Source organism: Ravibacter arvi (genome assembly GCF_039540405.1).
Taxonomy (GTDB): Bacteria; Bacteroidota; Bacteroidia; order Cytophagales; family Spirosomataceae; genus Ravibacter; species Ravibacter arvi.
On record NZ_BAABEY010000020.1, the window covers coordinates 115,343 to 173,013 of the forward strand.

General features: G+C 50.6%; 40 protein-coding genes and 2 tRNA genes (2 of these 42 running past the window's edge). 22 read left to right on the forward strand and 20 right to left on the reverse strand.

The genetic code is table 11. The annotated features are described in order from the left end of the window. Nucleotides 1-3,678: the 5' portion of a SusC/RagA family TonB-linked outer membrane protein gene (locus ABD852_RS10505; protein ID WP_345028477.1), read on the reverse strand. Its footprint begins 18 nt before the window's first position; the window shows 3,678 of its 3,696 coding nt (coding positions 1-3,678); it begins with the start codon at nt 3,676-3,678; its stop codon lies beyond the left edge, outside the window. A 38-nt stretch (nt 3,679-3,716) separates the two neighbouring features. Continuing rightward, nucleotides 3,717-4,700 (reverse strand): FecR family protein, encoded by a 984-nt coding sequence (locus ABD852_RS10510; protein ID WP_345028478.1) that lies wholly within the window; start codon nt 4,698-4,700, stop codon nt 3,717-3,719. Between the two features lie 155 nt (nt 4,701-4,855). On the opposite strand from ABD852_RS10510, the gene ABD852_RS10515 reads away from it, so the two are divergent. Continuing rightward, a complete protein-coding gene (locus ABD852_RS10515) occupies nt 4,856-5,434 on the forward strand; it encodes an RNA polymerase sigma factor (RefSeq protein WP_345028480.1) in 579 nt (192 codons plus the stop codon). 7 nt (nt 5,435-5,441) lie between these two features. Here ABD852_RS10515 and ABD852_RS10520 read toward each other — a convergent pair whose 3' ends face one another. Both ABD852_RS10520 and ABD852_RS10525 read right to left on the reverse strand, forming a co-directional pair. Next, nucleotides 5,442-6,632 (reverse strand): metallophosphoesterase, encoded by a 1,191-nt coding sequence (locus ABD852_RS10520; RefSeq protein ID WP_345028481.1) that lies wholly within the window; start codon nt 6,630-6,632, stop codon nt 5,442-5,444. 165 nt (nt 6,633-6,797) lie between these two features. Then, a complete protein-coding gene (locus ABD852_RS10525; RefSeq protein ID WP_345028482.1) occupies nt 6,798-8,423 on the reverse strand; it encodes a fucose isomerase in 1,626 nt (541 codons plus the stop codon). A gap of 295 nt (nt 8,424-8,718) precedes the next feature. Here ABD852_RS10525 and ABD852_RS10530 point away from each other — a divergent pair, with 295 nt between their 5' ends. After that, nucleotides 8,719-9,624 carry an AraC family transcriptional regulator gene (locus ABD852_RS10530; RefSeq protein WP_345028483.1) on the forward strand — a complete coding sequence of 302 codons (906 nt, stop codon included), beginning with the start codon at nt 8,719-8,721 and terminating at the stop codon, nt 9,622-9,624. A 23-nt stretch (nt 9,625-9,647) separates the two neighbouring features. Here the strand turns inward: ABD852_RS10530 and ABD852_RS10535 are convergent, their stop codons facing one another. The 3 genes from ABD852_RS10535 to ABD852_RS10545 form a co-directional block, all read right to left on the reverse strand. Then, entirely contained in the window at nt 9,648-12,239 is a 2,592-nt protein-coding gene (locus ABD852_RS10535; protein ID WP_345028484.1) for a phosphoenolpyruvate carboxylase, read from the reverse strand. A gap of 63 nt (nt 12,240-12,302) precedes the next feature. Next, the gene (locus ABD852_RS10540; RefSeq protein ID WP_345028485.1) at nt 12,303-13,178 is read right to left on the reverse strand and encodes a tyrosine-type recombinase/integrase; all 876 of its coding nucleotides are present in this window, start codon (nt 13,176-13,178) and stop codon (nt 12,303-12,305) included. An 844-nt stretch (nt 13,179-14,022) separates the two neighbouring features. Next, the gene (locus tag ABD852_RS10545) at nt 14,023-16,152 is read right to left on the reverse strand and encodes a bifunctional aldolase/short-chain dehydrogenase (protein ID WP_345028487.1); all 2,130 of its coding nucleotides are present in this window, start codon (nt 16,150-16,152) and stop codon (nt 14,023-14,025) included. Between the two features lie 379 nt (nt 16,153-16,531). Between ABD852_RS10545 and ABD852_RS10550 the strand changes: the two genes are divergently transcribed. After that, on the forward strand, nt 16,532-16,954 hold the full coding sequence (locus ABD852_RS10550) for a Fur family transcriptional regulator (RefSeq protein WP_345028489.1): 423 nt from the start codon (nt 16,532-16,534) through the stop codon (nt 16,952-16,954). 90 nt (nt 16,955-17,044) lie between these two features. Here the strand turns inward: ABD852_RS10550 and ABD852_RS10555 are convergent, their stop codons facing one another. The 4 genes from ABD852_RS10555 to lipB all read right to left on the reverse strand — a co-directional run bounded on the left by ABD852_RS10555 (nt 17,045) and on the right by lipB (nt 21,704). Further along, nucleotides 17,045-17,557, reverse strand: a complete 513-nt coding sequence (locus ABD852_RS10555; protein WP_345028490.1) for a DUF2911 domain-containing protein — start codon at nt 17,555-17,557, stop codon at nt 17,045-17,047. Between the two features lie 70 nt (nt 17,558-17,627). Continuing rightward, nucleotides 17,628-20,012, reverse strand: a complete 2,385-nt coding sequence (gene rnr, locus ABD852_RS10560) for a ribonuclease R (protein WP_345028491.1) — start codon at nt 20,010-20,012, stop codon at nt 17,628-17,630. Between the two features lie 30 nt (nt 20,013-20,042). Continuing rightward, nucleotides 20,043-20,786 (reverse strand): 3'-5' exonuclease, encoded by a 744-nt coding sequence (locus ABD852_RS10565; protein WP_345028492.1) that lies wholly within the window; start codon nt 20,784-20,786, stop codon nt 20,043-20,045. Between the two features lie 186 nt (nt 20,787-20,972). Beyond that, complete coding sequence (lipB, locus tag ABD852_RS10570; protein ID WP_345028493.1) at nt 20,973-21,704, reverse strand: lipoyl(octanoyl) transferase LipB; 732 nt, start codon at nt 21,702-21,704, stop codon at nt 20,973-20,975. A gap of 95 nt (nt 21,705-21,799) precedes the next feature. Here lipB and ABD852_RS10575 point away from each other — a divergent pair, with 95 nt between their 5' ends. Continuing rightward, a complete protein-coding gene (locus ABD852_RS10575) occupies nt 21,800-22,156 on the forward strand; it encodes a YraN family protein (protein ID WP_345028494.1) in 357 nt (118 codons plus the stop codon). 21 nt (nt 22,157-22,177) lie between these two features. On the opposite strand, the gene ABD852_RS10580 is transcribed toward ABD852_RS10575, so the two are convergent. Next, a complete protein-coding gene (locus tag ABD852_RS10580; protein ID WP_345028496.1) occupies nt 22,178-22,657 on the reverse strand; it encodes a GAF domain-containing protein in 480 nt (159 codons plus the stop codon). A 93-nt stretch (nt 22,658-22,750) separates the two neighbouring features. Here ABD852_RS10580 and purU point away from each other — a divergent pair, with 93 nt between their 5' ends. Together purU and ABD852_RS10590 are read left to right on the forward strand one after the other, a co-directional pair. Then, nucleotides 22,751-23,584, forward strand: coding sequence for a formyltetrahydrofolate deformylase (gene purU, locus ABD852_RS10585; RefSeq protein WP_345028497.1), 834 nt, complete (start codon nt 22,751-22,753; stop codon nt 23,582-23,584). A gap of 817 nt (nt 23,585-24,401) precedes the next feature. Further along, nucleotides 24,402-28,211 (forward strand): PVC-type heme-binding CxxCH protein, encoded by a 3,810-nt coding sequence (locus ABD852_RS10590; RefSeq protein ID WP_345028498.1) that lies wholly within the window; start codon nt 24,402-24,404, stop codon nt 28,209-28,211. 397 nt (nt 28,212-28,608) lie between these two features. Here ABD852_RS10590 and ABD852_RS10595 read toward each other — a convergent pair whose 3' ends face one another. Beyond that, entirely contained in the window at nt 28,609-28,824 is a 216-nt protein-coding gene (locus ABD852_RS10595) for a hypothetical protein (RefSeq protein ID WP_345028499.1), read from the reverse strand. Nucleotides 28,825-29,001: 177 nt separating this feature from the next. Next, complete coding sequence (locus ABD852_RS10600) at nt 29,002-31,221, reverse strand: NADP-dependent isocitrate dehydrogenase (RefSeq protein ID WP_345028500.1); 2,220 nt, start codon at nt 31,219-31,221, stop codon at nt 29,002-29,004. Nucleotides 31,222-31,629: 408 nt separating this feature from the next. On the opposite strand from ABD852_RS10600, the gene ABD852_RS10605 reads away from it, so the two are divergent. The 10 genes from ABD852_RS10605 to ABD852_RS10650 all read left to right on the forward strand — a co-directional run bounded on the left by ABD852_RS10605 (nt 31,630) and on the right by ABD852_RS10650 (nt 44,600). Then, nucleotides 31,630-31,833: a hypothetical protein gene (locus ABD852_RS10605; protein WP_345028502.1), complete on the forward strand. Its 204-nt coding sequence runs from the start codon at nt 31,630-31,632 to the stop codon at nt 31,831-31,833. Then, complete coding sequence (locus ABD852_RS10610; protein WP_345028503.1) at nt 31,830-32,762, forward strand: D-2-hydroxyacid dehydrogenase; 933 nt, start codon at nt 31,830-31,832, stop codon at nt 32,760-32,762. Before ABD852_RS10605 ends, ABD852_RS10610 begins: the two co-directional genes overlap by 4 nt. A 65-nt stretch (nt 32,763-32,827) precedes the next feature. Continuing rightward, nucleotides 32,828-33,982: a galactokinase gene (gene galK, locus ABD852_RS10615; RefSeq protein WP_345028504.1), complete on the forward strand. Its 1,155-nt coding sequence runs from the start codon at nt 32,828-32,830 to the stop codon at nt 33,980-33,982. A 72-nt stretch (nt 33,983-34,054) separates the two neighbouring features. Beyond that, the gene (locus tag ABD852_RS10620) at nt 34,055-35,200 is read left to right on the forward strand and encodes an aldose epimerase family protein (RefSeq protein WP_345028506.1); all 1,146 of its coding nucleotides are present in this window, start codon (nt 34,055-34,057) and stop codon (nt 35,198-35,200) included. Nucleotides 35,201-35,260: 60 nt separating this feature from the next. Next, a complete protein-coding gene (locus tag ABD852_RS10625) occupies nt 35,261-36,877 on the forward strand; it encodes a M28 family peptidase (protein WP_345028508.1) in 1,617 nt (538 codons plus the stop codon). Between the two features lie 7 nt (nt 36,878-36,884). Beyond that, nucleotides 36,885-38,264 carry a methyltransferase RsmF C-terminal domain-like protein gene (locus ABD852_RS10630; RefSeq protein WP_345028511.1) on the forward strand — a complete coding sequence of 460 codons (1,380 nt, stop codon included), beginning with the start codon at nt 36,885-36,887 and terminating at the stop codon, nt 38,262-38,264. A 243-nt stretch (nt 38,265-38,507) separates the two neighbouring features. Beyond that, nucleotides 38,508-41,669 (forward strand): SusC/RagA family TonB-linked outer membrane protein, encoded by a 3,162-nt coding sequence (locus ABD852_RS10635; RefSeq protein WP_345028512.1) that lies wholly within the window; start codon nt 38,508-38,510, stop codon nt 41,667-41,669. A 21-nt stretch (nt 41,670-41,690) separates the two neighbouring features. Further along, nucleotides 41,691-43,268, forward strand: a complete 1,578-nt coding sequence (locus ABD852_RS10640; RefSeq protein WP_345028513.1) for a SusD/RagB family nutrient-binding outer membrane lipoprotein — start codon at nt 41,691-41,693, stop codon at nt 43,266-43,268. A 122-nt stretch (nt 43,269-43,390) separates the two neighbouring features. Beyond that, complete coding sequence (locus tag ABD852_RS10645) at nt 43,391-44,464, forward strand: 2Fe-2S iron-sulfur cluster-binding protein (RefSeq protein WP_345028515.1); 1,074 nt, start codon at nt 43,391-43,393, stop codon at nt 44,462-44,464. Nucleotides 44,465-44,527: 63 nt separating this feature from the next. Beyond that, a tRNA-Gly gene (locus ABD852_RS10650) sits at nt 44,528-44,600 on the forward strand. 94 nt (nt 44,601-44,694) lie between these two features. Here the strand turns inward: ABD852_RS10650 and ABD852_RS10655 are convergent. After that, nucleotides 44,695-45,105, reverse strand: coding sequence for a TlpA disulfide reductase family protein (locus ABD852_RS10655; protein WP_345028517.1), 411 nt, complete (start codon nt 45,103-45,105; stop codon nt 44,695-44,697). Nucleotides 45,106-45,308: 203 nt separating this feature from the next. Between ABD852_RS10655 and ABD852_RS10660 the strand changes: the two genes are divergently transcribed. The 6 genes from ABD852_RS10660 (at nt 45,309) to ABD852_RS23070 (ending at nt 50,994) form a co-directional block, all read left to right on the forward strand. Beyond that, nucleotides 45,309-49,220 carry a T9SS type A sorting domain-containing protein gene (locus ABD852_RS10660; protein WP_345028518.1) on the forward strand — a complete coding sequence of 1,304 codons (3,912 nt, stop codon included), beginning with the start codon at nt 45,309-45,311 and terminating at the stop codon, nt 49,218-49,220. 14 nt (nt 49,221-49,234) lie between these two features. Continuing rightward, nucleotides 49,235-49,684, forward strand: a complete 450-nt coding sequence (locus ABD852_RS10665; RefSeq protein ID WP_345028519.1) for a nucleoside deaminase — start codon at nt 49,235-49,237, stop codon at nt 49,682-49,684. Between the two features lie 67 nt (nt 49,685-49,751). After that, nucleotides 49,752-50,354, forward strand: a complete 603-nt coding sequence (locus tag ABD852_RS10670; protein WP_345028520.1) for a superoxide dismutase — start codon at nt 49,752-49,754, stop codon at nt 50,352-50,354. A gap of 99 nt (nt 50,355-50,453) precedes the next feature. Continuing rightward, nucleotides 50,454-50,529: transfer RNA gene (locus tag ABD852_RS10675), tRNA-His, on the forward strand. A gap of 112 nt (nt 50,530-50,641) precedes the next feature. Further along, complete coding sequence (locus ABD852_RS10680) at nt 50,642-50,770, forward strand: hypothetical protein (RefSeq protein ID WP_345028521.1); 129 nt, start codon at nt 50,642-50,644, stop codon at nt 50,768-50,770. 2 nt (nt 50,771-50,772) lie between these two features. Further along, the gene (locus ABD852_RS23070; protein ID WP_425568802.1) at nt 50,773-50,994 is read left to right on the forward strand and encodes a phage integrase SAM-like domain-containing protein; all 222 of its coding nucleotides are present in this window, start codon (nt 50,773-50,775) and stop codon (nt 50,992-50,994) included. Nucleotides 50,995-51,073: 79 nt separating this feature from the next. Here ABD852_RS23070 and ABD852_RS10685 read toward each other — a convergent pair whose 3' ends face one another. The 5 genes from ABD852_RS10685 to ABD852_RS10705 all read right to left on the reverse strand — a co-directional run. After that, nucleotides 51,074-54,058: a TOTE conflict system archaeo-eukaryotic primase domain-containing protein gene (locus ABD852_RS10685; RefSeq protein ID WP_345028522.1), complete on the reverse strand. Its 2,985-nt coding sequence runs from the start codon at nt 54,056-54,058 to the stop codon at nt 51,074-51,076. A gap of 51 nt (nt 54,059-54,109) precedes the next feature. Next, entirely contained in the window at nt 54,110-54,403 is a 294-nt protein-coding gene (locus ABD852_RS10690) for a type II toxin-antitoxin system RelE/ParE family toxin (protein WP_345028523.1), read from the reverse strand. Further along, a complete protein-coding gene (locus ABD852_RS10695; RefSeq protein ID WP_345028524.1) occupies nt 54,390-54,647 on the reverse strand; it encodes a ribbon-helix-helix domain-containing protein in 258 nt (85 codons plus the stop codon). Before ABD852_RS10695 ends, ABD852_RS10690 begins: the two co-directional genes overlap by 14 nt. Nucleotides 54,648-55,859: 1,212 nt before the next feature. Next, entirely contained in the window at nt 55,860-57,413 is a 1,554-nt protein-coding gene (locus ABD852_RS10700) for a N,N-dimethylformamidase beta subunit family domain-containing protein (RefSeq protein WP_345028525.1), read from the reverse strand. A 136-nt stretch (nt 57,414-57,549) separates the two neighbouring features. Then, on the reverse strand, nt 57,550-57,671 hold the final stretch of the coding sequence (locus ABD852_RS10705) for a RagB/SusD family nutrient uptake outer membrane protein (protein WP_345028530.1). It continues 1,507 nt past the right edge of the window; 122 of the gene's 1,629 nt are visible here — the last part of the coding sequence; the start codon falls outside the window, past its right edge; it ends in the stop codon at nt 57,550-57,552.

A 57,671-nucleotide genomic window follows, 5' to 3' on the forward strand; every position in this document is an offset into this window, starting at 1 on the left:
CTTGAATCCGAATGAGCCTGTCCAGGGCATTACATTATAGTACTCGACCCCCTGGTTCCAGCCGCTGCCGGTTTGTCTGAAGGCGCGTTCCGGATCAAGCCCGGGAATGCCGGCTTTGGTCCACATATAAAGGTTGTTACCTACTACGGAAACAGAAGCATTCTGCAGTTTCATGCGGTTGACGAAGGTTTTCGGAAGGTGGTAGGTCACCGACACCTCGCGCAATTTCACATAAGTGGCGCTGTACGTATTGCGATCCGGGAAAGGCCTGTTGGCATAGCGGTAGGCGCTGAAAGGATCGAGCCATTTGCTGCCGGGTCCGCCCAGGTTTTCTACATATACGACATTGCCGTTTGCGTCCTTGGTTTCAATAACACCCGGGTTCAGGCTGGCATCCTGCAGCCTTCTGCTGGCTTCAGGGCTGCCCTCCGGCCACGGCAGGCCGCCGTAATGAGCATTCCGGCCTCCGATCCAGTTGCCAAGATATTTTTCAGGATTCTCCTTGATCTGCTCCGGTAACGGCCGGTTGCGGTCGTATTCAACTCCTGAAATGGTCTCCTCCAACTGGCCGTTGTTGCCAAGGAACATCATGGTATTCGAGAAAAACGATCCGCCCTGGCGCCAGTCTATGTTGGCAAAAAGTGTAAAGTTTTTATACGTAAGCGTAGGCTGGAAACCCATGAGAAAATCGTGGTTGAAATTGCCGATTTTAACCAGGTTTTTCAGGTCATTGTCCGTTTGGTACAAGCCGCCGTTGGTAACGATGGGGTAGCCGTAATAGGGCGACGCCTTGTCTTTCACCGACAGCACCGGCCTCATGAACATATCGCCGATCTGACCGCCTTCGTAGGTACGGATTTCAACCCCCGAATAGTTATTCACAAAATTGAAGAAAGTAATCCCGTCGGCCAGTTCTTTAATAGTGGTTCTGTTGCGGGTCAGCGTAAAGTTCATGTCCCACCGGAAATCTCCTTTATGAACCGGCGTGGCGTTGAGGCTCAGTTCAAAACCTTTGCTGCGTACAAGCCCGGCATTAATCTGTTTGCTGTTCGCTCCGGATTCGATGGGCGTGCTAATGGACAGCACCTGGTTTTTATTACCACGTTCGTAATAGGTTGCTTCGAAACCTATCCTGTTTTTGAGAAAGCGGAATTCTACACCGATTTCATGCGAGGTCGAAATCTCAGGCTTCAGATTTTCATTAAGAAGGGCGTCGCCCATAAACATCCGCTTTGCACTTCCCCATTCGAGTATATTGGAATAGGTCGGGAGCAGGCTGTAGGGGCCCACGTCATTTCCCACCTGGGCAAATCCGCCGCGAAGTTTGGCAAAGCTCACCCACGTAGGCAGATCCAGGAATTCCGAACCGATGATACTCAGTGATGCCGAGGGATAAAAATAAGAATTCTGTCCTTTTTTAAGCGTGCTGGTCCAGTCATTCCGCGCGGTCAGATCCAGGTAAGCCAGGTCTTTGTAGCCCAATGAGGCAGATCCGAACACGCCGTAGAGCAATTTCTCCGACAGGCTGCTTGACGGCAGAACTGTACCCGGCGCGCCGTTGCCGATGGCATACCAACCCGGCACGCCCAGCTCGGAAGTGCTGCTGGAAATAGCCCGGCTGTATTGGCTGAGCCTGTTGATACCGCCCATGGCATTCAGGCTCCAGGTTTCGCTGAAGCTTTTATTGAAAGTCAACATGAAATCCATGTTGGTTTCGTTCCGGTAGAAGTTTGAAATCGCGTAGCCGCCTTTCAGGGATTCGAAGTTGGAAAACGCCTTCTTTGCTTCCTGTATTTCCTCATAGCTGTCACGCGCATAACGCGCCGTTGCTGACCAGTTTTCGTTGATCGCATAGTCCAGCTGGATCTTCCCGACCGTCCGGTCTCTTTTAAAACCCGTGGTGTTCTCATGTACCAGGAAGAAAGGGTTGTTTTGCTTTTCCTTGTATTTCCGCTGGGCGATCCCTTCCTGGCCGGGTATCCAGTAGTTTCTCAATTCATTGATATCAACCTGCGCACCTGTCTCGTAGATACTTCTGACAGGATCATTCCGCGAAGCATCGATAATCGGCCGGTTATCAGACCCCGACTCGGTAACATTAAAGCTACCGGTGGCGGTCAGCTTGTCTGTCAGCTTGTAGCTCGCGTTCAGGGCCAGGGTAATTCTCGACAAATCCGTATTGGGGATAATGCCCCGGTTGAGCATGTTCCCGAACGACAGCCTGAAATTGCCTTTGTCGTAGTTACCGGCTATCGCCGCGTTATTGGTGTTGGTAACACCAGTCTGGAAAAAGTCCTTGAAACGGTTAGGATATGATACCAGCGGGACTTTCTGTCCGTTGCTGTTCCATTGCACCCACTCTTCGCCGGCGTCAAGCTCCGCACCCCAGCTCTCGTTCTCCTGCTCCTCCAGCACGTGAGCGCCGGTTTTACCCGAACCGAACTTGTTCTGTACCTGTACGTATTTGAGCGGAACGTCCAGCACCACAGAAGTATTGAGAGAAACCCCGATCCCTTTCTTTCCGCTGCTGCCTGATTTGGTTGTAATCAACACCACACCCTGACCGGCCCTGGACCCATAAAGTGCCGCAGCACTCGGCCCTTTCAGAATAGATACGTTGGCAATGTCATTCGGGTTAAGATCCGAGATCGGGTTGCCCATATCGGCACCGGCAAAACCGTTGGCCAATTTGTTGGCCACAGGTACACCGTCAATCACAAAAAGCGGCTGGTTGTCACTGTTGAGCGAATTTCCGCCGCGGATTACCATGCTCACTGACGAACCTACCCCGCCCCCCATCTGGGAAATCTGAACCCCGGCTACTTTTCCTGCAAGAGTATTCAACACGTTGTTCTGCGGCGTTTGGGTCAGGGCAGTTCCTTCCACGTTGCCCACTGAATAACCCAGCGAACGTTTTTCCCGTTTGATACCCAACGCAGTCACTACCGCTTCCTGCAGCAATTCTGCGCTTTCCTCCATCACAACATTGAAGCTGCGTTGGTTTCCGGCGGGAATTTCGACCGTTTTATAACCGATAAATGAAAAAACCAGCACGGGATTGCTCACCGTGATCTCCAGGCTGAACTTCCCGTTGATATCAGTAACTGTCCCCAATTGGGTCCCTTTCACCAGGATATTCACGCCGGGTAAAACCTGTCCGTCAGCTTTGGAGGTAACCGTACCCGACAACTGCTCCGCCGCCTCGGCTCTGACCATTAAAGCACCGGCAGACCTGATTGTTTCCAGGTTCCCGTCCAAACCGTGAAAGGCTGCTGCAGCCAGCATCGGCGCGGCCTGGTTTACAGCGCCTGGTGCCTGCGCATCCGCCTTCTCAGTCGAAACCAGAAGGTAAACCCGGTTGTGAAGTTTTTCATAACGGAAGTGAAGTATTCCCGACAGGTAGTCAAGTTCGCTTCTCAGGTTCTTGAATTTTCTGCCGGCATAGTCTACATATTTGTTTTCTACGGTCCGGCGGTCATAGGAAAAAGAGACCTGGTATCTTTCTTCGAGGTCTTTCAGGATATGGCTAAGTGTTTGCCCCTTTTTAGGAATTACTTCCACCTTCTGAGGCGTGGGCTTTTGCCGCGCGGATGCCACCAATTGTGCCCAGGATCCGGCCGCGGAAAGCACCAGGAAAAAGAGCACAAGAAATGATTTGGAATAGATATTCTTATTCATTATTGCGAAAAGGTTTATAAAACAAACTGGATTGGAGGTTACTTGATCTGAATGGAATTATCGTTACGGACAATCCGCCCGGGGTAGGTTTTCTGCAAAGCCGTAAGTACAATTTCTTTGTCATCTGCGGGAAAAAGCCCGTTGAACTCACCCAGAGCGCTTCCGTTCCTGACCTGCACCGTCAAACCGTACCGGTCTCTCAGTATTTCGGCAATTTCATTCACACCGGCATTTTCAAACAGCACTTTGCCCTCTCGCCAGGAGGTATATACGCGTGTATTTACTTCCTGCTTTGTCAGCTTTCCCGATTCTCTGGAGAATTCAGCCTTTTCACCGGGCTTCATCAGCATTTTATCGCCGTGCTGATCGCCGAGGCTTAATTGCACCTTACCCGATTCCAGCACCACAACCGTTTTCTCGGCCCTTCCTTTCACGTTAAATTCAGTCCCCAATACCTCCACGTTGAGGTCGTCGGTGTGGACGATAAATTTCCGCCCGTTTTCCATTTTACTGACCTGGAAGTAGGCTTCTCCTTTCAGCCAGACCTGGCGGTCCTTACCTTTGGCCAATTGCACCTCAAGTGAAGAGCCGCCGTTCAGATTGACGACCGACCCGTCAGACAGCTCTATTCTTCTGCTTTCGCCCGCAACGGTGGTATAACTGTCCGACTTCCCCGGATACAGCCAGTAGGCCACCATGACCAAAACAGCCACCGAAGCCGCTACACCCGACCATACCCGCAAGCGACGGCCCGATAGCTGCCGTGGAAATTGGCGGCGCTGCTCCCAGTCGTCGATCCGGGTCATCAACCGACTATGGGCTGCAGCCTGTTGTTCGGGTAATACCGGCATCTCGCCGGCCGTCATGATTTTTATCATCCGGACCGCCTCGTCCATCTGTCCCTTAGCCACCGGGTCGGTTTCCCGAACCGCCTCCCATTTCTTAAAGGCAGCTTCATCGGTCCGGAAATACCAGGCCAAAAAGGTGTCGTCCAATATTAAATCGTCCGGTTTCATTTTCATTATTTTACGATTTCACTTACCAGTGTCCAAAGGCAGATTTTTATCATCACATTTTTCGCTTTTTTTTCATCCTTAACTTTTTGTTAATTTTAAACCCCTGATCCGATGGCCTATTTTTGCTATCGGTACCGTATTAATGGTGTACACTTCCCGTCATGGATGAGCAGATTCTATGGAAAACTTTCTTGGAAGGGAACAGGTCGTCTTTTGAAGCCATCTTCAACAGATGCTATAAGGCATTGTTTCAATACGGCTATAAAATCACCCAGGAACAGGAGCTTGTAGACGATTGTATACAAGACCTTTTCTTTGAGCTCTGGGCAGGAAGAGATCGCCTGGGTGAGGTAGCCTCCGTCAGGGGATACCTGTTCCGGGCATTGCGCTACAAGCTTTTAAGGGCGACAAAAAAAGACACCCGGTTTTCTCACCTGGATGAAGATCATAGCGAACACTGGGAAGGCAGCCATGAGTCACAGCTTATTTTGGAGGAGCAGAACGATGCCATTCAGAAACGGCTCTCGCATTTTATGGAACAATTGAGCCCGCGACAACGGGAGGCCATCTCCCTTCGGTTCCACAACCAGATGGGTTACGAAGAAATCAGCGATGTAATGTCTATCTCCTACCCCGCCGCAGTTAACCTTATTTATAAATCGCTGAAGTACCTGCGCGAAAACATGATCAGCCTCCCGGGGCTTCTCCTGGCGTTTGCGTGGCTTCAGCTGCTGCGCTGACAGGCGATCAGACCGACGGCTGCGCGCGTTTCAGGGTAATTACGGCAACTTCGGGCCATATCCCTATTCTACCTTTCAGTCCCAGGAAACCAAAGCCACGGTTCACATACAAATATTTCCCGTCCCGGTTGTACAGGCCGGCCCACTGTTTGTACACATATTGGATAGGGCTCCATTTGAGACCGAACAGCTCAATCCCGAATTGCATACCGTGGGTATGCCCCGACAAGGTGAGGTGCACGTGCTGATGATGGTCCAGGACTACGCCTTCCCAATGCGAAGGATCATGTGACATCAGTATTTTAAAAGCCTGGTCAGGCACACCCGCCACTGCCCGCTTCAAATCACCATATTGATGAAACCCGCCCTTCCCCCAGTTCTCTACTCCCAGAAGGGTAATCTGCTGACCGTCTTTCTGAAGAGTGACCGCTTCGTTCAACATCAACCTGAATCCTATCTCCGCGTGAATCCGTTTCAGGCGCGCCAGGTTTTCCCGTTTTGCATCGGGATTCTCCCACTGGATATAATCGCCGTAGTCGTGGTTACCTAAAACAGAATATTTCCCCATCGGGGCTTTCAGCCCGGAAAAAGCCGGCACCCATTTTTCCATTTCCGATGCCTGGTTATTGACCAGGTCGCCGGTAAAGAAAATAACGTCGCTATTTTGGGCATTTACCAGGTCCAATCCTTTTTGTACGCCTTCGGGATCGGTGAAGCTGCCCGAATGCACGTCGGATATCTGGGTGATGGTAAAGCCGTCAAACGCTTCGGGTAAATCCGGGAAACTTATGGTTTCCTTTCTTACCTGGTAAAAATGCCGTCCGCGGGTGAGCCCGAACACGATAATCAGGAAAGCTAGTCCCGACAGCAGTAACGCGACTTCACTTATATAGATGTTCCTGGATGGAAAACCACGGAACAATCTGAACAAATCCTCCGCCAGTAAAACCGGAGCGGCAAGGAGCTTAGGAACGAAAGCGAGTAGCATCCCGCCCATCGTGATCGCCAGGAAACGCTGAGCCGACGCCGCGGTTCTCGCCATCAGTATGGAAAAAATAACCCCCAACAGCAATATCACGTCTACAGTCCAATAAGCCGCATGGATAAGCGGGTTACCTGTAACCGTGGAAACTGCCTGGAAGAAATAAATATCGCCTGCTATAAAAAGCAACAGCATGAAAAGGAATCGCAATGCCATATCTGAAAGAACGGTTTGAAAGGGTAGACGAATATCAAACGAAATAACTTTAACAGAACATTTATTATTTTGATTTTCCTTTAGCTTCCCCAAAAAAATCTGCCCCTGCACAAATTTCTCAATTCATGCAGGGGCAGATTTTCAATAACCCGGATTTTCCGGGACTTACGACACGGCCCCGGCCAGTTCCACGTCTCCGCAGAAATGCACCCTGATTCCCATTGCATCGAGCGCAGCCGCCTTGATACGGCAGGCCCTGTGTGCTGACGCCTCGTCGTTCGTATACACCACGTGAATGTGGTTGGCCTGGTGGCGCGCCATCATCTGATCGCGGGAAACTCCGTGGAGTACGCCGTGCATGATGGGCCATTCCGGCGTGGTGTTATTCCAGCGGCGATTCGTTTCTTCTTCCGGCAGGTCGGCGACGTGCCCCACACCCAAGTCGCAATGAAGCGCGTCTTCCTGGATATAAATCCGGCTCCAGACGATATTTCCGGGCTTGCTTACACCTTTCAGGCTTCCGCCGCCCATCCGGAAATATACGGCCGGTTGCCGGTCGCTGGCAGCCCCCTGATAGCCGCCGATAAAATGTTCGGGCGGAGCTGCGCCCGAGATCAGGAATACCCATACATACTCGTCGATACCATTTCCGGTATACTGGGCTCCCCAACGCAGGTCATGAAGCGTGTTCTCGGCGGGTTGCCCGAGCTGTCTCCAGAGGTGATAGGTAACCAGCGCATCGATGCCGGCACATTCGTCCACCTCGTTAAAATGCGGAAGAGCCGCACCGGCGTATAGTTCCCGGCCGTCTTCGGAAAATACCGGCGGACGATCCGTATTGTTAAGCAGCCCTTCTACCAGGTCGCTGGCTGGCGCCAGGTCTTTCAGGCCCTGCTGGTATTGTATACCGATGGTGTCGCAACCAAAGTCGTCGGCAATTCTCACCGCCGCAATGTACATTTTGCACTGGCCCAGCGTTTGTTCTCTTGTCAGTTGGGTGGCGCCGTCGGTTCCCCAATTAAAGGTCATTCCTTTGTCAAGCAGCCACTGGAGTACTTTTTCGGCTTCTTCATCGGAAACGGTCAGCATCCGCGCATAAAGCGCAGACTGGCTTAGTCTTTCTTTAAAAATACCGGTTTTATGCAACAGGTGATCGGGTACAATGGCATTGAACATACCCATGCAGCCTTCGTCGAACACCCCCATAATCGCCTTCCGGTTTTTAAGTGCCAACCCGAATTCATGGCCTGTCTTAACATCGTCCTGCGGCAATTGGGCAGCGTCATACGCGCGTACGTGACTCAGATCGTGGGTTACCTTACCGGTTTCGAACCATTCGCGCAGCCCGTTGGTAAAGAAATCGTCATCAAAATTTTCGCTCCACAATGAGCTATAGGCAACTTCGGCTTTGGTAAGCGAACCGTTGATATTCAGCATACCTACCAGGCCGGGCCATTGCCCGTCCCAGTTGGCAACGGTCAGTATAGGCCCCCGGTGGGTCGTGAGGCCTGCCAGAACATGATGCGTGTATTGCCATACGCTTTCGGCAACAATCAGGGGGGCGTCTGCCGGGATACCGCTGAATACCTCCATCCCATACTTTTGAGAATCGATGAAGCCGTGCTTCTTCGCGGCATTATAAGGGTGGGCGCGTTTCACAGACCAGCCCAGGGCGCTGATAGCCGCTCCCAGCCTGGTCTCCATTTCTAACTGCGCCGGCCAGCAGTCTTCATTTGCTTTAGGCCGCAAATCACCGCTTGCTACTAACCAAACCTCTTTTTGTGTACTCATGTTGCTAATATTGGAATTCTGTATAATACTACTTTCTTTTTAATACCGTTTGCCTGTCCCAAAAGGCCTGTGCAAATCATTTTTTGTCGCTAAAGGCTAACAAAAAAGATAAGATCAGGCAACTTTTTACTACCAACCGGCGCACACTTCACTCTAATTCCAAAATTCTATTAAAATACCATGAAACAGTTCCATTTATTTATCGAGTTAATGTATGATCTTAACATCAATATCTGAAAAACCCCCATTTGATGTTAATTTTCGGATCGAACTGAACCCTGTTTACTTTACTTTTATGAAGCCGCGTTTTCACAAAATCAACATTCCGCTGGAGAGCTCCTTCTCGCTAACGCACTCCATCGGGCCCAATTTTGGCAGGATATGGCATTTCCACCCGGAACTGGAGCTTCATTATACGGTAAAAGGCCAGGGAGTCCGGTTCATTGGCGACAACGTTGATAACTTTTCGGAAAACGAGCTCATTCTACTGGGCGAAAACCTGCCGCATACCTGGCGCTGCGACGAGCGATTTTATCAGAACGACCCGGCCGTCCATGTAGAGGCGCTCGTGCTGCAATTTTTACCTGAATGCCTGGGAAAGGGATTTTATGAACTTCCGGAAACTTACCTGGTAAGCAAATTATACGAAAAAGCACGACAGGGCTTGTATATACAGGGAGATACGAAGGCCGCAGTGATCAGCATGCTCTACCAGGCGCAGCAGGCCACAGGGATGGAACGACTGATTGTGTTCATCAAAATACTGCAGATACTGGCGGAGTCGAACGAATATACCACCATTGCCTCGGCCCATGCTTTTTACAAATCAAGCGAGAAGGAAAACATCAGGCTGAACAATGTATACAATTATACGCTGGCCAATTTCAGGCGTGAAATTTCACTGGCGGAGGTCGCCGCAATCGGAAACCTGAGCGTTACCTCCTTTTGCCGCTATTTCAAAATGATGACCAAAAAGCCTTACTACGACTTTTTAATTGAAATAAGGATCAGCCATGCCTGCCGCATGCTGATCGAGGACAAGTACCCTATCGAAATCATCTGCTTCCAATGCGGTTTCAATAATATTTCCAATTTTTATCGTCATTTCAGAAAAGTATCCGGCATGACACCGTTGGAATACAAAAAGAAATTCCTGGAGAAAGGAAGCGAAAAAAAATCGGTCGTCAGCTCCGGGAACTGACGACCGACCGTATCCGTTTACTGCTAGGCTGAGTTCCTGGCAGCGTTGATAATACCAAACATAGCCCTTATAATCAACTTATTATACAAATCTGTCTGAGCGGGCGTAAGCTCGGAACTCTCAGCCAGAATCTGGAGGGCATATTGCTGGATCGTGATCAGCGGCAATACAATCCGCTCCCTGATCTTGATGGATTCCTTGGTAACATGGTTGCTGTCCAATAGCTCTTTCTGCTCGGAAATCTCCATCAGTGCACCGGTAGTACGCTCGAATTCTTCATAGATCATATTCCAGAATTCAGCGTACTCAGGCTCTTTGGTCAGGTACTTGGTCACCGGGAAAAACGATTTCGACAAGGCCTGCATGGAATTCTCTATCAGCGTTCTGAAAAACAGGGATTTCCTGTAGAGTTTCTTCAGCGCGCCCATTTTGCCGGTTTCACGCATCGCGACAATCGCTTCGCCGAAACCGTAGAATCCGGGCACATTCTGCTTCATCTGCGCCCACGAGCCCACAAAAGGTATGGCACGTAAATCTTCAAACCGCAGCCCCTCTCCGTCCTTTTTACGTTTCGTCGGGCGGCTTCCTATGTTGGTCTGCCCGTAAAAACGAAGAGGGGTCCGGTTCTCAAGGAACGGCACGAAAGAGGGATGGTTTTTCAGCCTGAGGTACGATTCGTAAGAAGCTTCCGCCAGTTCTTCCAACAGCGCCTTGTCGGTATCGTTCAGTGACTCCGACTGCTCGTCCGCCGTACCCCTGAACAGGTGATTTTCGAACCCGGCGGTAAAAAGACGCTCCAGGTTGTACATGGCGGTCTGAACGGTCCCATAGTTAGAGCTGATCGTTTGCCCCTGGATGGTAAGCTGTATTTCCTTGTCTTCAATGTCCTTGCCGAGCGAGGCGTAGAAATCCTGGCTATTGCCGCCGCCTCTGCCGGGAGGGCCACCCCTGCCGTCAAAAAAGGTGACGTTCACCCCAAACTCCCGCGATACCCTGGTCAGCTCTTCCTTGGCCACATAGATGGACCAGTTGGCTCTGAGGTAGCCGCCGTCTTTGGTACCGTCCGAAAAACCGACCATGATGGTCTGCTTGTCGAACCGGCCGGCCAGGTGCGCCCGGTACTCCGGAATTTCGTACAAAGCCCGCATTACCTGCGGCGCGTTGGCCAAATCGTCGATAGTTTCAAACAACGGCACAATATCGAGCGGCACAGCGCCGTCGGGCTGCGCAATCAGGTTTTTGGCAAAAGCATACACCTGGATCACGTTCAGAGCAGAGCTGCAATTACTGATCACATAGCGGTGCGAGCCAAGCGGCCCGTTTCTTTTCTGAATCTTTTTGACAGCATGGATCGAGCCCAGGATGTCTTTCGTGATTGCATCCTCGTAGTCGTCTATCCGGAGCGGTATATTGAGCGACAGCAGGAGATTTATCTTTTTGGCATCGTCCCACTGCTCATATTCTTCATATTTGAGAAGCGGCACTTTGCTTTCCAGCCGACGAAGTATATCCTCCCAGGCCTTGTCGTGCTTGGTGCTTACCTGGCGGATATCAAGGCTGGCAAAGTGAAACCCGAATAACCTGATTTTCAGTATAAATTTGTCCAGGTACTCTACAAATAATCCCTCGTGTCTTTCCTGGAGCACTTTTCTGGCGGCCAGCAGCTCTACCAATACCTCGTCGGCGCTGGCGTATCCCTGGTCCTCCGGCCCGAAAATGGTGTTGTTCATTTTGCGCTCCAGTACCACGATATAATCTTCCACGCCTTTAAAGGTAAGCCGGCGCTTCAGCACACGGATGTCCCGGTAATAAGTACGCAGAAGGGTGGATTTCAGCCTGGCGGCAACGTCCAATGTGGCCTGCTTGTCTACAAACGGGTTCCCGTCACGGTCGCCTCCGGGCCAGAAGCCCAACTGGAGAATCTGCGGATACTTCCATTCGTGAGCGGGGATTTGCAGAGCGTTGGCGAGCTTCCATACGATTTCTGCAATTGCATCGTAATAAACCTTTTCCAAAAACCAGCACAGACTCACGGCTTCCTCGTAAGGGGTCGGCTTTTCTTTATTGATAAAACCGGTTTTCCCCAATTGAAGCAGCAGGCGGTTAATGGCAGCAAAATCACTCTCGCGGATTGCGCTTTCCAGGTCATTGATAATCCCCAATACCTTGCCCGGGTAAAACTGGGTGGGATGGGCCGTCAAAACAATCCGGACACTGAACTCTTCCAGCTTTTTAATCATCTTTTCCCGCTGAGTCTCCGAACCGATCCTGTTGATCAGGAAATTGACGGAGCCTTTCCCTTCCAGGTCATGCGTTTCCGAGAAGGCTGCATCTTCGACGGAATCAAACAGCACCACCTGCCTTTCGATGTACTTGATCATCGAAAAGAGGAGATCAATCCGCTCTTTTTCTCCTGCCGATTCCAGTATTTCTCCAAAAAAAGCTTCGATTATCTCAACCGGTGATTTTCCGTTGGCAAAACCCTCCTCGCACTTTTGGGTAATAAGAGGCAGGATAGACCCGGTCTGAAAGATTCCTTTATAGGGAAGACTCAGGAAAAGACTATTAAAAATATTGTACTTTGTTACTACGGTGTCCTGAAAAACGTCACTCATATGACAAAATGTAAAATAAACTTTTAACTTTTCCGCGTTCCGCAAATATAAACATAAAACCGTTCAGGCTTTCGGATGCGCCTGCAAAAAAGTCCGCTTAAGCTCCTCAATTGCATTGTGCGTATACACCTGTGTTGCGGCCAGGCCGGCGTGCCCCAGGAGCTCTTTTATGGCGTTTAAATCGGCGCCGCGGTTGAGTAAATGCGTCGCATAGGTATGTCGCAGCAGGTGGGGGCTTTTGTGCTCAATGGAAGTAACCGCCGACAAATACTTCTTCACCAGGCGCTGGACAAAAACTGGATAAAGCGGCTCGCCTTTGTCGGTCACGATCAACGGCGCGTCACTTTCTACCGGCTCCCGCTCGGTTATGCAGTTCCCGATTAATGTAATCAGGCTCCTGGTTACCGGAATGATCCGTTCTTTCGATCGTTTCCCGAAAACTTTGAGTGTTGCTGCGGGGATATTAACGTCTTCTATTTTCAGGCCGATCAGTTCCGACAAACGCATACCTGTTCCGTACAGGATCTCGATCACCAGCCGGTCTCGCCTGCCCGAAGCAGAATCTTCAAAATTAACCTCTTCGAAAAGCAGCTCCATCGCACTTTCCTCTACAAAACCCGGTGGTTTTTTCGGCTTTTTCAAACTGTTCAGAAAGCCCGCCGGATCATTTTCTATGAAGCCTTTCCGCTTGAGGAACTTGTAAAAAGCACGCATCGCCGCGATCTTGCGATTAATGGAAACCGGGCTGAGCTTTTGTCCGGCCAATAGCACTACCCAGCCCCTCAGGTCGTTTCGTTCGGCTTGCCCGGGGAGTTTCCCCTGTTCCAGAAGGTAAACGCCAAGCTGTTCAAGATCGCTTCGGTAAGCCGCGACCGTGTGACGGCTGGATCTTTTCTCATATTGGAGATGGTCCAGAAAAACTTTGAGTAGGTCCCGCATTTTGATGGAATTACCTGTTCGTAAATCTGAGGTAAAGCTACGACATTCCCCCGTCATTCCGTTGTCAATGGTAGTCAATGGTAGCCGGAGGCTACCACCCGGACGGTCATCCTGAGCAAAGCGCAGCGGAGTCGAAGGATCTCCTGTTGCTATAAAAAAGTCCTCTGAAAGGGATTGGGTACGGGGACCGGGAGATCCCTCCACTGCGGTCGGGATGACCCTCCGGGTGGTGCGGCTCCAAACCTGTTGTTGTCAATGGTAGCGCATCTGCCGGATGGTCATCCTGAAGCGGAACGCAGCGGAGCCGAAGGATCTCCTGTTGCTATAAAAAGTCCTCTGAAAGGGATTGGGTACGGGAAAAGGAGATCCCTCCACTGCGGTCGGGATGACCCTCCGGTTGGTGCGGCTCCAAACCTGTTGTTGTCAATGGTAGCGCATCTGCCGGACGGTCATCCTGAAGCGGAGCGCAGCGGAGCCGAAGGATCTCCTGTTGCTATAAAAAAGTCCTCTGAAAGGGATTGGGTACGGGGACCGGGAGATCCCTCCATTCCGCTGCGCTCCAGTCGGGATGACCCTCCGGTTGGAGCGGCGCCAAACCTGTTGTTGTCAATGGTAGCGCATCTGCCGGATGGTCATCCTGAAGCGGAGCGCAGCGGAGTCGAAGGATCTCCTGTTGCTATAAAAAAGCCCTCTGAAAGGGATTGGGTACTGGGAGCGGGAGATCCCTCCGTTGCGGTTGGGATGACAGGGCGGCAGAGACTCACTTTATCACATACTAAAGCCACGAATTCACGAATAAAGCGACCTATTCGTGAATTCGTGGCCACAACAAAGAACCCGCGTTCTATCTCAAAAAGCCCATCGCAACTCCTCCGTCCACGTTCAGAACGTTTCCGGTCGATTTATTCAGAAGCCCGCCGACAAATGCAAAACAGGCGTTTGCGATATCTTCAGGCAGAATGGCCTCGTTCAGCAGCGTCCGCTTGGCATAATAAGCCGGAAGTTCCTCAACGGTAATTCCGTAAGCTTTTGCGCGGCCTTCGGCCCAGCCGCCGGCCCAGATATTGGAATCGGCAATTACCGCGTCGGGGTTAACGGAATTTACCCGGATTTTATCCCCGCCCAGTTCTGCAGCCAATAGCCTCGACATATGCGCCTGGGCAGCCTTCGCCGACCCGTAGCCGGCATTATTCGGTCCGGACACCACCGAATTTTTGGACACAATATTCACAATATCCCCACCCAGGCCCTGCTTGCGGAGTATTTCAACACCTGCCTTGGAAACCATAAACTGGCCTTTCACCAGGATGTCATAAAGTTTGTCCCATTCCTCGATGGAGTGGTCTGTTATGGACTTCGAAATACTGATCCCGGCGTTGTTGACAATTATGTCGACCCCGCCAAACGCAAGGCACGAGGCCTTGAATGCGTTTTCAATGCTGGCCTCGTCGGTTACGTTCAAAACGGCTGTCGCTACCGCATCCCGGCCAAAAACCTTTTCAAACTCCGCCTCAGCACTTTTTAAACGGTCTTCATTGATATCATTCAGAACCACCACGGCACCTTCCTGCACGAATTTACGTGCAATTGCCTTGCCGATACCGCCCGCACTGCCCGTAACGAGGGCGATTTTACCCGATAGCGGCTTTGGTTTCGGCATGCGCTGCAATTTTGCCTCCTCCAACAACCAGTATTCGATATCAAAGGCTTCCTGGCGCGGAAGAGAAGTATATTCACTTACGGCTTCAGCGCCTTTCATCACGTTAATAGCGTTCGTATAAAACTCTGCCGCAACGCGGGACGTCTGCTTGTTTTTAGCAAATGTAAACATACCCACACCCGGATAAAGAATCACCACCGGGTTCGGGTCGCGCATCGCAGGACTATTCGCATGCTTACACGTTTCGTAGTATTCGGTATACATGGCGCGGTAAGCTTCTACCGCGGGCAGGATTTTCGCTTTCAGCGATTCCGTATCGGACAAATCCGCATCCGGCGCCAGGTCAAGCACCAACGGCGAAATTTTGGTCCGGAGGAAGTGGTCCGGGCAAGAGGTTCCCAACGGGGCCAGGCGCGCCAGGTCGTTGGAGTTAGCAAACTCAAGTACCCGTTCGTCGTCCGTAAAATGCCCCACCATCTGCACATAGCTCGAGCAGAAACCCCGTAGAACCGGAGCTAGCGCCGCCGCCTGTTCCTTTCTCGCAGCAGGCTCCAGGCTTGTGATTTTGGCGCCGCCGAAGACCGGCCGCTTTTTGCCATAATTGGCCTCCAGGTATTCTGCGCACTTCTCAATTACTTCCAGGGTATTGACATAGCTTTCATAAGCCGTATCTCCCCAGGTGAAAAGCCCGTGAGACCCGAGCATAATCCCACGCAGGGCAACACCCTTCTCAGCATTTTCCTGCAGACAGGCGCGGAGTTTCAGGCCCAGGTCAAACCCGGGGCGTTGCCACTCTACCCAGCCGATGGTGCCGCCGAAAAGCTCTTCTGTTATTTTCTTTCCATCCTTTGCGGCCGCTATTGCAATAGCGGCATCAGGATGGAGGTGATCAATATGTGCAAACGGAAGGAACCCGTGGAGCGGCGTATCAATGGAAGGCGCTTTCGAGTTCAGATCAAAAATGCTATGGTTAAACAATTCCACCATTTCATCTTCGAATTCAATGCCCCGGTAAACGTTCTCCAGGCTCCTCAAACGGTCGATGTACAAGGCGGCACAACCCGATTTTGTAAGCGTGCCTATGTCCCCGCCCGAACCTTTGATCCACATCACTTCGGTCGGTTGCCCGGTGAGCGGGTCCTTGTCGGTTATTTTCACAGAAGTATTTCCGCCGCCGTAGTTGGTCAGTCTGAGATCTGCCCCCAGCAGGTTGGAACGATAAATAAACAAAGCGACCTCGTCACCAGCAAGCTCGCTGGCCTTTGCTTCGTCCCACAAATAACTTACATGTTTGAAGGCGTTTTTGTCAGCCATTTTAGAATAATTGCGTTAGAATGGTTCTTTTGGCAGAACCGGCATCGTGGTTTAGGCGCCCAATACCTGCTCTCATAACAAACTTACAGGTAAATCCCCGCGGAACTTTCCTATACCTACCTGCTACCGGGCCAAAAAAGACTTCCGGGAAAATTTATCCGGGTAATTATTTGTAATAAGTCTAAATACATTATCTTTGCATAAAGAAACGATAGCCTGATATGAACAGAAGGGCCATCCTTTTTTGTTGCATGAACGAGGGGAAGGGAGAAGCAGAACTTATCCATTTACCGTCACTTTTAGTTTTCTGGTTCGGATGAATACGATAGGATTTGAGAAAGTCAGACAGATTTTAGAGAAAGAACTCGAAAATCGAAATTTGAGAAAAACAACAGAGCGGTTTACGATCCTGGAGGAGGTATACAGTCGCAATGACCATTTTGACGTGGAGGATCTCTATGATACGCTTTTAAGCAAGAATTTTCACGTAAGCCGGGCTACCGTCTACAATACGCTGGACATGCTGGTGGCCTGCGGCCTGGTAAAAAAACACCGCTTTAACGGCGATGGAGCAGTATTTGAAAAAGCGTTGGGATTCAGGCAGCACGGGCATCTCGTGTGCAATGAGTGCCACCACATCAAAGAATTCTGCGATCCCAGGCTTCAAGCCATCCAGGACAACGTGGGAGTCGCATTGGGTTTCAACATTACCGATCAGGCACTGGTGTTCTACGGCACGTGCAGCGAAGACAACTGTGAAAACAGAATCAGTGCGCCCCTTAAAAAAGAGGCGCACCAATAGCCTGGCAAAGAAGGATTATATTGGTTAACAATGAGTAGTGGCAAAGACCTCTTCCGATTTTCGGAGGAGGTTCTTTTTTTTAGCCCGCTATCAGAATTTGATCGGCACCGAAAACCCGGCATTGCCCCATTGAAAATCCAAAGATGAAGCTGCTACCCTGAAGGTCAGCTTTTCTTCCGAGTTGCTGAACGTCTTGGCAGGAACTTTAACCTGCAACACGTCTTTTCCTTTATGCTGCTCATACTTATACGCACCCCATTGGTCAAGCTGGCCATTCAATATAATCGTCCAATCTTTTTCTGACGGAGTTGCGAAAAGCGTATAAGTACCTGCTTTTACACTTTTCCCCCCAAAAGTACCGTCCTTTTTAAAGGTAATTTCAGTAGCCTTGTTTGCGCCGATCCTCCAGACTTTTCCATATTTCTCGAGGGCAGGACTGCCTTCGGGACCGAATAATTCCCTTCCCTTTCTGGATGGCTGTCCATATTCAATTTTAACATTTCCGCTTTCTGCGCTTACCCTCGGACTTTCCTCCTTCTTCTGTGCAATAACGAAAGCCAGGGTCGCGGCAAAAACAGCAAAAAATAAACCTACTCTTTTCATGTTTTTCTCGGTTTGATGGTTCGAATATCCCAATTAACGTTACAATTTGATTTTTGTTACACACGCCCTCTTACCGGCGCCGCCGCGCACTCCTCCCCTTGTCCCTTTTCGGCTTCGCAATCTTCCCTTTCCCGGTCTTTCCGGCCGTTGCCTTCCCGCGCCGTCGCGACACACTGAATGCGTCAACAAGCGTAAGGTCCATGCTTCTTCTCGACAGGTTGGTCTCTTTCACACGGACCTTTACCGGGTCGCCGAAAGTGAAGATCCTCCCGGACCGCTCTCCCACCAGCCGGTAATTTTCCTTGTCCACCTCATAATAGTCATCGTTCAGGTCATTCATTCGTACCAGCCCTTCCGACGCAGTTTCGCTGATTTCAACAAACATGCCAAACTCGGTCACACCGGAAATCACCCCCTCATAAACCTTGTCCTCTTCCTGCAGCGACATATATTCCACCTGCTTGTACTTAATGGATGCCCGCTCTGCATCAGTTGCGAGACGCTCCCGCTCAGAACAATGCATGCATTTTTTTTCCAGTTCCTCCGCATCTACCGAAGCGCCTTTGTCCAGGTAATGCTGCAGCAAACGGTGCGCCATCAGGTCCGGATAGCGACGAATAGGCGAAGTAAAATGCGAATAACGTTGAAAGGCGAGACCAAAATGACCTATGTCTTCCGTACTGTACCGGGCCTTTGCCATGGTCCGTACCGCCAGCGTCTCCAAAAGATTCTGCTCCGGCTTTCCTTCCGCCTTGTGCAGCATGCCATTCATCGACTTCGCAAGCTTTTCTTCATTAGACACGTCCAGGGAGTAACCCAACCGCGCTACAAATACCGAAAAAGTATTCAATTTATCCTGGTCAGGCGGCTCGTGAATCCTGTAGATCATGGTATTGGGTTCGGATTTCTTTTTCGAAATCCTGAAAACAAATTCTGCTACCCGTTTGTTGGCCAGCAGCATAAACTCCTCGATAAGCTTATGCGCGTCCTTCCGGACTTTTTTGGTCAGGCCGACGGGTCGCCCGGTTTCATCCAGCACGAACTTTACTTCTGTGGTTTCAAAATTGATAGCGCCTTCCCTGAAACGCTCCCGGTTTAAGGATTTGGCGAGTTCGTTAAGTGTTTTCAGCTCATCGGCATAGTCGCCTGTACCGGTCTCCAAAACCTCTTGTGCCTCTTCATATGCAAACCGCCGGTCGGAATGGATAACCGTTCTTCCGAACCATTCTTTGACAACCTCCGCTTGAGGATTCATTTCAAAGACTGCGGAAAAAGCCAGGCGGTCTTCATGGGGCCGCAGCGAACAAAGATTGTTGGACAGCTTTTCGGGAAGCATCGGAACGGTCCTGTCGACGAGGTATACCGAGGTCCCGCGCTGATAGGCTTCCGCATCAATAGGGGTACCGGGCCGTACGTAATGCGACACGTCTGCAATGTGCACGCCCACTTCGGTATTTCCGTTGGCAAGTTTTTTGAACGAAAGCGCGTCGTCGAAATCTTTTGCGTCCACCGGGTCTATAGTGACTGTCAGCACCTTTCTGAAATCCTTTCGTCCTTTAATTTCGGAAGGGTCAATCTGCTCCGGTATTGCTTCGGCTTCGGTAATGATCTCATCCGGGAATTCATTTGGCAGGCCGAATTCCGCCAGTATGGCATGCATTTCAGTATTGTGATCCCCCGCTTTTCCAAGCACGCTCGTCACCTTGCCCAGGGCCGGGCGCGAGCGACTGGCCCGGCTGGTAAGCTCAACAATCACTTTATCTCCGTTTACGGCCCCGTTGATTTCGTTAAGCGGAATATCCACCGGTTCGTAAATCCTGCGGTTATCGGGGCGTACAAAAGCGTAGCGACCACCGTGGCTGAGCACGCCCACCACCTGCTGGTGAACGTCATTCAGGATTTCCACTACCCGGCCCTGTTCGTGGTCATTTCTTCGCCGGCCATACAGTTGTACTTTTACCTCGTCACCGTCAATAGCGCCGCGTAAATCATCAGTATCTACGTAGATATCTCTTTCAAGTCCTTGTACTACCACATAGGCAAAGCCTTTGTTCACATGCTCTACTTTGCCTGTAAACTGGTCTGCTTTGAGCGTACCGTTTTTCCTGGCTGCCTTGCCCGGTACCTCGGCCGGGAAAGGCGCCTCCGGCTTGGGTTTTCCGCTGCGCTGCACACTTCCTCCCAACCACCGGAACAGCCCTTCCTTTTCATTTTCCACCCGTCCTTCCACCACCAGGTCCTGGAAGATTTCCTGGTAAAGAACCCTCAGCTTCGGATCTTCCACCGCCAGCCCGGCCACCAGGTCCTGGAACCTGAAAACCGGGTCCGGCAGCATTTCAAGCGCTACCAGCAATTCTTCTCTGATTGATTCCACCAGCTCTGAAAAATAATTTCTCTGGATGGTCGCCGCCTGAAATTCGCGGCTTTTTTGTTTTGGTTTTTTTTGCTTTTGCATATTGGTTTCTTTCCGTCCCGCTCCAATGGATCAGGAGCTGATTCGGGTAATATTTTCTTCTTTGATCGTGGGCTGCAGATGCATTTTCAGATACAATTGCGTCAGCACCACCACGTCCTCACGGCAGTAACGACAAATCTTCTCCAAATCTTTTTCCAGGTAATATACCGACGTCACCTGGTCGCCGCTCATCTCACCTTTGCTTCCCGGGATATCAAAAACTGCCGCCAGCAGATCGAGCGAAGTATAAGCCTTGTAGTCACCGAATTTCCAGAGCTCCATCGTGTCCTGGTGCAGAATCTCCCACGGACGCTTTCCCGACATCTGCAAGGCGCGCGGCAGCTCTATTCCATTGATAAGCATCCGTCTGCACAGGTAGGGAAAATCAAACTCCTTCCCGTTGTGCGCACAGAGTATCAACTGTTCCTGCTGGTATTTTTCAATAAGCCGTTTAAAGGTCCTCAGCAAATCAGCCTCGTCATTATGTGCAAATGATGCTACCTTCAGGCAAGGCTCGTCGTCGTCATTGAAAAAAATCCCGCCAAAAGCGATACAGGCAATTCTACCGAATTCCGAGGTAACGCCCGCCTGTTCCTCATACAGTGATTCATTCGTAACTTCTTCGTCTGCAGAACGCTTTCTGATCACCTGCGCTTTTTTGTCCCAAAGCTGCTGCATCCGCGGCGACAGCTCCTGGTAAGACCTGTAAGCGGCAATCGTTTCCAGATCCAGAAACAGTATGTTTTTTACTTTCTTTCGAAATTCGGGGGACATCGTCAGGTGTTTAGTTTAGGCTGAGCCTTGGATTTTGAAGTATTAGTCGCCGGCGGCAACGGAAACCGGTGTGGCAGACAATACAGTTCAGACCGCGCAGGCCGAACCGCGCGATGGTGTTTCAACAAAGGTAAACTTTTTGGAGAATTTACCTTTAAGCTTGGAAAAATAGAAGCCTCTCCGCCGTTACCGGCCTTCCTGGTCCACAAGGCTCATACCAAAAACACCGGCCAGGTGTGCTTTCAAACGGGCTGCAACTTCGCCCATCTCTACTTTTCGTGCCAGTTCCAGTTGCATGGAAGTTACTGCCTTGTCCGAAATGCCGCACGGAACGATATGACTGAAATAGGCCAGATCGGGATTGACGTTCAGTGCAAATCCGTGCATGGTTACCCAACGGCTCATTTTTACACCTATGGCGCAGATTTTTCGCGGGGGTCCCTCGCCGTTGTAGCCCAACCATACCCCGGTAAGTCCTTCAATACGGCCTGCGTCCAGCCCGTAGTCGGCCAGTGTTAGTACCACTGCTTCTTCGAGGCAGCGTACATATTTATGGATGTCTGTAAAAAAATGATCGAGATCGAGAATGGGGTACCCGACCAGTTGCCCCGGACCGTGATAGGTGATGTCCCCGCCGCGGTTGATCCGGTAATAATCTACATGCCGTTGGTCACGCGCAGCTTCGTCCAGCAGCAGATGGCCTTCCTTTCCGCTTTTCCCGAGTGTATATACATGGGGATGTTCGCAAAAAAAGAGAAAATTCCGGGTCGGCTCCTGGGCGTCCGGTCCCGACTTCCGGTTGCTGATTTTGGTAGCGACCGTTTGGTTAAAAATCTCTTCCTGGTAGTCCCAGGCGGCTTTGTAGTCGATTAACCCCAGATTTTTAAAAGCTACCTGCTTGTTACTGATCAAATCCATTTGTCAATTAGTCAGAGCCTTTGGATGAACAGGCCCGTTTTTTAAAAGAAAACACGATATCTTTAAAAAATATTCCATCCGTTACTATACTTCAAATGAATGACCCGAACGAAACAGGGCTGTGGGGTGAAGAAATCGCCGCCAAGTACCTGACAGAAAACGGTTTTACCTTACGGTGCCGTAATTTCAGATTCCAGCATTGCGAGATAGATTTAATTGCCGAAAAAGACGGCACCTTAATTTTTATCGAAGTAAAAACCAGGAAATGGACCGCCTACGGCTTGCCCGAGACCTTCGTAAATGCCGGGAAAGCCCGACTGATCAAAAGAGCAGCCGAACACTATATCTTCAGATACGACTGGCAGTCCGACATACGCTTTGACATTATAGGCATCATAACCGCCGCCGTGGACGCTTATTCGATTCACCATATTGAAGATGCATTTTGTTAGCGAAGGGCGAATTCCTGTGTGCTACAGCTTCCGTTCGATCAGCCTGGCAATGCGCTCCATCCCGGCCTGGTCGCTTGCCTGAAACCTGGCAGGATATTCACTATCCAGGTCAAGCACCATGGCCACGGTTCCGTTCCGGTGAAAAACAGGCACCACCATTTCGGAGCGGGAAGTCGCACTGCAAGCAATATGGCCGGGAAATTTTTCCACGTCTTCTACCACTATCGTTTGGCGGCTTGAGTAGCAGGCGCCGCAAACGCCTTTGTCAAAGGGAATCCGGGTGCAGGCGACCGGTCCCTGGAACGGCCCCAGAACCAGTTGCCCTTCTTTGACCAGGTAAAACCCTACCCACCACAAACGGGTCATTTCTTTGATAACAGCTGAAACATTGGCCAAATTAGCCGTCAGGTCGCTCTCACCTTCAAGCAGGGCTGAGACTGTGTCAAAAAGCGAATCGTACAAATCCCGGTCACTGCCGCCGGCCTGTATGGAAATATTCATTTTGGCAAAATAGTTCGTTATTCTATCGCTTATCAATATAAGCCTTTTATTTTTGGCGCTTGTATTGTAATGACCGCGTTTAATCACTAAAAAATGAATTCCCGACATATCCTGCTCATGGATGGTCCCGATCACAAAGGACTTATTTTTACCGTTACCAGAGTGCTTTTTGAACACCAGCAAAACATTATCCGGAACGACGAATACGTAAGCCCTTCGGGTTTCTTTTTCATGCGTACGGAATTCGAGGGCAATATCGACCCGGATATCGTGCTCCAGGCGCTCCAGAAAGCCCTCCCTGAGGGACTCCGGCTGCGGCTTAAGTCAGACCGGAAAAAGGACATTGTCCTGATGGTCACCAAAGAGCACTATTGCCTTGCCGAGCTCCTGGCGCGCTACGCTTTCGATGAATTGGGCGCCAATATCAAGGCGGTCATCGGTAATTACAACACGCTGCGGCCGTTCGTTGAAAAATTCAACATTCCGTTCTATCATGTGTCGCATGAGGGGTTAAGCCGCGAAAGGCACGAGGAAGAACTGTTAAAGATCCTGCTTCGCTATCAGCCGGAGTTTGTAGTCCTGGCTAAATACATGCGGATCCTGAGCCCGGAATTCGTCGCAAATTTCCCGGAAAAGATCATCAACATTCACCATTCGTTTTTACCTGCATTTATAGGCGCCAATCCTTACAAGCAAGCCTATGAAAGAGGCGTCAAAATTATCGGCGCTACCGCGCACTTTGTGAACAATAACCTGGATGAAGGTCCGATTATCGCGCAGGATGTGAAACGGGTAAGTCACCGGCAAACTGCCGCCGACATGGCGACGCTGGGACGTGACATAGAAAAATCAGTATTATCAGAGGCATTGAAGCTCGTGTTCGCCGACCGGGTTTTCATCTATCGGAACCGCACGGTTATTCTGTAGCTTTCAGGTTGCAACAGACACGCTAACAGCCTGTATTTCTTACCTTTCTCGAATATTTCTCTCCCGTTGGTATAATTTTAGCAGAAAAGCCTGACCTTAACTTTGACGACAGTATCGGGATGCGTCCGACTGATATTTAATGTAGCCGACTGGTACCGGTAAATTGCTGCATCGGCCGTCTGCGCGGTTCTCTCGGGGTTATCTCCCCACTCCTGTATTCTCATGAATGATGTTGCTGCGTTTTGAAAGCAAAACCAATTCTCCGTGGGTTTTCCCGGGCATGACAGTTCCGTCTTGCCGGCCCCCCTGAAGCCGGGGAGTTCCTGTTTTTAACGGGATAATCCTTTTCAGGGGATTTGAGTAAGATTCCTCCGCCGCGATCGGACTGACTGACTGTTAGTCCGTTGCACATAAGTCGATATAGCACTCCAACCTTTCCCCAACAAAAAAAGTCTACAATGTTGTTACCAAAACAAAAAAAAGACCGTCAAAACAGATAAACAACCAAGCCGGTTTAGCCCGGCATATTTTTTCGTCACAATGCCTTATGAGAGCTTCTAAGAACTCCGCCAAAATAATAGAGAGTCTTGTCGGACTGCTCAGGTTTGTAACCCTCATCGGGCTAATGACCGCTTTTCTTTTCTTTTTGAAAGGAATGAGCCACCCCTAGCAAATCTGTTGGGTACAAATAAGTGGAAGCCTTGTTTCCCACCGGGCAAAGCAGCGGCTCAGTATGCTTTTGATATCGGGATAGAGTAAGTGTAGTCAAAACACTTCTTTATATCAGGTAAATTAAGCACCTATTAAGATTACTTTCATGGGAATCAGACTTTACAGTTTTTCCACTCTGTTTCTAATTATTTTCCTGAGTCTCATCAACTGGTACGCCAGGCCGGTTGAACCTGAAGCAAAAAACACGCTGAAAGCCGTCAAAGATGACGGTAAGGGAACCATCTCCATTTTCCGCGAGGGCCGGCCTGAACCAATTCTCGTCCAGAACGCATTGCCCGATTTCCGGCCATTCCTTCACCCGCTGGTTGCTCCGCAGGGCGGGCAGGTGCTTACTGAATACAGCCCGGGGCATCACCCCCATCAAACCGGTATTTACTGGGGCATTACCCGGATCAACGGACGGGACTATTTTCACAATCCCCGCGGCGACTACTGGAAACGCATGTCTTTTTCCGTGACCGAAAACGAAGGCGAAAAGGTAAGCTGGCAAACCGTTTATCAGTTGCTCGACGAAAAGGGCGAGCCGCTTATGACTGAAACTCAGAACTGGTCATTTACCATCCGCGACAACAAATATGTGATGGACCTCGAATGGCAGGGCGATGCCAACCAGGACCTCACCTTTGGAAAATATGATTATGGCGGCCTGTTTGTAAGAATGCCCTGGAAGCAGGGTATGCCCGGGCAAGTCACCAACGCTGCGAGGCAGGTCAACCAAAAAGCCGAAGGCCAGCCCGCCATGTGGGTGGACCTCGGATTACAATATGAAGGAAGAAAACAGGCTGACCACATCGCTATCTTCGATCATCCCCAAAACAGGGGGTACCCACAGGTTTGGCGCGTTGACAACCAGATGGGAATTGGCACCGCCAAGGCGAGACGCGGCGAATGGAAATTACCAAACGGCACTTCCGAAATAACCAGGCATCAGTTGATTGTCTACAGCGGCGAGCTCAACGATGTAACCATGAACCAGGACTGGGCCAGCTTCTCAGGCCGGGGAAACACCTCCGAGCTTTGGAAAATCGCGCAGGAAGAGGGGAAAGCCGCCAAGTTTCTCACCCCGGAAGATGCGGTTAAATCCATGACCGTAAAAGACGGCTACCAGGTAAACGTCTGGGCATCAGAACCGCTGATGACCCAACCGATGGCATTTTGCTGGGACGACCGGGGCCGGTTGTGGATTGCCGAAAACCGGGATTACGAAAACCGCGGAAACGGTTTCTCAAATGCCGGTGACAGCAGGATCCTGATACTGGAAGACACCAACGGCGACGGCGTGGCCGATACCCGCAAGGTTTTCGCAGAAGGAATTGCCTTTCCGGCAGCCCTGGCAGTCGGGTTCGACGGCGTATTCGTGGGCGCCCCTCCCAATCTCCTGTTCATTCCGGACAAGAACCGGGACGACAAGGCAGATGAGGGCCAGACTGAAGTTCGTCTCACCGGCTGGGGCATTCGCGACCGCCACGAAACGCTCAACAGCTTCCATTGGGGGCCGGATGGCTGGCTGTACGGGTTACAGGGCTTTGCGACGCCGTCTAAGGTGGGCAAGCCTGTCGGAAAAGGAAAACTTTACAAAGGGAAAGACCCCTATCCTGACAAAATAGAAGTTCGCGACGGGGTGGATATCAACGGCGGCGTTTGGCGTTATCACCCTACAAAAGACAAGTTTGAGGTGGTTGCCCACGGCTTCAGCAACCCCTGGGGAATTGACTATGACGCCAAAGGCCAGTTGTTCATTACCGCCTGCGTGATCCCGCATCTCTGGCATGTGGTACCGGGCGGCATTTATCACCGGCAGGGAGGGCAGCATTTCAACCCTTATGTTTATAGCGATATACGTACCATTGCGGATCACAGCCACCGGTCGGCACATGGCGGAGCACGAATCTACCAGTCGGATGCCTATCCCGAAGATCAGAAAGGGCGCATTTTCATGGCCAATATCCACGAACACGCCGTTCTCTCAGACATTCTTGAGCGGAAGGGCTCCGGATTCATCGGTAAGCATGGCGACGAATTCCTGATGGCCAACAATGCGCAATGGGTAGGCTTTAGTATGGAAATAGGCCCGGATGGCAACCTGTATGTACTCGATTGGCACGATGCGGACATTTGCGGGTCCGATGTCCTGAACAAGGAAACCGGGAGGATTTTCAGAATTTCGCCCAAAAAATCGCTGGCGGATAACTGGAAAGGAAGGTATGAAGACCTGTCCGCCTGGTCGGATTTGCAGCTCGCCGAACTGCAGGCCAATAAAAGCGACTGGCATACCCGGAGGGCGCGGGTTATTCTTCAATACCGGGCTACGCAAAAGGCCATAGACCCTAAAGCGGTAAGTATGCTGCAGAAAGCCTTCTCGGACCGCTCCAATCCGGACCTGAGGCTAAAGGCGCTTTGGACTTTGCATGTCACCGGGAACCTCAGTCAAGAAGAGCTTATGCGGGCACTTCAGGATCAGGACGAGTATATCCGCGCCTGGGCTGTCCAACTGCTGTGCGAGGACAATGGCAATGCAAAAGACCTTGTAACCGTCCTCTCGAAAATGGCGGCTTCCGATACCTCTCCCGTGGTACGTCTCTATCTTGCGGCCGCCATTCAGCGGCTAACGCCCGAAAACCGCTGGGGAATACTCGAAGGGCTCGTGAGGCACGAAGCCGACAATTCGGACCACAACCTCCCGAAAATGATTTGGTTCGGATTGGAACCGTTGGTTGCCGACCAGCCTGAAAAATCCATTGCGCTTGCTGCCGGAAGTCGTTTGGCCTTACCTGCCAACTACATCGCCCGCAGGCTATTGGACGCCGGAAAGCTCAATCAGCTCTTCGGCCGGTTCCCGGTAGAAAGCCCGGCAACAAAAGCCATGCTCGAAGGAATCCGTGACGGGCTCGACACCCACGCTGAAGTGGAAGTCCCCGGCAATTGGGCGGCCCTTCTCAAAAAACTCAAAGGGCGGGATGCGGACGTACAGGCCCTTGCTACCGAAATCGGCAGAAAATTCGGCGACAACCAGGCTAATACCGCTTTGGCTTCGGTAATCAAAGATAAAAAAGCGCCACTGACCGAACGCCGGAAAGCGATAGCCACGCTGTCCGGGCGCCAGCGAAAAGAATTGTCTGACCTGTTGCCGGCGCTGCTGGACGATCCGGCTTTGCGCGAAGACGCAATTCGCGCAGTCGCCGCCTATGACCTGAATTCACTGGGGAGAAAGCTCCTGGATGACTACAAGCATTACAATGCCGTCGAAAAGAAGGAAGCCATTATGGCCTTGTCCTCCCGTCCCGGTTATGGCGGATTACTGACACGCGCCATAGCGTCGGGTGCTGTCCCCAAAAAGGACGTTCCGGCCTATGCTGCCCGTCAATTGCTCCGCGTGGTAGGCAGTGGCTTTGTGGAAGTATGGGGCCCCATTGAGCAGCAAAATACGGGGGTACACCAGGAGTATACCAAATACCGCAAGCTGCTGAGCGACCAGGCAACCGATAAGGCAGATCTGGCCGCAGGCAAACAGCTTTTTATCAATACCTGTGGACCATGCCACAAAATGTATGGAAAAGGCGGTGACATCGGACCGGATATTACCGGCTCTAACCGGAGAAACCTGGATTATTTGCTGGCCAATATTCTGGAGCCGAGTGCCGACATCCAGGACGATTACAAAATGGTCGTCATTACCACCCGCGACGGCCGGACCTTTGCCGGAAATATCGCGGCTGAAAATAACCAGCAGGTCACCTTAAAAATCGTGGGCCAGGCTCCGGCAATTATTTTGAAATCAAATATTCAGTCGCGTGAAGTTACACCGGTCTCCATGATGCCCCCCGGCCTTCTCACTACGCTTTCAGACAAGGAAGTAGTGGATTTGATCGGCTATCTGAGAAAGGCGGAAAAATAGCGGTACCGTCATCCCGTAGCGGAGGGATCTCCCGGTCCTAACAGGAGGTCCCTCCGCTACGGTACCATTGACAACAACAGGTTTGGCGCCGCACCAACCGGAGGGTCATCCCGACCGCAGTGGAGGGATCTCCCGCTCCCAGTACCCAATCCCTTTTACAGGACTTTTTATAACAAAAGGAGATCCTTCAGTTCCACTGCGTTCCATTCAGGATGACCATCCGGCAGATGCGCTACCATTGACAACAATAGGTTTGGCGCCGCTCCAACCGGAGGGTCATCCCGACCGCAGTGGAGGGATCTCCCGCTCCCAGTACCCAATCCATTTTACCAGTACCCAATCCATTTTACAGGACTTTTTATAACAACAGGAGATCCTTCGACTCCGCTGCGCTCCGCTACCATTGACAACAATAGGTTTGGCGCCGCTCCAACCGGAGGGTCATCCCGACCGCAGCGGAGGGATCTCCCGGTCCCTGTACCCAATCCCTTTCAGAGGGCTTTTTTATACCAACAGGAGATCCTTCGACTCCGCTGCGCTCCGCTTCAGGATGACCGTCCGGGTGGTAGCCTCCGGCTACCATAGACTTCCATTGACAACATCTATTTGTCATCTCCCCTACAAGGTGTTTTCGCAAAAAACTTTTTTCTCAGAATGACATGGCAATACGGCCAGAATGACGGCGCTTATAAACCGGATAACACCAGGCTCAAAAAAAGGAATGTTCCCGGGGTTCACGCCCGGGAACATTCCTTTTACATTTCTTTATTAAACCTTTACCAGCCCGTTACTAAAGCTTGGCAAGTGCCGCATTAAACGTCGCGCTCGGGCGCATGGCTTTCTCTGCCAACGCATCTACAGGTGTATAGTAGCCGCCGATGTCCTGCGCCTTTCCCTGAGCATCGATCAGCTCCTGGGCAATTTTTGCTTCGTTTGCCGACAGCTCAGCAGCCAAAGGAGCAAATTGTGCTTTCAGGTCGGGGTCTTTGTCCTGGGCAGCCAGAGCTTCCGCCCAATACAAAGCCAGGTAGAAATGCGATCCGCGGTTATCAATCTGTCCTACTTTACGCGCCGGCGATTTATCCTCCGCAAGGAATTTTTCGGTTGCAGCGTCAAGCGTTTCCGCCAGTATCAATGCCTTCTGGTTATACTGGGTTTGACCGAGATGCTCAAGAGACACAGCCAGCGCCAAAAACTCTCCGAGGGAATCCCAACGCAGGTAACCTTCCGTTACAAACTGCTCTACGTGTTTCGGTGCCGAACCGCCGGCCCCTGTTTCGAACAACCCGCCGCCATTCATCAACGGCACAATCGACAGCATTTTTGCCGAAGTACCCAGCTCAAGAATAGGGAAAAGGTCGGTGAGGTAATCCCGCAATACGTTCCCGGTCACCGAAATCGTATCCAGTCCCTGCCGCATCCGCTCCAATGACAGCCTGGTGGCCGCCACCGGGTCGAGTATCCTGATATCCAGACCTGTCGTGTCAAACAAAGGCAGGTATTGATTCACTTTTTTAATAATCTCGCGGTCATGCGCACGGTTTTCATCCAGCCAGAAAACAGCGGGAGTATCCGAAAGCCGGGCACGGTTTACCGCCAGCTTTACCCAGTCTTTAATAGGCGCATCCTTGGTCTGGCAGGCCCTGAAGATATCACCGGCAGAAACCGGCTGCTCCATGAGGGTATTTCCTTCTGCATCAACCACGCGGATGATTCCTTTCGCGGTTGCCTGAAAAGTCTTATCGTGTGAACCATATTCCTCGGCTTTCTGTGCCATGAGTCCCACGTTGGGTACGGAACCGATGGTTGAAGGATTCAACGCCCCGTTGGCTTTCATGTCTTCAATCACTGCCTGGTACACGCCGGCATAACAGCGATCGGGAATCAGCGCAAGCGTATCCTGCAGCTTTCCTGCTGCGTTCCACATCTGGCCTGAACTACGGATCATAGCAGGCATAGACGCATCCACAATGACATCGGACGGAACGTGGAGGTTGGTAATACCTTTATCTGAATTAACCATTGCCAAAGCAGGCCCGTCAGAAATCGCCTGCAAAATAGCTGCCTTAACTTCAGCCTCCTGCGGATCTCCTGCCAGCTTCGCGTAAACATCGCCCAGCCCGTTGCGGGTGTCGACATTCAGCTTCCTGAACAGGGCCGCATATTTTTCAAAAACCTCTGCAAAATATACCTCAACGATCGCACCGAAGATAATAGGATCGGAGACTTTCATCATGGTTGCCTTCAGGTGAGCGGAAAACAGGACACCCTTTGATTTTGCCTCCGCAATTTGCGCCGACACAAAGCTTTTCAAGTCATCCAGGCTCATAACAGACGAATCAAGCACTTCGCCGGCTTTCAGAGGAGCAAAATCTTTCAACAGGCTAACCTGGCCGTTTTCGTCGGTAAACTCAATTTTAAAGCTGGTAGGTGCGCCAACCGTTACCGATTTTTCGCTACCGTAAAAATCACCGGCGGACATCGCGGCAACACTGGTCCCGGAGTCCGGAGACCAGGCCCCCATGGAATGCGGATTGGCCTTTGCATAATTTTTCACGGCTTTCGGAGCTCTCCTGTCAGAGTTTCCTTCCCGCAGAACCGGGTTGACCGCCGACCCGAGCACTTTGCCGTACTGTGCCTTAATGGTTTTCTCTTCCTCGGTTACTGCCTCCTCCGGGAAATCCGGAACGGCAAACCCCTTTTCCTGCAGCTCCTTAATAGCGGCCTTCAGCTGGGGGATAGATGCCGATATATTCGGCAGCTTAATGATATTGGCTTCAGGAGTGGTGGCCAGTTCACCGAGTTGCGCAAGCGCGTCTCCAATCCTCTGATCTTCCTTCAGATAGGATGAAAAGTTGGCCAGTATCCTTCCGGCCAGGGAAATATCGGTCAATTCTACATCAATTCCTGCCGAAGCGGTATAAGCCTGGATGATCGGCAACAAAGAATAAGTCGCCAGCGCCGGCGCTTCATCTGTTTTGGTGTAGAAAATCTTAGGGGTATTAGACATAATACAATCTTTTATGTAGAAATGGTAAAAACGACCAGGTAAAAAGGAAACCTTGCCCTCCCCGCCGGATTACTTTCTGGCGGGCCGGAACGGCGCGCAAATCTAGCAATTTTTAGGCGGTATGAGAAGGCCCCGAACAGTTAAAATTCGACAAAACAAAGGCTTACCCCGAAGAGCTGACCCGCTATCCAGAATATCATTGTCTTCAGATCACATACTCAACCTTTCTGTCAGTGCACGGCGGCAGGCGTGGTGTGGCGTCATTTTCTCCCGGACAATTTGTCCTATTTAGCAGCGATTCCGCCCTGTTTATCTGCCAAATCGAGCTATAAAGCCGCGTGGCATAGATTTTTTCCCTTACGGCTTTCTCAAGCGTTCATTCATCACACAACCCTAAAAATAAAAACCATGGAAAACTTAATGGCAATTCCGGAACTTCGTCATCTGACTCCCACCACCCGTGAACGCGCTGTGCTTCTTGCAAACGAGCTGATCCGCCAGGGAATTTCCACCAAGGATGCCGTTTCTCAGGCCATACACAGCGCCAGGGACTGGGCCGTAAAAAATGTGAATCAAAAAGTTTGGAAACGACTTAAAAAAATGGGAATATGAATGTATACGTCCATACCCTGCTTCAGCAGGAATTGGTCTCACATCTTCAGGCGTCACTTAGCGAAAATCACCACCTTTCGTTCAGAACCAACAACTCTCCAGAAATCCCGGAGAGTTTTCTTTCTGCGCAAGCCATTCTCGGGAACCCGCCTTTGTCATGGTTCGAAACCAACCCGCCGAAAGGACTTTTGTTCTGGCAACTCGATTCGGCCGGTTTTGATCAATACAAGTCGGTCGGGACATCCGCCAGAGTTGCCAATATGGGCGACTGGTTTGCCTGGCCCTGCGCCGAAACCATAGTAGGCGGCGTACTATCGCTATACCGGGGCCTGAACAAACTGGCGCTTTTACAATCCAAACAAAAGTGGATAGGCACCCCGCTCCGCGAGGAACTCCATCTGCTTCATAAAAAAAAGGTGATGGTTTTGGGAGCCGGCACCATTGGCCTGGCTGTTAACTCTATCCTATCGGGTTTCGGCGCCGCCACAACACTTGTCGCACGGTCTGCACCACAGGCTTCGGTTCATAGCCGGGAGGAAGCACTGAAAGTTCTCCCCCATTCCGACCTTGTGATCAATACCCTTCCGGGGGCAGCCGGCAAGTACGTCGATGCCGTTTTCCTCCAGGCCATGAAAGCCGGAAGTGTCTACGCCAATGTGGGCAGAGGATCTACCACCGACGAGGCCGAGCTTATCCGTTTACTCTCTGCCGGGTACCTCGGCGGCGCCGTACTGGACGTTACCGAAAACGAGCCGTTACCCGCTGACAGTCCTTTATGGGGAATGCCGCAGGTAATACTGACCCAGCATACCGGCGGGGGGCAAGCCAACGAAGACGTCGGGAAAGCCAATCTTTTCATTGAAAACCTTGGCAGGTTCGAGAAAGACGAGCCCCTGCTCCATGAAGTAGATTTGAAAAACGGGTACTAAATCATTCGTTCAAACAAGCCGGTCAGCCGGATTTACCTCCTTTTGCATGTTCCAGTAATAGCCTTATGACTACCTCCGAAAGAATCAGAAAGCGGTACAGAGAAATTTATAATACATCGCCCCGGTTGTTCAGGTCACCCGGCCGCATCAACCTCATCGGCGAGCACACCGACTATAACAACGGGTTTGTTTTACCCGCAGGTGTCGACAAAGCCGTCTATTTTGCAATTGAAAAACGACAGGATGACCAGGTAGAGCTTTGGGCAGCCGACCTTGGAGAATCCTACCGGTTTGACCTCGACAACCTTGCGCGGCCCCCTATGGAATGGCCGCTCTTCCAGCTTTCGGTACTGGACCAGCTAAAAAAGAAAGGTTTGAAAACAGGCGGTTTCCAGGTAGTCTTCGGGGGTGATATACCGGCCGGAGCCGGGATGTCGTCATCCGCCGCCCTCGAATGCTGTCTCCTGTTTGCCCTGAATGAGCTTTTTGAGCTGGGCCTCGACCGCATGGAGATCGTCAAAATGGCACAGGCTGCCGAAAACGAATATGTAGGCGTAAACTGCGGGATTATGGACCAGTTTGCCTCCGTCTTCAGCAAACAGGGCTCCGTCATCCGGCTGGATTGTCAGAACCTTGACTATACCTATTTCCCGTTTGAGCTGCCCGGCTATAGCCTGGTGCTTTGTGACACGACAGTCAAACACTCGCTTGCAAGCTCCGCATATAACACCCGCCGCCGGGAATGCGAGACAGGCGTGGCCCTGCTCAAAAAATACGCTCCGGGCATCGCCAGTCTTCGGGATGTGCAGATCAGCCTGCTTGAACAGCACCGCGACGAGCTGGGGGAAACGGTCTTCAGGCGCTGCCATTATGTGGTGAGCGAAATCCGGAGAGTGGAAGAAGCCAGTGAATTGCTTCTGAAGGGCGACGCAATTTCATTCGGCCGGAAGATGTTTGAAACCCACGAAGGGCTCCGGCACGACTACGAAGTGAGCTGCGACGAACTGGACTTCCTCGTCCGCCGTGCCCGCTCCATCCCGGGTGTGGCAGGTGCCAGGATGATGGGCGGTGGGTTCGGTGGCTGTACACTCAATCTTGTCCAAACCGAAGCCGTTGATGCCTTTGAAGAAAGTGTCAAAAAAAGCTATTTTACCACCTACGGAAAGGAACTTCCCTGTTATCGCGTACAATTGGATGACGGCACCAGGGAATTAGACTAAAAAAATGCTGTATTTTTGTGGTTGTCATTTGGATAAAAACTATCCGCAACCACAAAAACACAATCCATCCGCATGCGTAGTCTCCTTTTTATTTTGGCCATTTCCACCCTGGCCATGGGGTGTGCCAGCGAAAACAAACAAAATACAATGACCCAGCCTTCTATCAGCAAAAGCCATTTCGGAAAAACACCGGGCGGGCAGGATGCAGATCTGTTTACCCTGACCAATTCCAACGGCGTTTCTGTAAAAATTTCGAACTATGGCGGTATTATCACCCATTTGTTCGTGCCTGATAAAAATGGCACGCTGGAAGATGTCGTTCTTGGGTTCGACTCCCTGCAATCCTATATTGATGGTCATCCCTTTTTCGGTGCACTCGTAGGAAGATATGGCAACCGCATCGCCAAAGGGAAGTTTACACTTGACGGACAAACCTATACCCTGCATGTCAACAATGGCCCCAACGCCCTGCATGGCGGTAAAGTAGGTTTTGATAAAGTGGTCTGGGACGCCAAAGAAATAAAAGGCGACTCGGCGGTCGGCCTCGAACTCACTTACCTCAGCAAGGACATGGAAGAAGGGTACCCGGGTAACCTCCGGGTCAAAGTTACCTATACCCTCGACAACCACAACGAGATCCGGATCGACTACGAGGCAACCACCGACAAACCTACCGTGGTTAACCTGACCAATCATTCGTATTTTAATTTAACCGGCCTGAAGAGAGACATCCTGGCTCATGAAGTCACCATCAACGCCGATACCCTGGTTGCCGTAGACGATCAGCTGATTCCGACAGGCGAGCTGATCCCGGTTGCCGGCACGCCGCTCGACTTTACCACACCGCACGCGGTAGGCGAGCGTATAGACGACACTACCGACGTGCAGGTTAAATACGGCGGCGGCTATGACCATTGTTGGGTGCTGCGGAAAAATAACGACGGTTCGCTCCCGCAGATTGCCTCCGTATATGAACCGGAAAGCGGCCGCCTGATGGAAGTGTTCAGCACCGAACCGGGCGTTCAGTTTTACACAGGTAATTTTCTCGAGGGAGACGTAAAAGGAAAAGGAGTTACCTATACCAAACGCTACGGGCTTTGTCTCGAAACCGAGCATTTCCCTGACTCTCCCAACCAACCCCGGTTCCCCACTACAGTACTGCGCCCTGGCGAAACTTATCAAACTACCACGTCTTACCGCTTTTCTGTAAAAAAATAACCTACCGACTTACCCGGCTCACCCGCTAACCGCCTGGCACGCTCAGTTTCGCAGTACCATATGACCGCTTCATCAACCTTACATCGTTACAAAAGTCTGGCGCTCGTCGCGGGCTTACTTACTTTCGCTACTGTATCCGCCCAGGACATCAGTAGCGAATACGCCACCTCCATCAGGGCAGACGAATTAAAAAAGCATCTTTCGGTTATCGCCCACGACAGCCTGGAAGGGCGCGCGACAGGGTCTGCCGGTCAAAAAAAGGCTGCTGCTTACGTAGCATCCTTTTACCGGCAATACGGTCTGAAGCCGGCTGCCACCGGCGCAGACGGTCAACCAAGCTTTTTTCAGACTTACAACCTTTACCGGGGCGCCTGGGAAACTGCTTACCTTAAAAAAGGCAGCAGCCGGTTTGAGCTGAACCAGGATTTTTACATCGACGGCCTGGCTAATTTCCCTAATGAAGAAAGCATTTCTGCAATCTTCGCAGGATACGGCATCAGTGAATCCGTATACAACGACTACGAAAACGCCGATGTAAGCGGGAAGATAGTGATCGTTCTGGAGGGCGAGCCTACGCGGCCGGATGGCGGATTCCTGTTAACCGGTACCGACGAGAACTCAAAATGGGGACGTCCGCGCGGTTGGGAAGAAAAAGCAAAGCTGGCTGTCGGAAAGGGCGCCAGGGCATTATTGGTAATTTCGCAAAAAAACGAGGAGGCATTTGGCCGGGAAATCCAGAGAAGAGCCTCCATGGCGCCGCGCGTGCGGAGACTCTCCCTCCGCCAGGAGGAAACACCGGCACAGGGCTTCGCCGCTTTTACGGTTCCCGGCGAGGTAGCTGCAAAATTATCGGGCATTTCCGAAAAAAAACTACTAAGAGCCAAAAACAGGATCAGCAAAACGGGCAAGCCGGTAAAGTACATCAATGGCGACCGGATTGAAGTTCTTGCCAGGAGACAAAGCGAGGTAGTCCCCACCGAAAATGTTGCGGCGCTACTGGAAGGCTCCGACAAAAAAGATGAAATTGTGGTTATTTCCGCCCACCTCGACCACATTGGGATTTCGTCTGATGGCCAGATCAACAATGGTGCGGATGACGACGGCACCGGCACGGTCGCATTGCTCGAACTCGCCGAAGCCTTTTCAAAAGCCAAAGCGGCAGGACATGGCCCGAGAAGGAGCATTCTCTTCCTGAACGTTACCGGGGAAGAAATGGGATTGCTCGGCTCGGAATTCTATTCAGAGAACCCGCTGTTCCCGATAGGCAGCCACGTTGCAGACCTGAATATTGATATGATCGGGAGGGTGGACGAAGCCCATCAGAATAACCCGGATTATGTATACCTGATAGGCTCCGACAAATTATCTTCCGAGCTCCATGCGATTTCGGAAGCAGCCAACGCCCGCTATTCCCGGCTTCAGCTGGATTACACGTTCAATGACCCGGCAGATCCGAACCGGTTTTATTATCGCTCCGATCACTATAACTTCGCCAAACACGGAATCCCGGTCATTTTCTATTTTACCGGTGTGCATCCCGATTATCACAGGCCGGGCGATGACGTCGAAAAAATTCTTTTCGACCGGCAGGCGAAAATCGTAAAGCTCATCTTTCACACTGCGTGGGACGTTGCCAACCGGGAAGAAAGAATAAAGGTAGACAGCAACAAGCCCTAGTCAAGGTATGCCGGCAGCAGGATTCCCGCCCGCCTTCACCAAACAGATGGCCGCACTTTTGTCCACCGAACTGGACAATTTCGAAGCGTCGCTGGCTACAGCGCCGCCGGTAAGTATACGGGTAAACCCCGGAAAATCAGCCGGTCTTAACCATCTGCCCATGGACGGTCCCGTTCCCTGGCACCCGGACGGCAGATACCTGGCTGAAAGGCCCAGTTTTACGCTCGACCCGTTGTTCCATGCCGGCGCCTATTACGTCCAGGAAGCGTCCTCCATGTTTTTGTACCAGGCACTGGAACAAACCACGGGTCCGAAGCGGCCGCTCCGCATACTCGATCTCTGCGCCGCTCCCGGCGGTAAAACTACGCTGATTGCTTCCTGGATGCCGGCCGGGTCTATCCTGGTAGCCAACGAAGTCATCAGGTCTCGGGTGCCGGTCCTGAAACAAAACCTGGGCCGTTGGGGGCATCCGGCGGTCTTTACCTGCAATTACGATCCGGAGGCTTTTCTACCGCTTGCCGGGTGGTTCGACGTAGTGGTGGTAGACGCACCGTGCTCGGGGGAGGGACTATTCCGGAAAAACGAATCCGCCTCCCAGGAGTGGTCCCCGGAAAATGTGCTGCTATGCGCTGCACGGCAGAAGCGGATATTGCAGGTCGCCCAGAAACTGGTGGGCCCCGGGGGCGCCCTAATCTACAGCACCTGTACTTACAACAGCTCAGAAAATGACCAGAATGCCGACTGGCTTGTCCGCGAGAAAGGTATGTACGCCAATGTGCTCGATATACCTGCCGCCTGGCAAATTGGCGAACGGCAGCCCGGCTACCAGTTTTACCCCCATAAAGTAAAAGGCGAAGGTTTTTACCTGGCTCCTCTGCGCCAGCTGGAACCCATCCGGTCCGATCTGAAGGCCAGACGTGAATTCAGGAAAATGAGCGCCATTCACAAAAAAGAAGTCAGCCTGCTGAAGGACTGGATCGAAGCGCCGGATCAATACTTTTTCCTGAAGACAAAAAGCGGGGAAGTATGTCATGCACCGGCAGAACTGGAACCGGCATTGCGCCTACTCGACCATGCGCTACCCGCGGGTGTCTGGCTGCACGAAACCGGCCAGATCAAAGGCTCCGACTTTGTTCCGGCCCATGAACTGGCACTTGAACAGGAAATTCTCAGGAAAGAATTCCCGGCTGTTGCTTTGGATGAGCAGCAGGCTTTACAATATCTGAAAAAAGAGCTTCTTTCACTGCCCGTGGCCGGGAGAGGCTGGCAAAAAGTAACTTACGGTGGTCTGGCTTTGGGCTGGATCCGAAACCTTGGCAATCGGTTCAATAATTATTTTCCTACGGAGCAGCGCATCCGGATGGGCCTCCAGGTAAATGACGTATAAGAAATACGTAAGTCGTGACCAACCGGAAAATAAACCGTCCAAAGACCGAAAGACCGCCTAAAGCCGGGAAATCACCTTCATCAATAAATAAAAAAAATGGAATCCACTCAAACAGCCGAAGCTTCCTAAAAGCCATTATTTTCTTTTTTTTACTCGCTTTTTTTACCAAACAATTTACTTTTTTTCACTACCAAGTAAAAAATCACTACATTGGCAACGATTTATTAACAACAAATTAACCGTATGAACAAAAATTTACTAACGCTCTTTTGCTTGTTGTGGGCGGCTATTGCAGTTGGGCAAAACCGTATCATTACAGGAAAAGTAACCGCTGAGGAGGACGGGAGTGCCCTTCCTGGTGTGAGCATTCTCGTAAAAGGCTCGAACGCCGGCACCACCACCGATACCGACGGTGCTTATTCAATCTCAGCGCCATCGAACGCTGTTTTGGTATTCAGCTTTGTAGGCTTTACTTCTCAGGAAGTAGCCGTCGGTTCAAGTTCGGTGATCGACGTAACGCTTCAATCAGATGTACTCGCGTTGAATGAAGTAGTGGTTACCGCACTTGGTATCACCAAGGAAAAGAGGTCGCTGGGCTATGCCACGCAGTCGCTCAAATCCGAGGCAATTGTGCAGGCAGCCAACAGCGGCCTTGCAGGCGCCCTTCAGGGAAAGGTCTCGGGAGTAAGCATCGTTCCCTCCAGCGGGATGCCGGGTGCTTCCGCCAAAATCACAATCCGTGGCGCACGTTCTTTCACGGGCAATAACGCACCATTGTATGTAATAGACGGTCTACCCGTTTCATCAAATGCAGACCTTTCCACCGGTAACAGTGTTACAGGCTCGGATATTTCAAACAGGGGTGTTGATATAGACCCCAACGACATCGCAAACATAGAGATTTTAAAAGGTCAGGCCGCGTCAGCTCTTTACGGGATGCGTGCTTCCAACGGGGTTATCCTCATTACCACCAAGAAAGGCGCTACCGGTAAGGCTGCAGTTTCTTTCAACTCTAATATCAGCTTCGACAGGATCTCAAGATACCCGGACCTGCAAACTACTTACGCACAAGGGTCAGGGGGAGTTTACAATCCTACTGCTTCCACTTCATACGGTCCCAAAATTGCCGACCTGCCTAAAAGCACTACTTACGGCGGCGAAACCGACAACGCCAACACCCAGCGTGATGGTATGAAACCCGGCATGTACTACGTGCCGCAGCGTGCTACTGCGGGCCTCGACCCTTGGGTAAAACCTGCCGTTTATGATAACATCAAGAACTATTTCGATACCGGGATTACGTTCAACAACTCTCTGAACGTTTCACAGGGATCCGAAAGAGGTAATTACTCCTTCTCCATTGGCAACACAAAACAAAGCGGTATTGTACCGGGCACCGGGATGGAAAGATACAATGCCCGCCTCAGTTCGGAAGCCAGGCTATCGAAACACTTTAAAACAGCTTTTACCGGTAATTTCGTTGTAACGGATATTGACAAAGCTCCTGCCGCAAATGATGGTATCATTGCTACCGTATTTCCTGCACCGCCGAGTTACGACCTGAGGGGAATCCCATCCCATGCGAAAGGCAATCCCTACCAACCTGTAGGCTACCGGGGTGGTGCTTTCGTTAACCCTTACTGGGGCATGAACAATAACACGTTCACCGAAAAAACCAACCGGTTCTTCGGCAACGGAAGTATTATGTACAACAGCAACCTGGGATCTGAAAACCTATTGCTTGATGTCAAATACCAGTTGGGAACTGATATTTATACAACCAACTACAGCGATATCTGGGGATTCGGCTCTCCTACGAGAGGATCTAACAATAACGGTTACCTTGAAGAATATAGCTGGACCAACAATATGGTCAACTCCCTGCTTACTGCAAATTTGAGCTGGGATATTAACGATGATCTGAATCTGACCACCTTGCTGGGTAATGAGATCGTCAACACTTCTACTGTCTACAGATATGCTTATGGCTCTGATTTCACCTTTGCAGGCTGGAATCACATGGACAATACTGCCACGAAAGATGCGTCGTCCGAATACAAGTACAGCCGTACATTTGGTACGTTTCTGAACTTCAACCTGTCGTACCGCAACTTCCTGTTCCTGACAGCAACCGGCAGGCAGGACAGAGTTTCAACCATGCCGCGCAAAAGCCGGACTTTCTACTATCCTTCGGTAGGTTTAAGTTTTGTCTTTACCGAACTTGATGGTATCAAAGGAAATGACGTATTGAATTATGGTAAACTCCGCGCCTCCTTTGCACAAGTTGGACAGGCCGGCAACTACCTCCCCAACTACTTTACCATTCCTGCTTACGACGGAGGTTTCTACTCAGGCAACCCCATTCTCTACCCTTTGAATGGTGTGAAGGCCTATGTACCGTATCAGATCGTTTCCGATGCAAACCTGAAGCCGCAGAATACGAATTCCTACGAGTTGGGTGTCGACCTGGGCTTCTTTAAAGGATTGATCGACTTTAACTATACCTATTCACGACAAAACGTTTCCGATCAGATTTTTAACGTACCCCTTCCCGGATCTACCGGGGCGGAAAACCTCCTCACCAACGGAGGAAAGGTGCATACTAACGCACATGAGGCAACACTCAATGTAAATGCGATACGCAAGACCGACCTGGAGTGGAGCATTGGCGCCAACTTTACCAAAATCGACAACTATGTTGATGAGTTGGCTCCCGGTGTTGAAAGCATTTTTCTAGGTGGATTTACAACGCCGCAAACGAGGGCCGGAATCGGCGACAAGTTCCCGGTTATCTATGGCTCAAGCTTTGCCAGAAATGCCAAAGGCCAGGTTATTGTGGATGAAGACGGGCTACCGACAGCCGGTGCTCCGGGTGTAATCGGACGGGTCGCTCCCGACTTTATTCTCGGGTTGAACACCAGCCTGCGTTATAAGCGGCTAACCCTGTCTGCTGTTTCGGAGTGGAAACACGGTGGCCAGATGTACAGCGGAACAACGGGATTGTTTGAGAACTATGGCAATAGCCTGGCCTCTGCCAAAGCCCGCGATGAAAATAAAGTAAGTTTCGTCGGTGCGGTAGACGAGGATGGAAATGCAGCAAAAGTAATAGAAGGATATACTGCAATTCAAACGTATTTTCAAACACTTAATTCCATCGATGAAAGCAGTATTGTTGAGGCTTCTTTCTTCAAAATGAGGGAAATTGCACTGCGGTACCAGGCCATTAAAAAATCGAGATTTAACCTGGGCGTTAATTTCTTTGCGCGCAACCTGTTGCTGTGGACCAATTCCCCCTTACTCGATCCTGAGTCCAGTCAGGGGAACACCAACATGGCCGGCGCGTTTGAAAGATTTACACTGCCGCAGACTTCCAGCTACGGAATGGGAATCAATCTGCAGTTCTAACATCATTAAGATCTTGAGAATATGAAAAATAGAATAATTAACAAAAAATATTTTGCAGGACTGCTCTCGCTGACTTTGATTGCGTCTTCCTGCTCTGACGATGCGCTTGATCGTGTCAACCGAAACCGCAATAATCCGGAAGACGTATATGCCAAGTTTATCCTGCCTGATGTAATGACCGCTACGGCCTTCTCGGTTGCAGCGGGTGATAATTCGCTCTATTCATCCATCTACGTTGAGCACGAAGCAGGCGTACACAACCAGACTTTTAATGCCGAAACCAGGACCGGAGAACCTACTTTGGCCACCACAAATAACAATGCCTGGAACGCAATCTATCAAAATATAAAAAGTGCTAAGTTTGCGATTCAGAAGACTTCAGAAGGTGGGATCGAAGCTGGCAATGCCGTAACCAACGGAATTGCAAAGGTGCTGCTTGCCTACAATCTCGCAGTTGCGACCGACCTTTTCGGAGATACCCCATATTCTGAAACCGGGATAATGACACCTGACGGGTTGCCAATGTATATGCAGCCTAAAATCGAGAAACAGTCAGATCTTTATGTAGAAGTTAACAAGTTACTCGATGAGGCGATAGCCGGACTCGCAGGCAGCGACGCCGGCGTATCCGGGGCGATCGGCGCTCAGGACCTTATATACGGTGGCTCCAAAACGGCCTGGACAAAAGCTGCCTATGGCTTAAAAGCCCGTTATCTGATGCACACGTTGCGGATTTCCGCTAACCGGAATGGCGATTTGGCAGATATTCTTGAATATATCGACAATTCGTTTACAAGCACAGAGGAGGAAATGAAGTTCGCGCACTATAACGGTGTGTCAGCTGTTAACCCGTTGTTTGGCTATTCCAATGCCCGTGACGGAATTGGAGCAAGCAAAAGCCTGGTCACTAAGTTTTCTGAATTCAAAGATCCCCGTGGCGGGCAATTTGGACTCTGGAATGCCAGAGGGAGTGCTGTCGACCCTATTTCGCTTGCAAAAGCACTGGAAGAGGCTGCCCCCAACGGCTCCCCCGACCAGGTGCAATACACCTACCCCATTTCTTTTACCGGATATGCCTACACTGCACCGACTATGTTGCTTAGCTACCACGAACTTTTGTTCCTGAAAGCAGAAGCACTTGCCCGTCTGGGTAAAACAGTTGAAGCTAAAACAGCGCTGGATGAAGCTATAGTCGTGGCATTTGCCAACCTCGAACGCTCAGTGAATGCAGGTGTCGAATACATCGCCAGTGCCGCTCCCGATATCGATCTGTCGGAAGCTTCCGCAAAGGCTTATATAAAAAGCTCGGTTGATGCGCGCTTCAAAGAGAATGCTCTGAAAGAAATCATGGTACAGAAATACCTTGCATTCGCAGGCGCATCAGGAGAATCAACCGAAACCTTCAATGACATTCGCAGGATGAAGGCATTAGGTGAAGATTTTATAGTACTCGCGAACCCGCTTAACGCCACCCAGTTCCCGCTTCGTTTTCCTTATGGGAACTCTGATGTTTCGGCTAACCAGGCGGTAAAAGCCGCTTACGGCAACGGTCAGTACGTCTACAGCGAGCCTGTTTGGTGGGCTGGCGGAACGAGATAGTTTTCGTTATCAAAAGCAAAAAAACTCCGCTGGCCTGTCCGGCGGAGTTTTTTTGCTTTTCTTTTCCCCCTATGATGCCGAATTTTACACCCGGTATCAATATTATCAGTCCCGATTCAACCATGTCCAAATATTATCACCTGAAAGTAAAAGAAATCATTCGTGAAACTCCGGACACGGTATCTATACATTTCTGGCATCCCTGGAACGAAGTCATACAGTATAAGCCCGGTCAGTACCTCACCATTTTATGGCCTACTCCTGACGGCTCTTCTATACGCCGTTCTTATTCCTTGTCGAGCTCCCCATTCACCGACGTGTCGCCGGCCATTACCGTCAAACGCATTTATTCCGGCATTGTATCAAACGAACTTATTTCAAACACCAAAGCAGACGATATCCTGGAGGTGATGCAGCCCTTGGGCACTTTTTGCCTGGATCCCAACCCGGATCTCGCCAGAACAGTCTTTCTCTTCTGTACCGGCAGCGGCATCACGCCCCTGTTGTCCATCACCAAGTCAGTGCTGATTGCCGAGCCGGACAGTAAGATCGTCCTGTTCTACGGAAACCGCAGCGAAGAGGATATTATTTTCAGAGATACGCTTCTTGCTCTGAAAAACAAATACGGTGACAGGCTGACCGTCGTCTACGCCCTCACACAGCCATCCGGCGACTGGCAGGGAGCGCGCGGTCGGCTTACCCCGGAAAAGCTCCGGGAGCTCCTTCTCCCGTATGCCGCCGGGCTAAGTCAACCGGATAGCCTGTTTTTTCTTTGCGGCCAAAACGATTTCATGGAAGAAACCCGGGGTCTTTTGCTATCCATCGGAGCCAACCCCGACGCCATACGGAGTGAAAGCTTCTATATCGACCAGCAATTGTCCCAGACCGTGGATAAAAATGACGATAGCGCTGACCGGTCGGAAAGCAGACAAATTACGCTGCAATACGAAGGACAAACCCATGAGCTGGCGGTTGCTCCGCATCAGACCGTCCTGGAAGCAGCCCTTGAAAACGACATAGACCTTCCCTATTCCTGCCAGGCCGGCATGTGCACGGCATGTCTCGGAAGGGTACTGAAAGGTACGGTAAGACTTGATGAATACGATGCCTTGACGGCCGCCGAGGTTGCCGAAGGCTTTATACTTACCTGCGTTGCGCACCCTACTTCTGATGATGTGGTTATCGAGGTAGAATAACGCGCGAAAAAGAAAAAAAGGTATTGACTTTTTTCTGAAAACCTTTTTACATTTGCAGTCACTGCGGAAGTAGCTCAGTAGGTAGAGCGGCAGCTTCCCAAGCTGCAGGTCGTGGGTTCGAGACCCATTTTCCGCTCGCAAAACAGGATCCGGAGAGGGTCCTGTTTTTTTATGTACAAAATTTTACGGTAAAAGATTATTCACCGGGAAAAGCGGCAGCTTTGCAAGCGCTACTCACGCATGTCTTGCAGCGCTTCCTCCAGCTTTGACATATTTATCTCGCCTTCGATCAGCTTTTTCTTTCCTCTGCGTGAGTTTACCATCAGCGTGGCCGGTAACACCCCGGACCAGGAAGAGCTGATCCGGTCGATGTATTGCTGCTGGTTACTTTCATCCAGCAGGAAAAACTCGATACCTAAGCCGCTCCTGCTCACAAATGGCCGCACTTTCGTATCTAATGAAGACTTCGCGTCGAGACTTACCAGCAAAACCTTCACTTGGGAAGCCGCGTGCTTGTTATGAAAGTCCTGGAAAACCGGCAGCTCTTTTACACACGGCGCGCACCAGGTCGCCCAAAAGTTGACCACAAACGTGGTATCCCCTCCGCGTGACAACCGGTCTTCCATACTACTTAGCCGCAACAAATTCACGGATTGACCCAGCATCACGGTGCAATTCATTATCTGACAGCAAATAAGTACCGGCAAAAAAAGTCTCATGGCTTTTCAAAAAAATTCAACCACCCCTCAGCTATGACCACTCGCCAAACCGTCCCCGCTATGCAGTTGAAAACAAAAAATCTGTACCTTTGATTCTAAATCGATGTTATTTTATACGTCCGAACATGAAGTTAAGACTATTTACACCTTTTCTCGCAATTTTGTTCGCCGGATTGCTTTCTTTTACCCAGGCGTTCGCGCAGATCAGCAACGTCACCTACGCTGCAAATGCGTGCGCCGGGCAACAGGTTACGGTGACTTTTAATACCACAATTACTTCCGCCGGCCGAAGCTTCGCCATTGCGCTTGTGCCTGCAGCCGGAAGCCCGATCCCCCTGGGTACCACCACGAGTACAACAGCCAATGTCACCATTCCCGCCAGCACGGCGCCGGCTGCCAATTATAAAATCAGTGTTACGTCCGTCACCCCTCCGGCTACAGCAACCGGCGCTGCCAATATCAGCATCGCTTCCATCCCGGCCCCGCCGACAGCCGCAGCCCTGGCCGATGTTTGCGCAGGGACAACTGTTACTCCGGCAACTATTTCAGGCGCGGTTTCAGGCGGAAGCGGCTTGAAATGGTTTACCTCCGCAGATCTTACCGGAGCCGGCACAGCGAGCCCCGTCGTGAATAACCCGCTGGCGGTGGGCACCCACCAGTTTTATGTGGCAAGCACCAACGCAAGCTGCAAAAGCGCAGCCGTTGTGGTTAGCATCAAAGTAAATGCAGTTCCGGCAGCGCCGGGCGTATCCAACATAAATGCATGCGTCGGGCAGACCGTTACGGCCGCGGATGTCATCGCCACCGTCAGCAATCCCGAAGCTGGAACCCTAACCTGGTATGCTACTGCTGCAGCCACAACAGGCACCAGCTCTCCCGCCGCCCCCAACACAAGCGCCGCTGCTACGATTGATTATTTTGTTTCGGTTACAAAAAACGGCTGTGAAGGCCCGAAAGCGAATCTGAAAGTTATTGTTGCGGCTCCCCCGGCGACTCCGGTACTCAGTGCCGCACCCGCGCCGGTTTGCGTTAATGAAGTAGTTCCGTCTTCGACCTTCACGAGTGCTGTTGCAGCCGGTCCGGGCTCTCTTGTATGGTATGCAACCAACACTTCTACCACTCCCCTGACAGGATCCGCCATCACCGTTAACACTTCAACCGCCGGAACCAAGCGGCTTTTCGTTGCCCGGAAAAGCGGCAGCTGCGAGAGCTCGCGCCTGGAAGTAACACTGGAAGTAAAAGCGGCTCCCGCAGCTCCGGGAGTATCACCGCTAACCGTTTGCGTGGGCACATCGCCAAACCCCGTGTTAACCGCCACCGGCACCGGCCTGAAATGGTATACCAGCGCCGATGTGCTCCTGAGCAGCGCACCGACAATCGCGACCACGACCGCCGGAACTTTTACCTACAAAGTCTCGCAAACGGTTGGCGGCTGCGAAAGCCCGAAGGCGACCATTACCGCTACCGTTAAGAAAACACCTCCTCCGGTTACGGATGACGTGGCCTATTGCAAGGGCGAGACCCCAGCTGCACTGACCGCTACCGGAACCGCGCTCAAATGGTATACCTCTTCTACCGGAGGCACCGGAAGCGCCACGGCGCCAACCGTTTCCACTGCTACAGTCGGGACTGTCGCTTACTATGTAACGCAAACCGTGGATGGCTGCGAAAGTGACCGCGCACGGATTGATGTAAAGACCAAAGCAGTTCCGGTTGCGCCGACAGTTGCCAACATGGATGATGTCTGCAGGAACACTACGCTCACTTCGGCGCAGCTTCTCAGCAAAGTAACCGCCGCCACCGGAACGTTGAAATGGTACACTGTGGCCACCGGTGGTACCGGTACCGCAACAGCACCTGCGCCGGTTACAACTACCGCCGGACCGGTCAATTTTTATGTCTCGCAGTCCGTTGACGGTTGCGAAAGCCCCAGGGCCAATATCAAACTTGAAGTACGCGAGTCACCCGTTGCTCCTACCGTAATTGCTGCCGTCGACTTGTGTCACCAGGCCCCCTCGACAGAAAAACTCACGGCTACCCCTACCGGCACCAACACCCTGAAATGGTATTCCGTTGCATCGGGCGGCACTGCGCTTCCCGACGCGCCTGTCCCTTCTACCGCAACGGTTACGACCACACCGCTTTCCTATTATGTCAGCCAGTCGCAAAAGTACTCCGCTACCCTTACCTGCGAAGGACCGAGAGCGACAATCAATGTAGCCATCAATCCCCTGCCGGCCGTTGCCAATACTACTGACCAGGCACTTTGCCAGACGCGCGGTGACGAAACGGCAAACTTCCTGGCGACTCCCACTGCCGGCACGAATTCATTGCTTTGGTATCCGAACGCCAGTTCTACAACAGGAGAAACTGTGGTCCCCAAACAAGCCCTGAAGACACCCGGCGAGTTTCAATACTATGTTGCCCAAAAAAGTGCAAAGCAGTGTCTCGGTGCAAAAAAACTGGTAAAGATCAGGGTGAAACGACTGCCGGTCTCGCCTAGCGTTGCCAACCTCGAATATTGCCAGTTCGAAAATGCGCCGGCACTTACCGCCGGCCTGGAGCCCAGCGCGACCATCAACTGGTACGGCAGGAACGCTACAGGCGGAACGCCTTCTCCAACTGCGCCCAAACCTTCAACGGAAGAGGGAGGCAATTACTCCTACTATGTAAGCCAAACACTCGAAGGTTGTGAAGGAGACCGGTCAGAGCTGAAAGTTTTGATTAAAACTACTCCCAAACCGCAGACGCAGGATTTTATCACCTATTGCCACAATGCAGCTGCCACCCCGCTTTCTGCAACGGGTCAGCGGCTCGCCTGGTACCGTCCGAATGGCGAGAAACGCTCCGAAGCCTACACGCCGTTCACGGCGACGGTCGGCGACCAGTATTTCTATGTGACACAGACCGGCGACAACAACTGTGAGAGCCCGAAACAGGAAATCAAAATTACGGTTTACCCGCTTCCTTCCGCGACCATTTCCGGGCAGTCCTCCATTCCGTTGGGAGCAAGCGCGACCATCAAAATTGTCTTTACCGGAATGGGCCCCTGGAACTACAAGCTTTCGAACGGGTATTCTAATGTCAGCGAATCCAATACGGTAGAAATTCAGGTTCAGCCTTCTGTTACAACTTCTTACCTGGTGACCGAGGTTTCAAATGCCTGCGGAAAAGGTACGCCGAACGGTAACGCCGTTGTAACCGTTTTGGTGCCGACGATCACTACCGGCAATCCCGATGTTGTGGCCGTCTGCGCGGGCACAGAAGTGTCGGTACCCTTCCAGCAGTCCGGAAACTTCCCCGCAAACAGTCGTTTTGTGCTGCAGCTAAGCCGGGAAAACAAAGGCAATACTTTCAAATCTGTACCCTCGGCCGTGAGCGGCAACAGCATCAAAGCCACCCTGCCGGATACGCTTGCCGGCGGCAACTATTATATCCGCGTGATTAGCGAGAATACCAATCCGAACCTGAATGTGGAAGGAAGCGTCAGCGGCGTCAACCTGGATGTTGCCCCCAGACCAACCGCTATTCTGCCGGAAGACAGAGCTATTTATGCGGGACAGTCGACGTCCATCTCCATAGGTTTGACCGGCGAAGCTCCGTGGACATTTACCTATTCGGACGGCACGACCAAAACACCGGTTACGACCAGCACCACACCTTATGTATTTACGGCAACACCTGCAGCAACCGCCACCTATACCGTTACGGAAATAGCCAACAAATGTGGCGCCGGGCGTTCAGTGGGAAGCACCAGGGTACAGGTGGATCCGATACTGGGCGTAGAGCCTTCGGGGCAGAACTGGGTAAAAGTAATGCCGACTTTGATCGAGAGTCGTTGCAAGGTTTCGCTCGACGTTACTGACTATAACGGGATAGACCTGAAAATTGTAGACATGTCAGGGAGAGAGGTCAGGAGAATGTCCCTGAGCGGTGAAGTTACCGATGTGGACATGAACCAGCTGCCTTCCGGCATCTATTTCTTCCGCGTAGGCAATTCCAGACAAAATGCGGTAATCAAGGTATTAAAACATTGATTTCAGGCTGAAGCATGCTGTTTCAACACCTTACCGATGAACATTTTATGTCGGAGGCGCTGGCGTTGGCAGCCGAAGCCGCCGGCGAGGGCGAGATACCTGTTGGGGCGGTGGTCGTATGCCGGAACAGGATTATTGCGCGGGCAAAAAATTCGACGGAAAAACTGACCGACGTGACGGCACATGCCGAAATACTCGCCATTACGGCAGCGTCGGAATACCTGGGCGGGAAATATCTCCAGCAATGCACCCTGTACGTTACCCTGGAGCCCTGCGTCATGTGTGCGGGCGCGCTGTACTGGTCCCAGATCGGGCGAATTGTCTTCGGGGCATCCGATGAAAAACGTGGCTATAAACGGTTGAAAGAACCCGTGCTTCACCCCAAAACTGTGGTGCAGCATGGCGTTTTGGCCGACAAATGCAGCGAACTCGTTTTAAAATTTTTTGCCGCTTTACGAACATAATCCGAAAAGACCACGTTATCAGAATAACGAATCATAAAGTATCATCATATAAATTTCAATTTCAACTATGGCCTTTACACTCGCCCCGTTACCATACGCAAACGACGCACTGGAACCACATTTCGATGCCCGGACAATGGAAATTCACCATGACAAGCATCATCAGGCATACGTTACCAATCTTAATAACGCCATTGAAGGATCGGCTAATGCCAACAAATCGCTCGAAGAGCTCGTTGCTGTTGCCGGAACCATTTCACCAGCCGTTCGGAACAATGCCGGTGGTCACTGGAACCATACTTTCTTCTGGAATACAATTTCTCCCAAAGGTGGCGGCGCCCCTAAAGGAGACCTTGCAGCGGCCATTGACGCTAAGTTCGGTTCGTTTGACAAGCTGAAGGAAGAATTCAAAAAAGCGGCTACCGGCCGGTTCGGCTCCGGTTGGGCATGGCTCATCAAAACTTCGAATGGTGAGCTGGCAGTTAGCTCCACTCCTAACCAGGACAACCCTCTGATGGATGTCGCCGAAGCAAAAGGCACTCCTATCATTGGTCTCGACGTTTGGGAACACGCTTATTACCTGAAATTCCAAAACAAACGCCCGGATTATATCGACGCATTCTGGAATGTAGTCGATTGGGACGCTGCCGAGAAAAATTTTAAAGCATAAGAACGATCTGATACTCAAGGGGAAAGATTTTGGCCCGCAAAATTTCTAAATTTGTTTTTGCAGGAACCGATTCTTTCCCCTACTTTTGTGTCCTCAAACGGAGATCGTAGCTCAGCTGGTTAGAGCGTCGGATTGTGGTTCCGAAGGTCGCGGGTTCGAACCCCGTCTTTCTCCCTCTAAAGATTTACTAAGTATCAAAAAAGCCTGTTTAAGAGATTAAACAGGCTTTTTTGATACTTAGCCCCGTCAAAATTTGCGTAAAAACGTCCGGTTTATGGCTATAAACCGTGGAGTCAGGGACTGTAAAAAACTACCTCAACGGATTCGGAATAGAAGGAGAAAAGAAAATGCTCCTGGAGGAATTCCAGGCACATAATAGCCAGATGGAAGCGCTGAGCGCGAATATGCTCCCTTAACCATGAAGCGCTATAAAACCTCTCTGGAGCAAACCCGTGAATTCATCGAATGTAAATACAGTGCGCCTGACATTGAAATCCAAAAACCTGACTACGAATTCATCTCGGAATACGCATTTTGGTTGAAGACAGCCCGGAAATGCAACCACAACACTGCTGTGCGTGCAAAAAATGGCTCAAAAAAGATCCCTTTGAAGACTTCAAGATCAAAAAGAAGGAAGTGATTCGATACCCACTATCAGAAAGGGAGCTAAAAACGATTAAAAAAAAGAAATTCGATATTGAGGATTGCATTTTACACTCTCACCACAAACGTTCCTCCAAGCTATCCTTCCATACGGCAAACCCTTTCCGCTCATCTGTATAGTCATGCAATACCCGAGAAAAATTTTCAGGCTTAGCCTGCAAGAACAATTGCCTTCCTCCTGCGCGGATTTCACCCAGTTGTTTTTCTATTTCCACTACTCCCTGTTTCAAAGCAGGTACATTTTTCGGAAAATGCCAGATATAGGTAGCCTCTTCCGTATCCAGGGTTTCCATTACAACATGATATTGACTTTCGCCGGAGAGAAGAAACATGAAGGAAAAGGGGTGAAGCACAAACCGGATTTTCAAGACGCTTCCTTCATGTAATCCCGCTAAGTACTGCAATTGCCGACGATGACGGTAATTTCCCTTTTTGAGTATATCGTTTAACAGCTCCTCTCCTGATTCGTATAGAGGAGTCTCGCCATTTCCTGTGGAAATTTTCTGTTGCAGCTCCTCCTGCATAGGTAGTTTACCTTTTCCGCGAAACAAATTTTCTACAAACCTGAAACGCACCCCCTCAACGGTCTCACGGTTTATTTTTGCCAAGTCTTCGGATTCTGCTGATAATGCGACGAGGTTTTTAGTTCGATCCAAAACCGCTGTGATTCGCACCTCGACAGACCTGGTCTTTAGCAATTTTTCGAAATAGGGTTTCAGTACCTCGAACTCAGGACGGATATTTAGATTATCTATTTCAAACAGGATCTCTTCCGCATGCTCAGGGATACGATGCATAAATCGGAATCCACCATACAAAAACTCCAGATCCTCGATTTTCACTTTAATACTTTTCTCAATCATATCCTCTCTACTATCAGCGTCGTAGGCCCGTATTTCATCGCTTTCCGGAATATCAAATAAGGATCGCTGTTTTTCGAGTTTACGGTAGTGAACATTTCTCTTTAGGAACATCCTATTCAGGTACCCGATCCTGATATCCCTATAATCGTAAATAGTCGGGGAAACTTCCGATCGCTGCACCCTGCCTATATACTGAACCAGCTTGCCTTCGAACGAAAAAGGATAGACCAAGAACAGGCAGTTCGCATTCTGTAGATCCGTTCCTTCTCCAAATAGCTGGCCCGTCGTGATTAACACCTGGTAGTTTCCTTCTTTCAAAAGCTTCCATTTCGCCTGTCGGCCACTTTCAGAGTCTTTACCACTAAGTGTAACAATTTCACAGGAACGTTTCAGTAGTTGTTCCAGGCTTTCGATGTGCTCTTTTCGCTCTGTTAGTACTACTACTTTTCTTCCTTTACCGATCTCTTCCTGTATGTCTTTTACGATAAGCTTATTCCGTTCCGAGTCATGAACCAATATTTGCGAAAGTGTTTCAAAGCGATCTGTCTTCGGCTCAAACAGCACTTCCAGTTGTGTATTTCGAATAACAATAGTCGGATGATTTGATCCAGGCAAAGCATCCATACGAACTTCCGCAATGAGTTCGCCCAGATAAATAAATATCAGTTTACCGTCGTTGTATTTCCGAAAAGGCGTCGCAGTCAATCCGTACAGGTACCGGGAGTTAAACCTGGCTACTGTGTTTCTGAATGTGTCTGCCGGGATATGATGGCATTCGTCTACGATGACTACCCCGAAAGCACTGTATAGCTCCGGTATTTTCAATTTCGCCAGACTCTGTATCGTTGCGACCGTAACCCGCTTACCCGGGTTTGCTTTTCCCTGACCTATTTTTCCAATGTCTTTTAAAGGAATTCCTAAAAAGGCCTCGATCCTTTCTGACCATTGCCTGACCAGATCCTGGCGATGAACGATAATCAAAGCGGGCTGCTGCTTTTCAGCGATGATCTTCAAGGCGATCACGGTCTTCCCGGAACCGGGAGGGGCCACGATCACGCCCATTTCCTTTTTCCGCGTAACTTCTACACTTTCTTGCTGATAGGGCCGCAAACTTGCCTGAAATGAAAACGGGACAGTCGTCAAGTTTTTCCTTTCATCGTGAAATGCATAAGGAATACTATGCTCCCGGCAGAATCGGATCAGGTTGCCGATAAAACCCCTCGGCAGAAACAGGTAATCGCCTTCATCCTGAATGAGCTGGAAATAACGCTCCGTGCTAAATGTATTTCGTCCCGCTTTCTTTTTAATTAAAAAGTCCTGGTTCAAAAAATTGAGCTCGTTCTTAATGAAATCGAAGAGGATTGACGGAATACTGGCTCTTTGTAAACGTATATATTCGGATAGCCTAATGCTGACACTTTCCTCCGAAGCAACATCCTTCCGGTTTCCCGTGTTCAGATTGCTATACAGCTGATCCAGAATAAGCTGGCTGGTACGTTCTATCTGACCTAGAAATAACCACTGGTCAGGATAAGGAACTGCCGTAGCCGGATCCAGGAAGCAGCTATTCTGCTCCTTCAGACGCAACCCGTTCAAGGGCAATGCGATCAGGTTTCCAAAACCTTGTCCTGAATGTCGGTCCTGGTTAGGAAACAGGCGGTCAAAGCCGGTATTCTTGTCATAAGCCGAAACGGCTCCGCACTCCACAAGCAATGACATGACGATTTTCCGGCTTTTATAAGCAGGATACGGGCCTTCAAAAAATATCCAGACATGCCCTCCGTTCCCGGATCTGGATCGTTCCAGATAGGCCGGAATTCCTTTATCGTCGCAAATTCCGAGGAACCTACGCGCAGAGTACAGCCATTCTCCCTTGTCAAAATCGGCTGCAATAAACCAGGTAGTGTTGTCCGGTAACAGCGGATATAACCCGATATGTTGTTTCCCTTCTAGGTGTCGCGCAATCTGATCGTCAGATAGTGGTATCTGGCGCTTATCCGGAAAATCCCGGAGCGTGCCTCCTTTCATTTTATGGGCGCGATACCGGTAGGGATCGTAGGAATACGCAGGCATGTAGCCGCTTTTGCTTCCCTTCTCCCAACGTATGGCAAATACGTCTTCCCGTCCTTTGAAAAGAGACCTGAATAGTATTATATGTGGTTGGTCAACTTCCTGCACTTATTTTGCATTTCGTGCTGCCTTCGTGAAAACGACAGGTGTAGTCCAGAGCTAAGACTTAAATAGCTCTTCGATATCCTGGCGACCGATAATACTCATAATATCTACTCCATCTTCTTGCACACGGTAGTAGATGCTGTCGACACCACAAACGCACCGTCTATAGCCTGGTCGAATATGATCAACAGCCGGATATAAAAACGGTTGCGCTGCTATGAGCTCAAAATGTTCGAAAAGCGAGAAAAAATAGTTGTCCGCCTGCGCTTCGCCGAATTTTTGAACACCATAATGGTGAATACGTACAAGATCATCCTTTGCATCTTCGCTGAGCCTATATTTTCCCATGGCGACGCAACTCTGCTTTGGAAAAAGACAGGATCTCCTCACGGGTCATATCCGTGAATCCGCTTTCCTCTGCTCTGATGAGTTTGGTTCGTATCCATTCATTTTTTTCCTGTTCCTTTTCCCGGGCCCTTCGGATTAGATCGTTTACTATTTCGCTCTTACTCGTGTATTCTTCGCTTTCAATCCGGGCTTTCAGCCATTCATCGTTAGGCTTGGTCAAGGTAATGCTTTGCCTGGTCATCATTAAAATAATTAAAACGAAAAAGATCTGATGTAATAATACACCAAAATAGAACCAATTGAAAATAATAGCTACAAAACTTTCTATTTATAACTGGAAGGCTTGTCCCCGGGGGGCCAAGCCCGTAAAAATTTCTTAAGTCTCGGCCCTGGCACTCTATTTCTTCTTTAATACAGATCCAGCCACGGATTGATATTCTTCTTTTGCTAAGGCCAATTTATAGTAGAGCTTCGCTCCAGAGTGGAGAATTGAGTCCCCATCCTACTACCCGGTTCGGGGGTTCAAACTCCTTCATCCCACTACTGGAAATATCCCAAAAATGCCAAGATTCCTGACTAACCATTTTGATAAATTACACACTTCCTACCATTACAGAAATAAGAAGATAAACCACTCTTGTTCAACTAGTTACAACGTGTATTTTCGCGATTTTATACAATTTCGCAGATCGTGGAGTCAGGCGAACAACGAACCTTAAAAAGGTGATTATCAGATCATTATATTATAGGTTCGGACCCTATCTTTCTCCCTTGTAAAAATTTACTAAGTATCAAAAAGCCTGTTTAAGACAGGCTTTTTGATTTTCAGCCTCTGCCAGAATTGCGTAAAAGCCTTACCAGGCTTATGGGATTACGATATGAGACAACATCCCGGACCCCAGAAACATTGACAAAAACCAATATTTGCCATTCGACAAAAGGAAACCTAAATTGCCTTTAAAATACAAGTGAACGCTTAAAAAGCGAGTCATATGAAAAGGATAAACCTATACCTATACTTTTTTTTCTTCGCATTGTTCATCATATTCTCGAACACAACAGCGGTCGGTAATATCTACAAGATTTTTTTCGGAGGCCTGTTTCCAGCGACGTATGTGTTTGCTACCGAAGACTATAAGTTTTGCACTATGCATTCGTCAATAGAAGCCGCAGTTCGTTCCACTGAATACAAGTCCTTCAAATTTAACAATCCGACCGCCAGTCACAGGCTCTACAGGCTATATCCAAAAAGAAACGCCTTACGGTTTTGGATGTGGGGAGATTATATGTTAGACAGAAACTGGAGAATCCCCTCCATAAAAGAGCCGGAAAGACCGTACAAATGCGGTCCGACAACCATACAGAGTTAACTATTGATATTCCCGTCGCAGCCTGGTAAAGAGGTCTGCGCCGTACCGGGATCTATCCCCCTGAGCCTTTGGTTAATTCGGCAAAACTACTCCAGAGAACGTTTCAGAAAATTTGCGGTAATCTGCTGCACCCGGGCGTCTACACCATGAGGGCGACCGAGGTGTGAAAACGGTAACGTGACACCTGGCGGGCTGGCTAGGCCGAGCGACCAATAAATGGTCGATGCATTAAAAACCCAATTGCCTTTAGGGCCCGGATAAATAGTAGCCGCATACGGCGACGAGGAACCATCGCCGCGGTATACGAGGCCGGACGCAATCACCTCCAGCCCGGGAACGCCGGTTGGCGGTTCACTGTGGTATTCCCAGCCTACCAGACCTGGTATAACCTCTCCGTTCTTCATCCCGGTACCCTGCAACAGCCAATGCTTGTCATTGACAAGCGTCCAATCACCGGACCCGTTGCCGGGATAGGTAGTGCGACCGCCGACCAGCAGCGCCTGAGACGGGCCGTGTTTCTCCCACTTTTCATGAAGCACATCTAGTGCCCAGCCTTTAACGTTCCGGTACAGTTGGCGGTCCTCTTCGGAAATCCCCCCAAACATACCCGTCCGGCGGACAATCCGGTAGGGCCGCCCTTCCTCATTCAATTGATGCAAAGGAATTGTGGCCACAACCGAATCGCCGTTCAGGAAGGCAACATTCAATCCATTACCGATCGCAGTCTGTATTCTTTCATACATTTCAGTGCTCCAATACTCGTCGTGGCCCACAGAAAGAAAGCAACGGATCCGATCGAGGCCCGCTTTGCCGTTGTGGGTATCAATATTGGATCCGTAGGTCACATCGTACCCATTTTGCTCGAGCCAATAACACATCGGGTATTCCCACAGCAGAAACTCCCCTGATCCTTGCGACAATGGCTGGTCCACCACCTGCGGATACCAGCCATAGGGCCGGTCATAGCTCACCCAGGTAGTGGCGCTCCATACCCGTACCGGCGGATCCGTATCATACAGTGAGTATTGGTCGGGCCATTTGTTATAGGCCTGCCAGGTCGTATCGCTCGTTTGTAAAAGAATGTCCGCCTTTCTGTTGTCCCGGACAACGAAAATGACATAGCTCTGGTAGCGATGCGCCTTGCAGGACAGCTTGCCCAGGTACACCCCGCTTACCCACCCTTCCGGGATTCTGATGCGGCTGGTGACTTTCCATTTACATTCCCTGAGGCGGTTTTTACCAACCGCCGGGGTCGGCTGGGTTTCGGTGGCAAACGGGCCGTAGGTTCCCATATGCCGTCCGCCTTTGCCCCCATAATATCCCATCCGGTAAATATCGATGGATACTTCGGAAGCCGGTTGGGTGCTCACAAAAATCCCTATCTCTTCGCCAACACCCACACTTGTGGCGGAGCAATATCCTTCAATAACCTTGGACCGGTACTGATCTGACCGGACATAAGTCAGTTGCCAATCGGTAGTTCCGGTCTTCCGGTTTTCCTCCACAATAACGGAAGACCTGCGCGGATGGTCATCTTGAGTCGTCAAGCTCCTGAATACGCCCGCTGTGCCGGCCATACCCACAATCACCGAGTTTTTTAAAAGTTTCCGCCGCGTTTTTGAGTGGGGGATTTTTTTCATGAGGTTTGAGGTATGAGGTTTGAGGTGTAAGGCTCGTCAATTGCTCTCAGCTGATTTGGCACTTTCCGATTTCCGATTTCTGATTTCTGATTTCTGATTTCTGATTTCTGATTTCTGATTTCTGATTTCCGCCCCCCTACCATTCCGGATTTTGCCTGATCTGCGGGTTGAGCGTCAATTCGATTGACGGGATCGGGTACAGGTAAAGCTTGTTCTTCCAGGAGCGGATATTTCCGGGGTACAACGCTCTGTAAGCGT

Bases quoted from the DNA above. Each gene is read 5' to 3' on its own strand.
- ABD852_RS10525 (WP_345028482.1), bottom strand. From the start codon at position 8,423: ATGAGTACACAAAAAGAGGTTTGGTTAGTAGCAAGCGGTGATTTGCGG.
- ABD852_RS10575 (WP_345028494.1), top strand. From the start codon at position 21,800: ATGAATGACCCGAACGAAACAGGGCTGTGGGGTGAAGAAATCGCCGCC.
- ABD852_RS10595 (WP_345028499.1), bottom strand. From the start codon at position 28,824: ATGACAAATAGATGTTGTCAATGGAAGTCTATGGTAGCCGGAGGCTAC.
- ABD852_RS10695 (WP_345028524.1), bottom strand. From the start codon at position 54,647: ATGATGACCAGGCAAAGCATTACCTTGACCAAGCCTAACGATGAATGG.
- ABD852_RS10665 (WP_345028519.1), top strand. From the start codon at position 49,235: ATGCTGTTTCAACACCTTACCGATGAACATTTTATGTCGGAGGCGCTG.
- ABD852_RS10600 (WP_345028500.1), bottom strand. From the start codon at position 31,221: ATGTCTAATACCCCTAAGATTTTCTACACCAAAACAGATGAAGCGCCG.
- ABD852_RS10690 (WP_345028523.1), bottom strand. From the start codon at position 54,403: ATGGGAAAATATAGGCTCAGCGAAGATGCAAAGGATGATCTTGTACGT.
- ABD852_RS10700 (WP_345028525.1), bottom strand. From the start codon at position 57,413: ATGAAAAAAATCCCCCACTCAAAAACGCGGCGGAAACTTTTAAAAAAC.
- ABD852_RS10545 (WP_345028487.1), bottom strand. From the start codon at position 16,152: ATGGCTGACAAAAACGCCTTCAAACATGTAAGTTATTTGTGGGACGAA.
- ABD852_RS10565 (WP_345028492.1), bottom strand. From the start codon at position 20,786: ATGTCCCCCGAATTTCGAAAGAAAGTAAAAAACATACTGTTTCTGGAT.
- ABD852_RS10555 (WP_345028490.1), bottom strand. From the start codon at position 17,557: ATGAAAAGAGTAGGTTTATTTTTTGCTGTTTTTGCCGCGACCCTGGCT.
- ABD852_RS10670 (WP_345028520.1), top strand. From the start codon at position 49,752: ATGGCCTTTACACTCGCCCCGTTACCATACGCAAACGACGCACTGGAA.
- ABD852_RS10515 (WP_345028480.1), top strand. From the start codon at position 4,856: ATGGATGAGCAGATTCTATGGAAAACTTTCTTGGAAGGGAACAGGTCG.
- rnr (WP_345028491.1), bottom strand. From the start codon at position 20,012: ATGCAAAAGCAAAAAAAACCAAAACAAAAAAGCCGCGAATTTCAGGCG.
- galK (WP_345028504.1), top strand. From the start codon at position 32,828: ATGACTACCTCCGAAAGAATCAGAAAGCGGTACAGAGAAATTTATAAT.
- lipB (WP_345028493.1), bottom strand. From the start codon at position 21,704: ATGGATTTGATCAGTAACAAGCAGGTAGCTTTTAAAAATCTGGGGTTA.
- ABD852_RS10635 (WP_345028512.1), top strand. From the start codon at position 38,508: ATGAACAAAAATTTACTAACGCTCTTTTGCTTGTTGTGGGCGGCTATT.
- ABD852_RS10520 (WP_345028481.1), bottom strand. From the start codon at position 6,632: ATGGCATTGCGATTCCTTTTCATGCTGTTGCTTTTTATAGCAGGCGAT.
- ABD852_RS23070 (WP_425568802.1), top strand. From the start codon at position 50,773: ATGAAGCGCTATAAAACCTCTCTGGAGCAAACCCGTGAATTCATCGAA.
- ABD852_RS10660 (WP_345028518.1), top strand. From the start codon at position 45,309: ATGAAGTTAAGACTATTTACACCTTTTCTCGCAATTTTGTTCGCCGGA.
- ABD852_RS10640 (WP_345028513.1), top strand. From the start codon at position 41,691: ATGAAAAATAGAATAATTAACAAAAAATATTTTGCAGGACTGCTCTCG.
- ABD852_RS10510 (WP_345028478.1), bottom strand. From the start codon at position 4,700: ATGAAAATGAAACCGGACGATTTAATATTGGACGACACCTTTTTGGCC.
- purU (WP_345028497.1), top strand. From the start codon at position 22,751: ATGAATTCCCGACATATCCTGCTCATGGATGGTCCCGATCACAAAGGA.
- ABD852_RS10590 (WP_345028498.1), top strand. From the start codon at position 24,402: ATGGGAATCAGACTTTACAGTTTTTCCACTCTGTTTCTAATTATTTTC.
- ABD852_RS10620 (WP_345028506.1), top strand. From the start codon at position 34,055: ATGCGTAGTCTCCTTTTTATTTTGGCCATTTCCACCCTGGCCATGGGG.
- ABD852_RS10630 (WP_345028511.1), top strand. From the start codon at position 36,885: ATGCCGGCAGCAGGATTCCCGCCCGCCTTCACCAAACAGATGGCCGCA.
- ABD852_RS10580 (WP_345028496.1), bottom strand. From the start codon at position 22,657: ATGAATATTTCCATACAGGCCGGCGGCAGTGACCGGGATTTGTACGAT.
- ABD852_RS10645 (WP_345028515.1), top strand. From the start codon at position 43,391: ATGTCCAAATATTATCACCTGAAAGTAAAAGAAATCATTCGTGAAACT.
- ABD852_RS10625 (WP_345028508.1), top strand. From the start codon at position 35,261: ATGACCGCTTCATCAACCTTACATCGTTACAAAAGTCTGGCGCTCGTC.
- ABD852_RS10535 (WP_345028484.1), bottom strand. From the start codon at position 12,239: ATGAGTGACGTTTTTCAGGACACCGTAGTAACAAAGTACAATATTTTT.
- ABD852_RS10530 (WP_345028483.1), top strand. From the start codon at position 8,719: ATGAAGCCGCGTTTTCACAAAATCAACATTCCGCTGGAGAGCTCCTTC.
- ABD852_RS10540 (WP_345028485.1), bottom strand. From the start codon at position 13,178: ATGCGGGACCTACTCAAAGTTTTTCTGGACCATCTCCAATATGAGAAA.
- ABD852_RS10605 (WP_345028502.1), top strand. From the start codon at position 31,630: ATGGAAAACTTAATGGCAATTCCGGAACTTCGTCATCTGACTCCCACC.
- ABD852_RS10610 (WP_345028503.1), top strand. From the start codon at position 31,830: ATGAATGTATACGTCCATACCCTGCTTCAGCAGGAATTGGTCTCACAT.